This window comes from Arthrobacter sp. B0316-1-20, assembly GCF_059091865.1.
Genome location: NZ_JBNHHC010000037.1, coordinates 1 through 46,324, shown reverse-complemented (window position 1 = coordinate 46,324; position 46,324 = coordinate 1). Strand labels below are relative to the sequence as shown.

General features: G+C 62.3%; 40 protein-coding genes and 2 pseudogenes. 20 read left to right on the top strand and 22 right to left on the bottom strand.

The features are described from left to right. Positions 1-343: pseudogene (manB, locus tag AC5RW2_RS33310) on the bottom strand (phosphomannomutase/phosphoglucomutase); the annotation flags it as partial. Positions 344-440: 97 nt separating this feature from the next. On the opposite strand from manB, the gene AC5RW2_RS33305 reads away from it, so the two are divergent. The 8 genes from AC5RW2_RS33305 (at position 441) to AC5RW2_RS33270 (ending at position 9,052) form a co-directional block, all read left to right on the top strand. Further along, the gene (locus tag AC5RW2_RS33305) at positions 441-1,715 is read left to right on the top strand and encodes a glycosyltransferase family 4 protein (RefSeq protein ID WP_494074976.1); all 1,275 of its coding nucleotides are present in this window, start codon (positions 441-443) and stop codon (positions 1,713-1,715) included. An 11-nt stretch (positions 1,716-1,726) separates the two neighbouring features. Then, positions 1,727-3,217, top strand: coding sequence for a lipopolysaccharide biosynthesis protein (locus AC5RW2_RS33300; RefSeq protein ID WP_493963452.1), 1,491 nt, complete (start codon positions 1,727-1,729; stop codon positions 3,215-3,217). Between the two features lie 28 nt (positions 3,218-3,245). Then, positions 3,246-4,301, top strand: coding sequence for a polysaccharide pyruvyl transferase family protein (locus AC5RW2_RS33295; protein WP_493963453.1), 1,056 nt, complete (start codon positions 3,246-3,248; stop codon positions 4,299-4,301). A 37-nt stretch (positions 4,302-4,338) separates the two neighbouring features. After that, on the top strand, positions 4,339-5,199 hold the full coding sequence (locus tag AC5RW2_RS33290) for a glycosyltransferase (RefSeq protein WP_493963503.1): 861 nt from the start codon (positions 4,339-4,341) through the stop codon (positions 5,197-5,199). After that, entirely contained in the window at positions 5,200-6,054 is an 855-nt protein-coding gene (locus AC5RW2_RS33285; protein WP_494074975.1) for a glycosyltransferase family 2 protein, read from the top strand. Between the two features lie 174 nt (positions 6,055-6,228). Next, positions 6,229-7,389 (top strand): hypothetical protein, encoded by a 1,161-nt coding sequence (locus AC5RW2_RS33280; protein WP_493963455.1) that lies wholly within the window; start codon positions 6,229-6,231, stop codon positions 7,387-7,389. Between the two features lie 183 nt (positions 7,390-7,572). Continuing rightward, positions 7,573-8,676 carry a glycosyltransferase gene (locus tag AC5RW2_RS33275; protein WP_493963456.1) on the top strand — a complete coding sequence of 368 codons (1,104 nt, stop codon included), beginning with the start codon at positions 7,573-7,575 and terminating at the stop codon, positions 8,674-8,676. Positions 8,677-8,779: 103 nt separating this feature from the next. Further along, entirely contained in the window at positions 8,780-9,052 is a 273-nt protein-coding gene (locus tag AC5RW2_RS33270; protein WP_493963504.1) for a Mu transposase domain-containing protein, read from the top strand. 277 nt (positions 9,053-9,329) lie between these two features. Here AC5RW2_RS33270 and AC5RW2_RS33265 read toward each other — a convergent pair whose 3' ends face one another. After that, positions 9,330-11,111: an ABC transporter ATP-binding protein gene (locus AC5RW2_RS33265; RefSeq protein ID WP_493963457.1), complete on the bottom strand. Its 1,782-nt coding sequence runs from the start codon at positions 11,109-11,111 to the stop codon at positions 9,330-9,332. 117 nt (positions 11,112-11,228) lie between these two features. On the opposite strand from AC5RW2_RS33265, the gene AC5RW2_RS33260 reads away from it, so the two are divergent. Beyond that, positions 11,229-11,645: a MarR family winged helix-turn-helix transcriptional regulator gene (locus tag AC5RW2_RS33260; RefSeq protein WP_493963458.1), complete on the top strand. Its 417-nt coding sequence runs from the start codon at positions 11,229-11,231 to the stop codon at positions 11,643-11,645. 34 nt (positions 11,646-11,679) lie between these two features. Here AC5RW2_RS33260 and AC5RW2_RS33255 read toward each other — a convergent pair whose 3' ends face one another. Next, complete coding sequence (locus tag AC5RW2_RS33255) at positions 11,680-12,036, bottom strand: hypothetical protein (RefSeq protein WP_493963459.1); 357 nt, start codon at positions 12,034-12,036, stop codon at positions 11,680-11,682. A 173-nt stretch (positions 12,037-12,209) separates the two neighbouring features. Next, on the bottom strand, positions 12,210-13,100 hold the full coding sequence (locus AC5RW2_RS33250; protein ID WP_493963505.1) for a response regulator transcription factor: 891 nt from the start codon (positions 13,098-13,100) through the stop codon (positions 12,210-12,212). Positions 13,101-13,480: 380 nt separating this feature from the next. On the opposite strand from AC5RW2_RS33250, the gene AC5RW2_RS33245 reads away from it, so the two are divergent. The 6 genes from AC5RW2_RS33245 (at position 13,481) to AC5RW2_RS33220 (ending at position 17,707) form a co-directional block, all read left to right on the top strand. Next, complete coding sequence (locus AC5RW2_RS33245) at positions 13,481-14,029, top strand: alternate-type signal peptide domain-containing protein (protein WP_493963460.1); 549 nt, start codon at positions 13,481-13,483, stop codon at positions 14,027-14,029. 77 nt (positions 14,030-14,106) lie between these two features. Beyond that, positions 14,107-14,688, top strand: coding sequence for a hypothetical protein (locus tag AC5RW2_RS33240; RefSeq protein WP_493963461.1), 582 nt, complete (start codon positions 14,107-14,109; stop codon positions 14,686-14,688). 11 nt (positions 14,689-14,699) lie between these two features. Next, positions 14,700-15,401 (top strand): signal peptidase I, encoded by a 702-nt coding sequence (locus AC5RW2_RS33235; protein WP_493963462.1) that lies wholly within the window; start codon positions 14,700-14,702, stop codon positions 15,399-15,401. Positions 15,402-15,408: 7 nt separating this feature from the next. After that, positions 15,409-16,218, top strand: coding sequence for a hypothetical protein (locus AC5RW2_RS33230; RefSeq protein WP_493963463.1), 810 nt, complete (start codon positions 15,409-15,411; stop codon positions 16,216-16,218). Then, on the top strand, positions 16,215-17,192 hold the full coding sequence (locus AC5RW2_RS33225; RefSeq protein WP_493963464.1) for a hypothetical protein: 978 nt from the start codon (positions 16,215-16,217) through the stop codon (positions 17,190-17,192). Before AC5RW2_RS33230 ends, AC5RW2_RS33225 begins: the two co-directional genes overlap by 4 nt. 248 nt (positions 17,193-17,440) lie before the next feature. After that, positions 17,441-17,707: an SHOCT domain-containing protein gene (locus tag AC5RW2_RS33220; RefSeq protein ID WP_493963465.1), complete on the top strand. Its 267-nt coding sequence runs from the start codon at positions 17,441-17,443 to the stop codon at positions 17,705-17,707. On the opposite strand, the gene AC5RW2_RS33215 is transcribed toward AC5RW2_RS33220, so the two are convergent. The 3 genes from AC5RW2_RS33215 to AC5RW2_RS33205 form a co-directional block, all read right to left on the bottom strand. Next, positions 17,704-19,698, bottom strand: a complete 1,995-nt coding sequence (locus tag AC5RW2_RS33215; protein ID WP_494074974.1) for a M1 family aminopeptidase — start codon at positions 19,696-19,698, stop codon at positions 17,704-17,706. The two genes, AC5RW2_RS33220 and AC5RW2_RS33215, sit on opposite strands and share 4 nt — an antisense overlap. A gap of 224 nt (positions 19,699-19,922) precedes the next feature. After that, on the bottom strand, positions 19,923-21,236 hold the full coding sequence (locus tag AC5RW2_RS33210; RefSeq protein ID WP_493963467.1) for a UDP-glucose dehydrogenase family protein: 1,314 nt from the start codon (positions 21,234-21,236) through the stop codon (positions 19,923-19,925). Between the two features lie 42 nt (positions 21,237-21,278). Further along, positions 21,279-21,731 carry a VanZ family protein gene (locus tag AC5RW2_RS33205; RefSeq protein ID WP_493963468.1) on the bottom strand — a complete coding sequence of 151 codons (453 nt, stop codon included), beginning with the start codon at positions 21,729-21,731 and terminating at the stop codon, positions 21,279-21,281. Positions 21,732-21,963: 232 nt separating this feature from the next. Between AC5RW2_RS33205 and AC5RW2_RS33200 the strand changes: the two genes are divergently transcribed. Continuing rightward, positions 21,964-23,484: a M20/M25/M40 family metallo-hydrolase gene (locus AC5RW2_RS33200; RefSeq protein WP_493963469.1), complete on the top strand. Its 1,521-nt coding sequence runs from the start codon at positions 21,964-21,966 to the stop codon at positions 23,482-23,484. Positions 23,485-23,516: 32 nt separating this feature from the next. Here AC5RW2_RS33200 and AC5RW2_RS33195 read toward each other — a convergent pair whose 3' ends face one another. From AC5RW2_RS33195 to AC5RW2_RS33160, 8 genes are all read right to left on the bottom strand, one after another. Further along, positions 23,517-25,232 (bottom strand): sensor histidine kinase, encoded by a 1,716-nt coding sequence (locus tag AC5RW2_RS33195; RefSeq protein WP_493963470.1) that lies wholly within the window; start codon positions 25,230-25,232, stop codon positions 23,517-23,519. Between the two features lie 169 nt (positions 25,233-25,401). Continuing rightward, positions 25,402-26,751 carry a Na+/H+ antiporter NhaA gene (gene nhaA, locus AC5RW2_RS33190; RefSeq protein ID WP_493950736.1) on the bottom strand — a complete coding sequence of 450 codons (1,350 nt, stop codon included), beginning with the start codon at positions 26,749-26,751 and terminating at the stop codon, positions 25,402-25,404. Positions 26,752-27,005: 254 nt separating this feature from the next. After that, complete coding sequence (locus tag AC5RW2_RS33185) at positions 27,006-27,236, bottom strand: hypothetical protein (protein WP_493950735.1); 231 nt, start codon at positions 27,234-27,236, stop codon at positions 27,006-27,008. 32 nt (positions 27,237-27,268) lie between these two features. After that, positions 27,269-27,991 (bottom strand): deoxyribose-phosphate aldolase, encoded by a 723-nt coding sequence (gene deoC, locus AC5RW2_RS33180; RefSeq protein WP_493941216.1) that lies wholly within the window; start codon positions 27,989-27,991, stop codon positions 27,269-27,271. Between the two features lie 277 nt (positions 27,992-28,268). Continuing rightward, on the bottom strand, positions 28,269-28,937 hold the full coding sequence (locus AC5RW2_RS33175) for a class E sortase (protein WP_493963471.1): 669 nt from the start codon (positions 28,935-28,937) through the stop codon (positions 28,269-28,271). 150 nt (positions 28,938-29,087) lie between these two features. Further along, entirely contained in the window at positions 29,088-29,294 is a 207-nt protein-coding gene (locus AC5RW2_RS33170) for a hypothetical protein (RefSeq protein ID WP_493963472.1), read from the bottom strand. Positions 29,295-29,334: 40 nt separating this feature from the next. Further along, complete coding sequence (locus AC5RW2_RS33165; RefSeq protein WP_493963473.1) at positions 29,335-31,095, bottom strand: phospho-sugar mutase; 1,761 nt, start codon at positions 31,093-31,095, stop codon at positions 29,335-29,337. Positions 31,096-31,106: 11 nt separating this feature from the next. Next, a complete protein-coding gene (locus AC5RW2_RS33160; protein WP_493963474.1) occupies positions 31,107-31,907 on the bottom strand; it encodes a purine-nucleoside phosphorylase in 801 nt (266 codons plus the stop codon). A gap of 170 nt (positions 31,908-32,077) precedes the next feature. Between AC5RW2_RS33160 and AC5RW2_RS33155 the strand changes: the two genes are divergently transcribed. Both AC5RW2_RS33155 and AC5RW2_RS33150 read left to right on the top strand, forming a co-directional pair. Continuing rightward, the gene (locus AC5RW2_RS33155) at positions 32,078-33,481 is read left to right on the top strand and encodes an NAD(P)H-quinone dehydrogenase (protein WP_493963475.1); all 1,404 of its coding nucleotides are present in this window, start codon (positions 32,078-32,080) and stop codon (positions 33,479-33,481) included. Between the two features lie 121 nt (positions 33,482-33,602). Then, positions 33,603-34,556 (top strand): response regulator transcription factor, encoded by a 954-nt coding sequence (locus AC5RW2_RS33150; RefSeq protein WP_493963476.1) that lies wholly within the window; start codon positions 33,603-33,605, stop codon positions 34,554-34,556. A gap of 4 nt (positions 34,557-34,560) precedes the next feature. Here the strand turns inward: AC5RW2_RS33150 and AC5RW2_RS33145 are convergent, their stop codons facing one another. The 3 genes from AC5RW2_RS33145 to AC5RW2_RS33135 all read right to left on the bottom strand — a co-directional run bounded on the left by AC5RW2_RS33145 (position 34,561) and on the right by AC5RW2_RS33135 (position 38,230). Then, a complete protein-coding gene (locus AC5RW2_RS33145; protein ID WP_493963477.1) occupies positions 34,561-34,932 on the bottom strand; it encodes an Hpt domain-containing protein in 372 nt (123 codons plus the stop codon). Between the two features lie 469 nt (positions 34,933-35,401). Continuing rightward, complete coding sequence (locus AC5RW2_RS33140; RefSeq protein WP_493963478.1) at positions 35,402-37,894, bottom strand: Tex family protein; 2,493 nt, start codon at positions 37,892-37,894, stop codon at positions 35,402-35,404. 12 nt (positions 37,895-37,906) lie between these two features. Beyond that, positions 37,907-38,230 (bottom strand): hypothetical protein, encoded by a 324-nt coding sequence (locus AC5RW2_RS33135; RefSeq protein ID WP_493963479.1) that lies wholly within the window; start codon positions 38,228-38,230, stop codon positions 37,907-37,909. Between the two features lie 415 nt (positions 38,231-38,645). On the opposite strand from AC5RW2_RS33135, the gene AC5RW2_RS33130 reads away from it, so the two are divergent. Further along, complete coding sequence (locus AC5RW2_RS33130; protein WP_493963480.1) at positions 38,646-39,095, top strand: hypothetical protein; 450 nt, start codon at positions 38,646-38,648, stop codon at positions 39,093-39,095. A gap of 18 nt (positions 39,096-39,113) precedes the next feature. Here AC5RW2_RS33130 and AC5RW2_RS33125 read toward each other — a convergent pair whose 3' ends face one another. Further along, positions 39,114-39,980: an alpha/beta fold hydrolase gene (locus AC5RW2_RS33125; protein WP_493963481.1), complete on the bottom strand. Its 867-nt coding sequence runs from the start codon at positions 39,978-39,980 to the stop codon at positions 39,114-39,116. Between the two features lie 249 nt (positions 39,981-40,229). On the opposite strand from AC5RW2_RS33125, the gene AC5RW2_RS33120 reads away from it, so the two are divergent. Next, positions 40,230-41,633: an MFS transporter gene (locus AC5RW2_RS33120; RefSeq protein WP_493950723.1), complete on the top strand. Its 1,404-nt coding sequence runs from the start codon at positions 40,230-40,232 to the stop codon at positions 41,631-41,633. 368 nt (positions 41,634-42,001) lie between these two features. On the opposite strand, the gene AC5RW2_RS33115 is transcribed toward AC5RW2_RS33120, so the two are convergent. The 3 genes and pseudogenes from AC5RW2_RS33115 to AC5RW2_RS33105 form a co-directional block, all read right to left on the bottom strand. Beyond that, the gene (locus tag AC5RW2_RS33115; protein WP_493941228.1) at positions 42,002-42,271 is read right to left on the bottom strand and encodes a GlsB/YeaQ/YmgE family stress response membrane protein; all 270 of its coding nucleotides are present in this window, start codon (positions 42,269-42,271) and stop codon (positions 42,002-42,004) included. A gap of 177 nt (positions 42,272-42,448) precedes the next feature. After that, positions 42,449-44,227: an acetyl/propionyl/methylcrotonyl-CoA carboxylase subunit alpha gene (locus AC5RW2_RS33110; RefSeq protein WP_493963482.1), complete on the bottom strand. Its 1,779-nt coding sequence runs from the start codon at positions 44,225-44,227 to the stop codon at positions 42,449-42,451. Between the two features lie 191 nt (positions 44,228-44,418). Further along, positions 44,419-46,324, bottom strand: a pseudogene (locus AC5RW2_RS33105) (hypothetical protein); the annotation flags it as partial.

Sequence of the window (46,324 nt, the reverse complement as noted above, 5' to 3'; positions counted from 1 at the left end):
TGTCGGAGGAAACCGGCACGGCGCCGGGCTTGGCCATCTTCATGCCGTTGTACTGGGCGGGGTTGTGGCTGGCGGTGAACACCACCCCGGCTGCGTCGAGGGAGCCGCAGGCATAGTAGAGCTCGTCGGTGGAGATCAACCCCAGCATCAGGATGTTGGCACCCCTGCCGGCTGCGCCGTGCGCGAAAGCGGCTGCGAACTCCGGGGAGGACGGGCGCATGTCCCCGCCCACCAGCACCGTCTGGCCGGCCAGGGACAGCACGTCCACGAAGGCGGCACCAGTCGCCTCCACGGTTGCGGCGGTTATGGTCTCGCCCACGATCCCACGGACGTCGTAGGCCATAAATGAATTGTGCAAGATTTCAGCACGTTCAAGAATCGTCACAGCTCCAGCATATAGGGCAAGACCATATCTCCTGACTGCAGGTTTTGCAGTCAGGATGACAACGATCACCTTGAGCAATCGTGCGCGGCCTTCATTGCCACTAGGCACGGATAGGCATGAGCCTGAGGTAACATCTAGTTCGAGGATCTGCAGAAAGAAATGGGGCAGACCAGCTAAGAGTACAGTTCATCTGCGCCGTAGCATGACTAGTTGGACCCTCGATTTTGTCTCGCGCAACCAGACTTATAGAAGACGGATTAGGGTGACTGGCACAAGGGTATTGATCAACGGGGCATTCTTGGGCCAGGCAGTGACAGGTCAGCAACGCTACGCGACTGAAGTCATGCGTCAGCTCTTAGCGGATCGGACGCTCGCCGTGCGGATCGCACGCCCCAAAGGATGGTGGGCCAAATCCCCTCTCCGAGTTTGGATCTGGGCGCAGTTCCTCGAGGCGTATAGGCGAAGGGGAGAGTATCTGCTAACTCTGACGAGCAGGGGGCCCCTGTTTGCACGAAAGCAGATCATTACTGTCCATGACTTATTCGTCTTGAATCATCCCGAATGGTATAGCAAAAAGTATGCCTTCACGCATGGGCTTGTTCTTCGATGCCAGTTACGTAGCGCAGAGGCGATTGTTGTCGTAAGTGAACCAGTCCGCCGACAGGTCTGCCGCATTATACGATTCAAAAAACCAGTGATTGTTGCTCCCAATGCTCCCGCGGACGCGTTCGTCGAGAATAGGAGCGCGAGCGAGTTACAGACAACGCTCACGAAGTTCGGCTTGGAAGATCAGCGATATATTCTCTCTGTCGCGACTTTGGATCCTAGAAAGAACCTTCAGCGTCTCATTCAAGTTCACCGGCGTCTCCCGCAAGATCTCAAAAAAAGATTTCCATTGGTACTGGTGGGCGGAGAAAACAAGAGCTTCAAAGCGCTAGATCTTCATACGCATTCTGAATGCATGCGACTAGGATATGTAGCGGATAATGAATTGGCAGATCTATATAGTGGCGCCAAAGCGGTTGCATTTCCATCATTGGATGAGGGGTTTGGGCTGCCAGCTGTTGAGGCTTTGGCTCGCGGAGCTACCCTCGTCACGTCGGGAGTTGAGGTGCAGCGGTGGGTCTGTGGACCACACGCAATTTATGTCGATCCCAGAGACGAGGTGTCAATGGAGCGTGGACTACTAGAGTCTATAATGCGTGTATCTCCAACCCCTCAAACACGCTCGTTGCGGCAGAAATATGTCAATGAACGCTATCGATGGACAAAAACTAAAGATGATTTGCTGAACGAACTATCTAGAGTGATCGCGGAATCTAGACGATAGTATAGTGTGAAATGGTATCTCTTCTGCAAAAAGACGCCTCAACAACTCAGTGGCTTACCGACGACTCTCTGGGCCGAAAATCGGCTAGGAGTAGCATTGTTTTAGCGGGCGGTTCCTGGCTCAAATTTGTCGTCCAGTTTACCTCCACCATTTTCCTCGCTAGGATACTTGGGCCGGAGGAGTACGGCGCAGCGGCAATTATTCTTGCCGTTGGGGCAGCATCGACCCTATTGCGGGAGTCGGGTCTATTCACGTTGGCATCCCAACGCTACCGCTTAGATGCTCGATTGGCTTCTTCATTACACTACATTAGTAGCAGTTGTGGTTTGATCGTCTCTGTATTCATGGTAATGCTCGGCCCAAGTCTGTCCATGCTACTTGAAGATACCAGGTATACCGCATATGCATTCTGGTTGGCTCCAACATTCTTGTTAGCAGGGGTAGCCGCCATCCCAACAGGGGTCTTAGCGCGCAACTTATGTACGTCACGACTCGCCATAGTCGATATAGTCGCATCGGTTGTTAGTGTGGCGATTGCGCTATTACTTGCTGCTCGAGGGCATGGAGCGACGTCCATGGTCGTTCAGGCGTCTAGCATGGCTCTTATCCAGACAGTTCTAGTACTCGCCCTGTGCCCATGGGTGCCATCAAAAAATACGTCATGGCGGAGAATTAGAGTTGCAGTACGATCCGCTCTTAGTCTCACCGGTGTTCAGCTACTTAACTACGCGACTGCTAATTCGGATAAGCTTATTGTGGGTAGGTTCGTTGACGCAAGGGCTGTTGGTATTTATAGCCAGGCCACCCAACTTTTAACGATGCCGCTTTTCCTCGTTGGGGGCCCTTTGCAGCGAGTCTTTGTTCCTACGCTTAGCAGGCTTAAAAACGATCCGGAGCGGTTTAGGAAGTATACGCGGACCATTCTCACCGTCATGACCGCGACGCTCTGGCCGTTCTTTGCGATGATGGCAGTGTTCGCCTTAGATTTCGTTCTAGTCATCTTTGGGCCGGATTGGGCATCTTCAGCTAGCATCTTTTCGATCTTGGTAATTTCCGGCTTTGCTCAGAGTGTGGGTTTCGTTACAACCTGGTTGTTCGTCGCGACTGGTCAGTTCCGACGGCAAATGTGGTGGACAGTGATCAATCGCTTGGTTGTTTTGGCGGGTTTCGTGATAGGTGTACAGGGGGGGGTGACGGGAATGGCCTGGACCTACTCGGTATTGCTACTGATATTTACGGTGCCAGGCTTTGCCGTCCTCAGGCGGAGGGCGCGCTTGAGATACTCAGATTTCGTCCTGCCTCTGCTCTGGCCGGCAGTGCTGACATCAGTCGGGTTCACAGTTGCCATAGCCGTGGAAGCATACCTGCCAGCCAACGGTAACCTTACCGCCCTGCTTCTGAACATATCACTTGTTGTCATGACGCTGATTCTCACGGTATCTGTGATCCGGCCGCTCCGAAAGCAGATGATAGAAGTTTTGAGTTTATTGAGTAAAAGATAAATTCTTCGTTTTAAAGGAACTGTTTAGAATGCGTAGAGAAATCATTTATATGGGATGGTTGGGTCAAAAGAATTTTGGGGATGACCTATTGTACGAGACGTGGCAGCTTGCCCTCGAGAACGAACTGCACTTTGTATCTCCCCTAAGGGCAAGGGACTATGTGAAAAAAGGCGCGTCATTTCTTAGGGACCGGTCTAAACTGGTGGGTGCTGAAAAACTCATCCTCCTAGGCGGAGGGACAGCCTTAGGCTTCGAGACATGGGCCAAACACGTCTCTACTGCCAACCGTATGTTCAATACATCTGCCACCGTTGTGGCCGGCGCAGGTGCAGCAGCTCGAGACGATGGATTTGCTGTGGGCCTACAGAGTGTTGATTGGGCGCTTTGGCGGAAAATCAGTAACCTCGCTCTGTTGGGAGTACGTGGCCCTATCACACGGGACGAATGTGCCGATGGCATGGGACGCCCCCCCCGTGTGGTGGGTGATCCTGCCCTCATGTATCCCACGGTTGCTGGGTTGGAGCAAGAAAAAACACGAACAGAGCTTGGTATCTGTGTCGGCTCACATACTTCTACTAGGTATGATTTAGGGGCATTGTCCATCGCGGTCAAAGAGGCCTCTTCAGCCCTAGGATTGACACCCGTAATCTTTCAGCTTTCAGACGCTGACGCAGCAGTTGCAACACGTATGCAAGCGCTTACGGGTGCGGAATGCGTTACTAAGTACGCCGGGGATGTTAAAGCACTGATGTCACAAATTGCCTCTTGTCGCGTTTTTGTCTCAGAGCGACTGCATGGTGCAGTTGCCGCAACATCACTTGGCGTCCCGACAGTGATGCTGTCCTATGGCTCCAAATGCGACGACTTCTGGGCGAGCATCACTGGAAAGGTTCCTGGGATAGGTATGCACAGTAGTCACATGGCCATCTCCAAAGAAATTCGAATGATGGCCTCCGAGGGACTAGGAGCGGGGGCCAGCACTCGCCGCGATGCTTTGGTTCAAGATCTCCTTGAAGTGGCCTCGATTATAAAGCGTTGGCGAAAGGGTCTGCTTTCAACAACGGACCTGGTAAAAGGTTTCTAGGCCGGCGACAATTTGCGAAGAGGATTAGTGAGTGACTATGGGTAGTGGATCTATATCGGTTGTTATCCCGTTCGGCACGGGCTTAGGCCTTCTCAATCGTCAGCTTCGCCGACTCGAATGTCAAGCCGGCAACATAGAATTTCAGACTGTTATTTCGTGCAACGCATTCCTTCTTGACCCTTCTGAACTGGAGTTGGGGCCTAAGCTCGCTGGAAATGTCCGGATTGTAGATTCTACAGCGATTACTGGTCCCAGCTACGCCAGGAACATAGGTTGGGAATCTGCTGATGGCGAATACGTGCTCTTTTGCGATGCCGACGATGAAGTAGATAGTGAATGGGTCCTGAACATGGTGCAGTCCTTGGCGACCAATGACTTGTCAGGAGGACGGTTGCGGTATGACCACATTAATCCCCGACATCTATGGTCGTGGCATAAGCAACTTCAAGGCAATCCTTCGCGAAAGTTCAGTCATTTCCCCTTTGTTCCGAGTTGTAACATGGGCGTTCGTAGGCGCGTTTTGCAGCACTTGGGCGGATTCAACGTGGACTTAGCGCATGGTGAAGACATCGATTTTTGTTGGCGCGCGCAATATTGCGGTTATCACCTCGGATTCAGTGATAGTGCTATTGTGGACTACCGCCTGAGGGGGGGGAAACGCTCGCTCTGGAAGCAGTACTTCAGTTACGGTTTGAGCGATGCCGAGTTACTTGGAATTCATAAGGAGTTCGGCGCGCGGCGAAAACTGTCGGATACGGTTACCGATTTGATTGCTGTGCTATATGCTGTGGGGTGCGCCCCCTTCGGGCGGTCCTTCCGCTTGAAGGCTACCGCTAGAATAGCAAACCTAGCTGGCCGCGTTCTTGGCAGTTCCAACCACAGGATCTGGGCTGTATAGATGGCGCTCAGTGGGAAGATGACCGCTTGTTTTGTCGTTTCAACAATCGGAAGAGTCTCCGACTTGGAGCGCCTTCTCGACTCTTTGGTGAGCCAAACTGAGACCAACTTCTACGTCGGTGTGTGTGATCAGAGTAACGGGGATGAAGTTGCGCAGGTTATAGACGCATATCGAAAAAAACTTAGAATCTTTCGAACCACCTCGGAGAAGGGACTCTCCGCCGGGAGAAATAGCGTCATTGCAAGTGCTCCATCAGTTTGTACGCATTTCCTGTTTCCAAACGACACAACATATTATGCTTCAGATTTTGCCGATTGTTTAGTAACGAAGCACTCCAGCGCTGACATCGTGGCCATGTCCTACATTGATGAAGAGGGCCCACGTTACAGGTTCTCTTCTGGGGCCTATCCGATATCACGCACGAATGTGTGGAGAATCATCGAAGCCGGCATGGTGGTGGCCGCAGCCGTCTTGCGAGAGGTAGGTTGCTTCGACTCGTCCCTGGGCAGTGGAAGTACCTCGCCTTGGCAGTCCGGTGAAGGAACAGATCTTCTGCTGCGTGCCGCGCAGAGGGATATTGTCGTTCACTGGGACAGCGATTTAAAGGTGTACGGTGTTTCACAGCAGCATGGGCTTTCGAAGGCTCAGCGACGAACGAAGCTACGGGCTTATGGGCGGGGATATGGTTTCATCCACCGGAAGTGGAAATACCCAGTCCTCCGGCGACTGCTGATATGCGTTGGTCCCTTCGTTAGTGCCGCTCGGCGCGGTAGCCTCCCGGACTTCGTAGACGGAATACACTCGTCAGTGGGGCGCTTTGAAGGAGCTCTTGGCCGACGAGCATCTGGGTCGTGAGCTTTAACCTGTTGGCGATCCAACCACAAAAACGAAAAATTGTTTCCTATCGGATGAGGCGGGTACGTGCTAGGGCTAAGACGCGGGTACAGTACAATCCTAGCATTTGCGTTTGCTTGGTTTCTTAGCTCTTCCACTCTCTTAACCGTACTTGTCCTCTGGTATGTAATATTGGTGGGCCAGCTCCTACTCACCAAGTCGACTCGGTACGGTTCGCTTATCTTTCTCTCGCTGACCTTATATGCCACGACTGCTTGGCTTGCACTAAAGTACGGCCGTGAATCATACCCTCCCTGGCCCTCGGTTGAGCTGGTCGAGAACACTACGGTTTTGGATCTGCGGTGTGTTATTCTCGCCTACGCCTTTACAGAGTTGTTCTTCGGCATGGAAAGGCTCACGGCATGCATCAAATCAGCAACGGCCCGATACCAGCAACTCATCAGAACCCACGGCTCTCGTAGTCTCGATACAATTTTAGCCGTCTTTATTCTCATAATCGGATTGCATGATTTTGCGCGCATTCTCCTAGTTGGGTTTGGCAATGTAATCGCATCAGAGCGGCGCACCTATGCTGGTGAGCTACTTATGGCAGGAAATCACAATGTCCAAGTTCTCGCAGTCGCTGTGACCATTTGGTTGTGCTGTCGGATTGCGCTCGTTAAGGCTCGCTTATTGCCCGTGTTCTCTCTGCTTGCACTGTGGCTTCCATTTTTTCTGGTCGGCAGCAGGAAAGAAGCTATTACCACAGGAGCTATAATCCTGATCTTATTGGGTCAGAGATTTGCGAAATCCACTCTATTCATCGTCGCACTGGGAGGTATAGCTCTGTTTCTACTCCCTGCACTCGGTACTGGCAACATCTACTCGTCACTTCACGAGTTCATCCTGCCCCAGTATATGCACTTCTCAATCTCTATGGGGCTTGTTCCGGAAGATCTCGGCGGCACCTTCATTCAGCGTTCTCAATTTCTTCTCCCTGCCTTCCTGCGATTCACTCCACTAAAGGATCTCGGAAGCGAGTTTTATGATCTTCATCTTGCCGGAGTCGGCGTTGGGGCAAGCCCTTTCGCTGAGGCCGCGCTTATCAATTTGTTAGGGAGTACGGAGGTTGGGTTCGTGGTAGTTTTCCTAACAATCGTAATCTGCATGATTCTCACATCGCGAACCATGCCAGGATTCACCTGTGTTGTATTTGGTCTGATTCTCGTTTACGGACGTAGTGATTTCTGGACATTTATGTTCTTTGCTGTCTATGTGACGCTCATCCTTTGGGGTGTGCGAAAACTGGGTGCGCTTGTCAAAGGATCGCCCTATGCTGCCAAGGGCGTAGCCTGACATGACATTTAGGATGCAAAGCAGCTCCGATATCCTACAGGGCTAATTTCGATGCACTGCGTCTCAGCGAAGGGGAGTGGACAGACGAATGCAGACAATACGAGTAACCAAAGCTATGAACAATTTTGCGCGAGCAGAAATCTGAGTGTTAATCGAAGTGAGGGAACGTTGGCTGGTTTAATAGTGCATGAGTGGATTGAAGAATTTGGGGGAGCGGAACGTGTTGTCGATGCGATGGTAGACACGTATCCCGACGCGGATATCTCATGTCTGTGGAGCGATCACAAAAACCGTTATCCAGGAACTGAAGTTTATGAATCATGGCTAGCACGGGCGCCAATGCGCGGAAAAAAGGCGCTGTCCCTGCCTTTGATGTCCTTGACATGGCGTAAACAAAGGCTTGCTACTTATGATTGGTCACTAGTGAGCAGTCATTTGTTTGCTCACCATGTCGCGAAGAACCGTGCCCTGTCCGAGATTCCGGTATACGTATATGTGCATACTCCCGCTCGCTACATCTGGGAGCCCGGTTTGGATCCTCGGGGTAAAAACCTCGCTGCCCGCGGGCTAGCGCCCCTTTTCCGCCGTCTTGACAAGAACATGTCAAAATCAGGGGCTACTTATGCTGCAAATAGCACTTTCGTCCAAGATAGAATTCGTAGAGCCTGGGATCGAGATTCCGTTGTTATATACCCGCCGGTATCGGTTCGCAAGCTTCAACAACATGACCAATGGAGGGAGCATTTGTCTGAAGGGGACGCACTCCTACTCGCACAGACGCCAGATGAGTTCATCCTTGGTGCGTCGCGTTTCGTGAGCTATAAGAATCTCTCGCGGGTTATTGAAGTCGGAGAGGCTTGTGATCTTCCTGTGGTGCTGGCCGGTTCTGGCCCTGCGCTAGGTCACCTTCAAGAGCAAGCGAGGAACGCCCGGATTCCCGTTAAATTCATCCTTGCACCGTCCGATAAGCTGCTCTATGCGCTGTACCAGAAGGCGATGGTGTATGTCTTTCCCCCCGTTGAAGATTTCGGAATAATGCCTGTAGAGGCCATAGCGCTTGGCACGCCCGTATTAGTAAATCCAATAGGCGGTGCCTCTGAAAGTGTTGGGTTGCTACAAGGTGGCGCTGTCCTTCCTGATGGTAATCCTAGAGATACGGAGGACATCGTCAGAAGCGTGTTGTCGCTAGACATGGCAAACGCAAAAGCACGAGCGATGTTGCTCTCTGAGGAGGCCTTCACATCGAACCTACGTCGATGGATGAACGAGACAACCGGGGCCCCATAGCCTACAGTCGAACGGTCCGGAGTACCGGCGCCCGCCCGGTTGACCTGCTACCCGCGTTCCGCGCCGCGATGATGGCGCTGCCGCCGGTGCCGCCAACGACTGGATTCAGTTCGCGGGTCGGGCTGCCCAGGACTACTACGTGCGCGTCGCCTCCAAAGACTATTCCGAAAGCCCGCAGGCCATCGGACCCTTCGTCGAGGTCAGCGTGGATCTGGAAACCGTGCGGATCACTTTCGAGGGCAGAGACGCAGGCTCCATCTGCGGTCCTGGGACGGCGGCCAAGCGGCAAAGAAACTGCGGCCCGCGTTCCAAAACTCTCCCACCATGCCGGGGTCGGAAGCGTCCGGCATCCTGTTCGCGACCTGGTCGACTATGACCGGGCCTTCGGCGTAGCCTTCGAGCATGGGCCAGTCCTCTCACGACCGGCGCTCGGGAGACCGCAGGAGACATAGAATACTGCGCGCGGGCGATGAACGCACCGCAGATCAGGGAATCCGCGGCCCGGCTGGTTGAACAGGCCCGCGACGCCGGCTGGATCCAAGGGGAATACCTTGGCGCGGTCCTCTCCAGGGGAGTCGCAGCCAGGGAAGCCTCCGGAGCCGAGACCCGGGCCCGGGCTCCCGCCTTCCCTGCCCCGTCGCTGCGTACCCATGTCAGGCCGTCAGCGCCGCGTACCGCCCATCGCCGTCGAGCAGCGCCTCATGAGTGCCGCGCTCCACGATGCGCCCGGCCTCGAGGACGGCGATTTGGTCCGCATTGCGGACCGTGGAGAGCCGGTGCGCGATGGTGATGGTGGTACGGCCTGCGGCCAGCCGGTCGAAGGCCTGCTGCACGGCGTGTTCGGTCTGCGTGTCCAAGGCGCTGGTGGCCTCGTCCAGCACCAGCACCGGCGGATTGCGCAGCAGGGTCCGTGCGATGGCGATCCGCTGCTTTTCACCCCCGGAGAACCGGTGGCCGCGCGAGCCCACCAGTGTGTTGTAGCCCTCCGGCAGCGCCACGATGTGCTCATGGATCTGCGCGTCCCGTGCTGCCTGCTCGATCTCGGCGTCAGTGGCATCCGGTTTGGCATACCGGAGGTTTTCCCGCACGGTGGTGTGCAGCAGGTAGGTGTCTTGGCTGACCACGCCCACGGTCTTGGCCAGGTCCGCCAGCGACATGGAGCGGATGTCCACGCCGTCGATGGTGATCCGCCCGGCCGTGGGGTCGTTAAGCCGTGCCACCAGCGATGCCAGCGTGCTCTTGCCGGACCCTGTGGGACCCACCAGGGCCAGCGTCGAGCCTGCCGGGACGGTGAGGTCGACGCCGTCGACCGCCGGAACCGTGCTGTCCGGATAGCGGAAACTGACGGACTCGAAGCGGACGTGCCCGGCCACTGTAGACAAGGTAAGGTCAGCCGGCACGGCCGGTTCTGAAATTTCCACGGGCAGATCCAGATACTCGAAGATCCGGGCAAACAGGGCCAGCGAACTGGTTACGGTGATGGTCACGTTCAACAGCCCAAGCAAGGGGCGGAAGAGTCCGCCCTGCAGGGCTGTGAAGGCCACCACGGTACCGATGCTGATGTTTCCTGCCGTCCCCGGGAGGCCGGCGGCCAGGTAAATAACGGCCGGAACCGCAGCGAAGATGATGCTCATAGTGGCCATCCGCCATCGCCCGGCGAGTTCGGAGCGGAGCTCCAGATCGGTGAGGCGCAGCGACGATGACGAAAACCTTGCGGCCAGATCTGGGCCGGTGCCCAAGGTTTTGCTCAGCTGGACGCCGCTGACCGAGAGAGACTCTTCGATGGTGACATTCATGTCCGCCAGTTCACGCTGCCGCCGGGCGGTAATCTCCCGGCGGAGCTTGGCGACCTTGCGGGTCATCAGCACGGCCGGCGGCATCACCAGCAGCGAGATCAGCGAGAGCTGCCAGGACAGCGCCACCATGGCTACCGCGGTGGCTGCAACGGTCGTGAGATTCGTGGCAATTCCTGTGGCCGTGGAGGTGACCACGGACTGCATGCCGCCGATGTCGTTAGTGATGCGGGACTGGATTTCGCCGCTGCGAGTCCGGGTAAAGAAACCGACCGACTGGCGCTGCAGGTGGGTGAAGACGTCGGTGCGCAGGTGGTGCATGACCTGCTGGCCAACCTTGGTGGCGATCCAGGTCTGCAGGACGCCGAACATTGCGGTGACGGCGGCAACAACCAACATGCCCGCAGTCAGCCAAGCGAGGAGGCCGAACCGGCCGTCAGGCAAGGCAACATCGATCACCGCGCGCAACAGGAAGGGGGATGCCATAGATACCGCAGAGGAAGCGACGATGATCGCGGTGACAAGGGCCAGCTGCTTCCGGTAAGGGAGGAAGAGGGCCCCGATCCGCTTTAGCGATACATGTTTGGCTTGTTCTTTTTCTGCAGCCGTCGGTTCCCTGGCGGGTCCGCGGCCGGGGCTCATTCCGAGTGTTTCCGTCGGAACCACCTCGTTTCGTGATGGTGGCGGTCGAAGCGCCGCCGCTTTGGTGAGGTTACCTCACTATGAGGTTGTAACCGAAGTAATTGATAGCCTATTCCCGTGGCTGATGACAATCTACTGGACGCCTTTTGGACAGTCTCGCGGCAACTTCGAAAAGCGACCCGTCAGGGACTGGATCCGCTGGGGGTAACGCCGTCGCAGTCACGTGCCTTGCACATGCTGCGCCATCATGGAGCGCTGCGTCTGGGGGAGTTGTCGGACCGGTTGCGGATTGCACCGCGGTCAACCACCGACGTGGTCGACGGCTTGGAGGAGCGCGGCTGGTGCGTGCGCGAGCCTGATCCGGCCGACCGCCGGGCCAGCGTGGTCGTTCTGACCGAAGCCGGACGCGAGATCAGCCGCGTCATCCGTCAGGTACAGGTGGAGCAGGCAGAAAAATACTTCGCCGCTTTGAGCGAGGCCGAGCGCTCCGAACTGTTCGCGATCCTGGAGCGGCTTACGGCCCGCGAAGGGTAGGTGCGCCGCCAGGGCGCATCCTGCTCCTGATGAGTTAGCGTGTCAGCGCGAAAAAGACTGCAACCGCCACAGCAGCGAGTGCGACGACGATGCCCGCCACCCATGGCGCCTTGCGGGTTTTGCGACGCCGGGCAGAACGCGGTGCAGCCTTGGGAGCCACAGGTTGCTCCACCCGCACGTACTTGGTGGCGCCGTTCGTTTGGCCTTCGGCCTGCGCCACTACTTGGATGCGGCCGGTGCGTAATTCCCGCCGGGGCGGAAAGGGGTCGCCGGACGGCTTGGCCACCAGTGGGACCACCGGAATCATGCCCGTCGGCGGGGCAGGATCGGCTGCACCCGTGCGGACATCGCGGCGGCTCGGCAGTTGGGTGTCATCGGCAAGGGGGATCATTATCTCGACTTTCAGCCGCCGATCCGGAACGGGAGGGCACGCGTGCGGCAATGACATCATAAGCATTCCCGCGGCACTGAGGCGGTAGGGGGAGGAGCCGTGTCGTGCACAACTGGTAAGTGCGTCGTGAGGCACCTGCTTCAGCATCTACGAATTGAGGTCGGACCGGCTCTCTACAGCGAGTTGGCCGGAGCCATCCGGTAGCCGAAGCCGCGAACGGTCTCCAGCCACTTCGGGGAGCGAGGTTCGTCGCCGAGCTTGCGGCGCAGATTTGCCATATGCACCTCGATGGCGCGTTCGTCGGCCGCAGAGATGAACGAGCCGGTGTCATAGTCCTCATAGCGCAGCCGCCGCACGAGATCCTGCTTGCTGCGCACATTGCGCCCGCTCTCCATGAGGGCGTACAGCAAGTCGAATTCCATCCGGGTCAGTTGCTTGGGGGCGCCGTCCGCCGTCACCGTTCTGCTGGGGTAATCCAGGCACAGTCCGTTGTGGACATAGGTGGCCGCTGCCTCCCTCAACTCCTCGTTTGCCTGAGGGGAGGGCACCTCGTTGCTGCCGGCCTGGCCTGAAACCGACGGAGGGGAGGCCTGGTTGGGAAGGACAGTGAAGTCTTCCGACGCTGCTGTTGACCTCTGAGAGGTGCGTTCCGCCGCTGCAGACTTGGGGCCGCCGTCGTGAATCGATTCACTTGTGCGGGAGCGACGGAGCATTGCCGCCACCCGGGCACGTAGTTCAAAGGTACGGAACGGCTTGATGATGTAGTCGTCGGCGCCGGACTTGAAGCCCAGCACGGCATCAATCTCCTCGGCCCGTGCTGTCAGCATGAGAATGTAGGCGTCGCTGAAGAGCCGGATTTGGCGTGCGGTTTCGAATCCATCGATGTCCGGAAGGCCAACGTCCAGGGTGACGATTGAGGGGCGGTACTTCTTGACAGCGGCGACGCCGGCTACACCGTTCTCAGCTGTATGGACCACAAAGCCGGACTGTGCCATGACGCTTCTGATGAGTTCACAAATGTCCGGGTCATCTTCAATGACTACCGCTACCCGCGACGGATCCACTAGCGCCTCACATTTCTGCCGGCCGCTCCAACGAGCGGTCAGTTCCGAAACCCAAATTATAGTGCGCATGCTTAAGATTTGGCAGAACCGAAGCTTGCGTTGGGGTGGAGGAGTCGCAGGAAGTAGGCCGGTGCAGGACATCCCCTACATTTCCGGGGCCACCCGGCGTGCAGCGGGGACGTCGCCGACGGCGGCCGCTGATCCTTTGCCGCCCGATCTTTGGCATGCCTTGAGGTTTGGGCCAGACGCAGTGCTTTCATGCGTCCGAACTTTTCGGGAACGTTTGGCAAATAAAACCGTTCATCTTTGGGTGGGTTGGCGAGATTGGGGTCATCGGCGCGAACGAGGCGCCGAGCAAGCCACAAAACAAGGGGTCAAAGATGAACAAGATGGTCAAGGGAACTCTGGCAATCGGTGTCGGCGCTGCGCTGCTACTTGGCGGTGGCGGAACGTTGGCCGTCTGGAATGAGCAGGTGAATGCCGGCATGGGCACGGTGGCCGCCGGCAACCTGGACCTGAAGACCGGTACCGGGGTCTGGACCAGCAACCTTGCTAGCGGAACCATCGCGGACATCAGCAAACATAGGATTGTTCCCGGCGAGACCCTGACCTACACCCAGTACATGGACGTCTTCCTCGAAGGCACCAACATGGCCGCCACGCTCACGGTGGTGGATACGGACAAGGCCACCGGAACGTTCCTGGACAAGAACATCACTGTCTCCAAGGTGAAGCTGCAAAAGGGCGAGGCCGACCTGCCCGGAATTCTGACCGGTTCGATGGGCGACATCAAAGCCACCGTTACCTTTGAGTTCAAAGCCGATACCAAGGGCCGTGAGAGCACCAACAAGACCTACAACTTCAGCAAGGTAGCATTCAAGCTGGATCAGTTGACCCAGGACCAAGTCAAGGCTGCGGCGGGCAACTGACAGTTGTTTGATTTTTCAAGACCAGTGGTGCGCGGCTGACCCTGACGCGCACCACTGTAGGTAGGCGGAGGCCGACGATGCGGAACCGGCAGTCTCTCAAAGCCGCTGCTTTGCTGGCTGCTGCCGTGGTGCTGGGGATGTTGACGGTGCAAGGCTCGTACGCCTTGTGGAACGCAACCTCGCCGCTCGATGCCGGCACCATCCAGGCCGCGGCCTTCAAGGTCAGCCTCGGCTCAGGCGACGATAGCGTGGACATGACGATGGAAGACGGCACGCCGGCAACCTTGGCGCTGGAAACGGCGCCGGCCGGGAAGCTCCTGCCGGGCGGCGCGGTCCGGGCCGGAGTCAAGCTGACCAACCTGACCGATGCCGGCGGGGAGTTCACCATCAGGGCCAAAATTACATCGTCGCCCACCGTCGCCACCGCCAACCTCGCGGAGTACCTGCACATTGTGGCAACGGCAGCGGGGAGCCTTGAGGAGTGCGAGAATCCGGCCCTCTTCACTGCAGCCGCAACAGGCGCATTGCCTTCAGTTGATCTGGCCAAGGGTGAATCGGGCGTCCTCTGCCTCCAGGCAACCCTCTCCCAGCAGACGCCTCCGTCTTTGCAAGACATTTCGACGACTATTTCTATTCCGCTCGCCGCCGAGCAGATCTGAGAGGAATGTTCGTGAACGTTGTGCGCCTCGCCGGCCGGGGGATCGCCTACCTGGCTTTTCTGGCGGTGACGCTGGCGGCCCTGGTCCTGGTGGTCGTGCCCCTCGTCACCGGGTCGCAGACGTACACCGTACTGACCAGTTCGATGGCACCGAAATACGCGCCGGGCACCTTCCTGGTGGTCAAACCGACGCCTTTCGAAGAGCTGCGCACCGGAGACATCATCACTTACCAAGTCGAGTCCAACAGTCCGGTGGTGATCACACACCGGATCACGTCGGTCATTGCCTCGCAGCAGGGGGAGCGGCTGCTGGTGACCCAGGGGGACAACAACAGCGTGGCAGACGAGCTCCCCGTGCGGGAACTGCAGGTTCGCGGGAAGCTTTTCTACGCTGTCCCAGGGGTTGGCTTCCTGGCTAGTGCACTGGGACAGGGGGACCGCGGCCTGGTCCTCAAACTCGCGGCCATCGCGCTGATCGGATACGGCGCTGTCTCCCTCATCAAGGGCGGGCGCCAGCGGAAGACGAAGAAAGAAGCTGCGGAGCTTCAGGCAGCGGACCGCGCGTCCTTTGCCGACGACGGAGAAACGCCTTCGAATGTTCCGGAACCAAGGCCGGCCAAGGACTTCCCGGCCGAAGACCCAGCCGCAGGGACACGCATGGAGCCAGCCGAGTTTCCGACCCGGCGGTCGTTGCGGCAGCGGTCGACGTCGTGATCCGGCCATGACGAGTCATCATGAACAGTTGTCATGGGCGATGATCAGCCGTGCAGCAGCCGTGTTGGCGTTGCTGCTCGTTATGTGGGTGCCGGCTGAGCCAGCTCAGGCGGCCGACGACCGATTGCAGTTGAGCTTGGACGGGCACCACTATGCGGCCGAGCTGCCAAAGCAATTGTTTAGCCGGGCGGCCGGCTCGTTGGTTCCCGGCGGATCCGTCGCGAGCCAGGTGTGGGTCCGTAACAACAGCAGCGACCCGGCTGCGCTTTCGGTCGCCGGAGTGGTGGGTGACGCCGACGTGGAAATTTCCGGGAACCTTGTGCTGAGCGTTGCGGAATCCGGCGGTGCCAGCGAAACCGTGCCGTTGACCGGTCCCTGGTCCTGTTCGGCTCTGGCACAAACCTGGACGTTGGCCCCGGGGGAGGCACTACCTCTGAATCTCAAGCTGCATCTGGCCCCCGGCGCGGAAAACGAGACCAGGCGTCAGCGTGCCGACGTGGATGTCGCGTTCGTGCTGCAGGCTGCAGCCGGGGGAGTCGCCGTCGCCGGCGCTTGCCCCCAAGACAGCGAGGGCGGCGTCCCTACGGGTCCGGACAACCCGTCCGCTGACGATGAGGCTTTGGAACCGGTTTTCCTGCCGGACGGGCCAGCAGCGGGTGGCTTGGCGGAGCAGGAGACCACCGAGGTTGTACCGGCGCAGGCAGGCTGGATTGAGGGCAACGTCTTCGCGGACAACCGAACCTGGCTGGCCGTTCCCCTGTCGGTTCTTGGCATGTTCTTCTTGACCCTGACAAAACGACGAAAGAAAAACCCGTGACGAACGACGTGGAGGGGACAGCGACGACGGCGCGGCCAGGACCGTGGAGGCGGGCCCGGTCCCTGCCGGGTTTCACGGGGGCAGCCATAGCGTTCTTCCTGGTCGTGTTGATGGGAGTAGGCACGCCTGTGGCTGTCGCCAAATGGCGCCAGACGGCGACAGCAACCATGAGCGTCTCGGTCGGCGCGCCGGCGGCCCCGCCCTCCGGCTCCGCCGATGCACGCCTTATCGCCGGTGCCCAGCTGAAGACGCGCCCGGACGGACCGACCAAGGACTCAGCCCAGTGCAAGGTGGCCAATTCAACCGCCCAACTGGAGAACCTGGACAGGCTGGACGTCAGCTTTACGTGGAGGCGCGCCCAAAACGTCACGCATTACGTGGTGACACTGTCCTCCGGCGATCCGCGGTACGCCCAGGCGGCCGAGGTGAAGGGTGAACAAGTCACCTTCACCATGCCCCGGACTCCTTCGGACCGCTTGGGAAATCCGCTCAAGGGCGCCGGCGCCAACGCCCCCTTTTACGCGACGTACAGCCTGAGGGTTCAGCCGATGAACGGTGCCACCGCCGGCGATGCCATCTACCTGGTATACAAATACGAGCACTATTCGGTGGACAACTGCTTCCGCGACGCGAAGGCATACCCGCCGTTGGGGCTGTTGACAACGGTCAATTACACCGTGAGCACACCGATCAACGACAAGAAGCACGTGGCCTTCAACTGGAAGGCGTCGTCCGGCGCAACGTCCTACGAAGTGTCTTTGGCGAGTGCTGCCGGTTGGGGCGCCGAAGCCACGGTCAAGAAGCCTTCGGCCGTGTTCGAATTGCCGTTCCCCACTTCAGACGGCGGGTTCTTTACGAACTATCGCCTGCGGATCCAGCCGATGAACGGAACCATCGCCGGGGACCCCATTTACAAGACCTTCCAGTATGGCCGCTGGAACACCGACCTGTACTACGCGGCTCCGCCGCTGTAGCCATCCCGCCATCTTGTGTCTGCCGGCGGAAGGGTCCCCCGGAACTAGTCGCTCGGTCCCCCTCCTCGGTGCGTAGGCACGAATGCGCGGCGAGACCGAAATATCTTCGTCCACGGGGAACAGCCAGGGACGAAGGAATCCTATTGTGATGGTTTTGCCCTGTTTGTTCCCGGGGCCGACGCGTATCCTGACGCTATGGGAACGGATTTAAAGCCATCGTTCCGTCGTGATCGAAGGAGTGCTTCATCATGGTAGATATGGGCTTGGCGTGGCTGTTCGGCATTCTGCTGTTGGCCATCGTGGGCATGTTGGCCATCTTGGTGGTCCGGGCTTTCATGGGCTTGCGCCCGGGCAGTGTTGAAGATGCGGTTGCGGTGGCCGCGGCCGCCGGGAAGATGGAAAAACCGCACGGACGCAGCACGGCTAGACAGATTCTGGACCAGCGCTTTGCCCGCGGCGAGCTAACCGCGGACGCCTACCGTGAAGGACTCCGGGTGCTGGGCGAGGACCGCTAAAGTACTCCTGGTTTCCCCGGAGTAGCGACGAACTGTTGGAACAGCCGGCCAAGGTCCTTGCCGGAAACATCCTCGGCGAGCTTGCGGAAATCCTTGGGGGAGCCTGATCCGTCCTTGACCCACCGCTTGACGATTTTGCGGAAGTCCTTGTCGCCCACTTCGCTCCGCACCGCATGCAGCGCCATGGCCGAGCGGGTTTGCAGGCTGCTGGCGAACAGGTTTTCCGCGCCCGGGTTGGACAACCTGAACTTCCAGAACGGGTCGGCAGCGTCGATGCCTGCGTAGAAGTCGAAAGTGTCTTGGGCGCTGCCGGGGTCATGTTTTTCGACCCAGAGCCATTGCGCATAGGTTGCCAAACCCTGGTTGAGCCAGCTGTCCCGCCACCGATTGACGGGCACCTGGCTGCCGAGCCATTGGAGAGCGAGCTGCCGGACAATAAATGAGTCGCCGCTATTCTCGCTGTAGAAGTAATCCATTGGGTAGACCGGCCGGCCCTGCGTTTCCAAGGCGAAACCTAGGTCCTCCACGTTGTCCACGATGCCGCCGGCACTGCTCAGCGGATATTTGCCGAACTCTGAGGAGAGGAACTTGATGATCTTCGGCTGTTTGTCCAGCGACTGCTGGATCTTGTAGCCCTGGGACGGTGGCGTGGTGCTGCCGGCCGTCCACGCATTGTCGTTCTTGCGGCTGCCCTTGGGCTCTCCTTTGGCAGCCCAGCCGTCCCAGCGGTCGCCGTCGCTGTCGAAGGACGTGGAGCCGTCGGCTCCGGACACGTTGATGTCCTCGACGAAGACGCCGTCGTTCTGTCCTGTGATGTCGCTGGCATAGGTGATGGAGAGCTCCACGTCCTCGCCGGCATAGTCCGCCAGATCGAACTCCCAATGCTCCCAGCCGTCGCTCGTCCCGGTGGCAGCCCACCATTGCCCGGTGGACCCCTTCGCCGAACAGGAGCCACCGCCGTCGTCCTTCTGGTAATGATTCAGGAAGGGATGCACCTGGTGCCAGGCCGGGCAGGAATGCCCGGTGCCGTCCTCCGCGAGTCCGGTGGTGTCCTTCAACGTGGTCCAGTTGTCCTCGCCGGGCGTGCGCGCCTCGACGAATGCGTAGTCCCAGCCGGGCTCGGTGTCGCGCAGCATCCAAAAGGAGAAGTCCGCGCCGGCATCGGGCACGCTGACCGTCCGGGTGAGGCGCTTGTAGCTGGCGTCGTCGGTTTGCGACCAGGCCAGACCGTCCCCATTGCGCGGAATGACCGTCTTCCTCAACGCCGGGTCCATGGCGTCCACGTACCTGATACCGTCCTTGGTGTACTTCGCCAGATCAAAATGCCCGACGGCGATGGTCGCCAGATGGGGCGAGAGCGGCTCAGGTGCCCGCCAGGCATAGATGGTGCGACCTGACTTTTGTTTCGTTCCGCCCGGCAAGCCGTTGGCCACAGCCTGCCAGCCGTCCGGCACCGAGATGTTGAAGGTGTAGCTGGCGGGATCGCTGGGGTGGTTGTTCACCGGAAACCAGGTGGGGGCGCTGCTCGGATGACCGGTGACCAATGCGCCGTCGTCGGTATGAATGAAGCCGGCGGGACCGGGGAGCGCAAGGGTGCGCGGAACGCCGGAATACTCCACCATCACGGTGAAGCGGTGGCCTTTGGGCACGCCGCGGGCAGGAGTGATGGTGAGCTTGGCGCCAGTGCGGTCAAAGCGGGCACCCAGTCCGTCGACACTAACGGACTGGACGGCCAGCCCATCCAGATCCAGGCTAAACGACAAAAGGTCCTGCTTGGCCTGCGCGGTGATGGTGGCCTTGCCGTTCAACTGATCGGTGGGCGGGTTGTACTCAAGGTCCAGGTGGTAGTGGGTGGCCTGGTAGCCGCCGTTACCGGCGCCGGGAAAGTAGGCGTCGTGCAGGGTGGTGGCGCCGGTTTCATAGAAGTGCCGGCCCGGATCCGGGGCTGCGACGGCGGGTTCTGCGGTCAGTGACAGGCCTGATAGCCCCACGGCTGCAGCCGCGGCTAGGGCCAAGCCCCTCCGAATCACCATTCGATGTCCCCCCATCGACCAGCGCAGTTCGTCCGGACCCGCGATTAGCTAAGGTCGGCGGCGTTGGCGCTGGCCATCCACCTAACATGCTCCTGTTTGCGGCCACTGTCAACGGGTGTGGCAATGGGCCCGCACAGCTCTGGCTGTACGGGCCCATTGTGGGACGGAAGGCTTGGGGAAAGCTAGGGGCGGCCAATGCCCTTGTAGGTCCAACCGGCCTGACGCCAAACATCCGGGTCCAACACGTTGCGTCCATCCAGGATGTTTTTCTCGTCAACCTGGTTTCCGACGGCCACGGGATCCAGTTCGCGGTATTCCTGCCACTCGGTCAGCAGGACCAGCGCGTGGGCGCGGGCTATTGCCGTCTTGGTATCCGGCTCGTAGCTGAGCTCCGGGAAACGGTGCACGGCGTTGGCCAAGGCTTCCGGATCGGTGACCGTGACGGTAGCGCCCTGCAGCTGCAGCTGTGCGGCAACGGACAAGGCAGGGGAGTCCCGCACGTCGTCGGACTCCGGCTTGAACGCGGCTCCCAGCACGGTGATGCGTTTGCCGATCAGCGACCCGCCGCACAGCTCCCGGGTCAGTTCCACCACCCGGGTGCGACGGCGCATGTTAATCGCGTCCACCTCGCGCAGGAAAGTCAACGCCTGATCCGCACCGAGTTCGCCGGCCCGGGCCATAAAGGCGCGGATGTCCTTGGGCAGGCAGCCGCCGCCAAACCCGACGCCCGCGTTGAGGAACTTGCGGCCGATCCGCTCGTCCATGCCAATGGCGTCGGCGAGGGCGGTGACGTCCGCTCCGGTGGCTTCGCAGACTTCGGCCATGGCATTGATGAAGGAGATCTTGGTGGCCAGGAAGGAGTTGGCGGCCGTCTTGACCAGCTCGGCGGTGGCATAGTCCATCACCAGCCGCGGCGTCCCGGCGGCCAGCGCGGCGGCATAGACCTCGTCCATCGCTGCCGTCGCGGCTTCACCCTTGGCGCCGGAAGGGACACCGTAGACGAAACGGTCCGGGGTCAGGGTATCCTTCACCGCATGGCCCTCGCGCAGGAACTCCGGGTTCCACGCGAGAACCGCTTCCGGAGCAATCGCCTGGACTTCATCGGCCAACCGCGCAGCCGTGCCCACCGGCACGGTGGATTTGCCGACGACCACGTCACCGGGCTGCAGGTGCTCAGCCAGCGAAGTGAAGGCGGCGTCGACAAAGCGCAGGTCCGCGGCGTTCTCGCCCTTGCGCTGCGGCGTGCCCACACAGACGAAGTGCACGACGGCGCCGGCGGCGTCGGCCATCTCGGTGCTGAAGGTCAACCGTCCGGTCTTCTGGACCTCGGTCAGCAGTTCCGGCAGCCCCGGCTCGAAGAACGGGGCACGGCCGGCCTGAAGCTCGGCGATCTTGCGCTCGTCCACATCGATGCCGACAACGTCGTGGCCAAGCTTGGCCATGGCAGCAGCGTGAACGGCCCCCAGATAGCCACAGCCGATGACGGAAATACGCATGCTGGTCCTTTTGTCTGTGCGGTGAGAAAGACTAGTTCGACTTTATCGTGTTACGGGGCGCCGGTTGCGCCGCCGCTCCAGCCATGCGTAGGCCAGCACCGTGCCTAGCGCGGCACCCAGGGTGTTCACCCAGACGTCCTGCAAGGAAGCGTAGCGGCCGGGCAGGAACGTCTCCTGGCACCACTCGATGGCGGCAGAGAACACCAGCGCTCCCGCAGGCGTGAGCCAGCGCAGTGCGGAAGGCAGCAACAAGGCGGTGAGTAGACCGAGCGGGATGAACATCAAGACGTTCGCCCCGGACTCGATCAGGTTGTAGTCAAACCAGTCCGGGATGCCTGCTTGGTGCAGGGCCGCCAGGACCCGTTGGATCAAGCTGTTCGCTGCGGCATCCACCGGCGTGGGCCAAAGGACAACAAGGGCGACCACCACAACGTAGGCGGCGAGCACCGTGGCAGTGAGGACGCGGCCCCGCATCAAAGATGTGCCTAGCCGCATGGGGCTCCTTTCGGGCAGGTTGACCGTGCTGAATTTGCCATCCTGAAACGGACAGGTAGCCCCCACCATGTTATCCGTGAGGGGCATCGGTACCTGGCTCTTGCTTGTTTTGTTCGTTTCAACACCGAAACAGTTGCCATCTCTTTTGCAAATGCTTCAGATCGGATAGCTTCCGGGCAGGATCCTGCTACGGGGATAGCGGGATCCATCATCGCACCTATGGAGGAACAGCATGAAAAACCACCGTTTCAGGCGCGGAGCGGCCATCACCGCCGCTACCGCTTTGGCCTTCGGTGTCGGGCTGCCAGCCCAGGCCGACAACGGGACGAATACCAGTGCGCTGCGGGAGGCTGTCACCGCAGAGAACATCTTCAGCCACCTGCAGGCCTTGCAGGACGTGGCCGATGCCAATGGCGGCAATCGCGCCGCGGGTACCCCGGGGTACGAGGCCTCGGCGCAGTACATCGAATCGCAGCTGAGGGCCGCCGGATACACGCCGGTGCGCCAGACGTTCTCCTACGAACGCTTTGTGCTCAACAGCGCGGACTTCGAGCAAGTGGCCCCGACGCCCACCGTCTACACGGCGGAGCAGGATTTCCTGGGCATGGACTACTCGGGATCCGGCGACGTCACCGCACCGGTGACAGCGGTGGATATCAATCTGGCGGGGGACAGGGCGTCCACCAGCGGTTGTGAAATGGCCGACTTTGCCGGCTTCCCGGCCGGAAACATCGCGTTGATCCAGCGCGGCACCTGCGACTTCGCCCTGAAGGTGTCGAATGCCGCGGCATCAGGTGCCGGGGGCGTGGTTCTGTTCAACCAGGGTAACGGCGGCACAGCGGACCGGCTCGATCTGTTCGCCGGCACATTGGGCACGCCCCAAACCATTCCGGCGGTGACCACCAGCTTCGATCTGGGCGCCGAGCTGGCGGGCACGGAAGGTCTGGAACTGCGGATCGCGGTGGACGCCGAAATCGTCCAAACGGAGACGTTCAACATTCTGGCCGACACTGCAGGACGCGCGGACCGCACCGTTGTGGTCGGCGCCCACATGGATTCGGTCTCCGAAGGCCCAGGCATCAACGACAACGGCTCCGGCAGCGCGGCGATCTTGGAAACTGCGCTGCAGATCGCAGCCAGCGGCGACGAGCCGCGAAACCGGGTGCGGTTCGCCTTCTGGGGCGCTGAAGAAGACGGTTTGCTCGGTTCCGAGTACTACGTCTCCCAGCTGTCGAAGAAGGAGATCAAGAATCACGCGCTGAACCTGAACTTCGACATGGTCGGTTCACCCAATGCAGTCCGCTTCGTCTACGACGGCGACGGCAGTGCTTACGGGCAGACCGGGCCGAACGGGTCCGCCAACGTCGAGCACATCTTCGAGGACTACTTCGCCTCGCAGGGACTAGCCACGGAGCCGACCGCCTTCGACGGCCGCTCGGACTACTTCGCGTTCATCAACAACGGCATCCCGGCCGGAGGGTTGTTCACCGGTGCCGAGGACATCAAGACTCCAGAACAAGCAGCCATCTTCGGAGGCACGGCAGGGGTGGCTCTTGATCCCTGCTATCACGATCCTTGCGACACGGTGGACAACGTTGACCCCGTCGTGCTCGAACAGATGGCCGATGCGATTGCGCACGCCACGCTGACCTTCGCGGAGACGACCTCAGCGGTGAACGGCACGGCCAAGGGTAATGGCAAGGGAACCGGCAACGGCAAGATGGAGTTCAAGGGCCACCAGGCCATTCGTTAGGCATCGTCCGGCCAGCTGCCGGCACCCACGGTTTACGCCGGCGCCTGGCTCAGGGAGGCCGCCTCCGGGCGGCCTCCCTTTTCGCCCTGCTGCGGGAGTGAAACCCGGAACGTCGTGCCGGCTCCGAGCACGCTGCTAAAGGTCAGCGTGCCTCCGTGCGCCTCGGCAATCGACTTGCTGATCGCCAACCCCAACCCCAGCCCCGGGATGGCAGCTTGCCGGACAGAACTGGTACGGAAGAACTTGGTGAAGACTTCTGCCTGGTCGGCCTCGGACATGCCCATCCCGGTGTCGCTGACCTCCAGCACGGCTGCGCCGTCGTCTTCAAATGTACGGACGGTGACACGGCCGCCGTCGGGCGAATACTTGATGGCATTGGAGAGCAGGTTGTCCAGCACCTGCCCCATTCGGGTGGGATCGATCTCGGCGACCAGCCCCTCGGCGGCGTCGATCACCAATTCCACGCCCGCGTGTTCCGCCCTCGGCAGGGCCGAAGCGACGCTGCCGGACACGACGTCTGCCAAGGCCGTGCTGCGCGGTTCGATGCTCAGCGTCCCCGCCGCAGTGAAGAGCAGGTCTTCCACCAGTTGGAGCAGACGCTCGGAATTGCGCATGGCAATGGTGAGCGAATGACTGACCTGTGGCGGCAGTTGGTCGGCGTCCTCGAGCGCGAGATCCAAATAGCCCATGATGGAGGTCAACGGCGTGCGAAGCTCATGCGTGACGCTGGAGACGAACTCTTCCTTGGCGGTCAGTGCGTTGACTAGGTCGGTGACGTCACTGAAGGCCATGACGGTTCCGTCGAACCGCCCGGCATCGTCTTGCATGGGCCGCGCCGTGCACAACATGGCCCGCTGGCTCTCACCGGCACCGATCCACACCAAGACGTCCGAGAAGGTCTCACCGCGAACGGCACGGCGGATGGGCCGGTCGTCCAGGGCGAAGGGCGTGGTCCGGTCGGCTTCGAAGACCAGCAGGTCGGCCTCATCCGGATTATCGATCCCCTGAGGCATGGCCACCGAGCGGTCCCGCTGCTGTTGTACGTTGCTCAAGATGTCTTGGCCGTCGGCATCGGTGACGAGGACGCCCACGGCGACGGCGTTCAAGACGGTATCCAGCCGGCGCACGTGAACTTTGCTGTCTTCCAGTAAGGCCCGCAGTTCGCGGTCTTTGTGAGCCAGCTTTTGCTGTTGCGCCGTCGAGCTCAAAGCGAAAACGGACGCTGTGATGGACACCGTCAAGGTCACGATCGGGACCAGGATCGGACCGACCAGAGCTTCAGCCGTCATCGGTTCCGGTCCGGCGAACACCGGGATCCAGATGATCAGCAGCGGGGCAACGAAACTGATCAAACGTGCGGCGGCGGGAGCGATCTCCGACCACGCCATCCAGAAAACCGGGAAGACGGCCAGCAGGCTGATCCCGGAAAGCTCCGTCCCGCTGCCCTGGCGGAGGAACCCGATGGCGACGAAATCCAGCAACGGAATAATCCAGTAGGAAGGATAGGGCAGCCGGTCCCACGGGACGACGGCACTCAGCACCCACAAGAGACCGATGCCGACGAGTCCAACGATGAAGTGCGTGTTGGACAGCAGGTCCGGGAAGAACACCGCAGCCAGGACAGCGGTCAGCGCCACAGTCAGGCAAAGCGGCAGATGGCTCAGCACCACGCGGGCGCGCAGGGATAGCTCGTGGAATTGCTGGCGGCCGATCAGCAATGACAACAGCGGGCTTGGTGCGGCAGACATGCTCGAAGATCCCCCTACTCCGGGCAGCCCATCTGCCGGCTGCTGTGCGGGCGCGGGCTGGCCATAACTGGTTCAGTATGGCATGTGCCTCCCTGCGGGTAGCGGAACCGTTCGGTGTGTGACGCGGCTCGCAAAGGCGGCGCCGAAACTAGCCGGCACCAACCCCGGATCAGCTGGTCGCGCGCGGGTCCTGCTGATACACATCCGGCACGCCGTCGTGGTCGGTATCTGCGGTTTCCAACTCCTCGACCTGGCGGTAGTGCCGGTTGCGGGCGCGCAGAAGCACGGCAGCCAGCAGGGCGGAGACCAGGGAACCGGCCAAAACGGCCACCTTCGCGTGGTCGTGGTGCGCGGAGCCGAGCGTGAAGCTCAGGTCGTTGACCAGCAAGGAAACGGTGAAGCCCACGCCGGCCAGCACCGCAACACCAAGCACGTCGATCCACTTCAGCGACGGATCCAGGCTGGCCTTGGTGGACTTTGTCAGCACCCAGGTGGTGAGCATGATGCCCAGCGGCTTGCCGATCACCAGTGCTGCGGCAATGCCGATGGCCACCGAGTCGGTGAAGGTGCGGCTGATGCCTTCCCAGCCGCCGAGGGCCACACCGGCAGCGAAGAAGGCGAAGACCGGCACCGCGAACCCGGTGGAGAGGGGCCGGAAGCGGTGTTCAAGTTGCTCGGCCAGCCCCGGGCCGGCGTCCGGGCCGCCGTGCTTCTTGCTGCGCAGCACCGGGACCATGAAGCCGAGCAGCACGCCCGCGACTGTCGCGTGTACCCCGGAGGAATGCATGAGGGCCCAGGTGACGATGCCGAGCGGAAGCAGGATGACCCAGGCGGCCAGATGGTGTTGGGCGAAGAACTTAGGGAACCTATGGGTCAGGAACGCGAAGGCGCCCAGCGGGAGCAGCATCCACAACAGGTAGGGCAGCTGCACATCGGACGAGTAGAAGAACGCGATGATGGCGATGGCAATCAGATCGTCCATCACGGCCAGGGTCAGGATGAAGATCCGCAGCGCGCTGGGCAGGTGCGAGCTGATCACGGCCAGGACAGCGACGGCGAAGGCGATGTCTGTGGCCGTCGGGATGGCCCAGCCGCGCAGGGCCTCAGGCCCGGCGCTCAGGTTCACGATGACGAAGACCAGGGCGGGCACCGCGACGCCGCCGAAGGCCGCGGCGATGGGGACTATGGCGCGGGCGGGGGAACGGAGGTCGCCCGCCACGAACTCGCGCTTGAGTTCCAGGCCGGTCAGGAAGAAGAAGATCGCCAGCAGACCGTCCGAAGCCCAGTGGCCGAGGCTCAGGTTCAGGTGCAGGGACTCGATGCCGATCTGGAAATCACGGATCGCGAAATAGCTGTCGGCTGCGGGGGAGTTGGCCCAGACGAGTGCCGCGACGGTTGCGACCAGCAGCAGGATCCCGCCGACCGTTTCCTTGCGCAACAGTTCACTGATCCGGAGGAACTCGGGATAGCTGCCGCGGCCGAGGATGGTCTTCTGGGCGGGAGGCGGAGGAGTGGCCATGCATGGCTCCTGACGGTTGGTCGCCCTTGAGGGCTCGTTCAATTACCCGACGACCAGACTTCCCGTCACACCGTAGGTCAGTTTACACGCCGGTGAACCGGTCAGCAGTGCGCACCGGCTTGGCCGCGGACCGCGAGGAGGCACGCTGCCGTCGAGATTCACGCCGTCGCGATTTAAATGCGCCGGGCGCGCAGCCAAGGGGGCAGATCCTGCCGTGCCCTTGGCTGCGCGCCCGGGAAAGCCTCAGTGTCTTCTTAGGCCTTGTGGTAGGTGTCGGCCCGCCCGATGATTTGCTTGGGAATGAAGAAGGCCAGCGTGAACAGGCCCAGGCCGATGGCGAATGCCGGAATGGCCCCGATAACCGGTTCCAAACTGAAGGCATACAGGGAACCGAAGAAGATCAGCATCATGATCACGAAGGTGATGAGATTGCTGACCAAATGTCCCTCGCCCGAATGGGTGCGCTGCTTGGGATGGGCTGCCATGGGGTGTTTCTCCTCAGTAGTGCGATGCGGCGTCAGTAGCCGCCGGCGGCTTGCTCACCCTTAACAATAGCCACTGATGAGCTGGCGCCAATTCGTGTTGCGCCGGCACGGAGCATGGCGCGCGCGTCGTCGATGGAGCGCACGCCGCCGGAAGCCTTGACGCCGAGGTGCGGCCCGACAGCATCCCGCATCAGCGCAATGTCCTCGGCGGTGGCCCCGCCGCCGCTGAAGCCGGTGGAGGTTTTGACGAAGTCGGCGCCGGCCTCGGCTGCGGCTTCGCATACCATCCGCTTTTGCTCGTCGGAGAGCAGATGGGTTTCCAGAATGACCTTGAGGATGGCGCCGCCGGCATGGACGGCTTCGGCCACCGCTGCTATGTCAGCCAGCACCGTGTCGCGGTCGTTCGCGCGGGCGGCGGCGATGTTGATCACCATGTCGATCTCGTCGGCGCCGTCCAGGTTGGCACCGCGGGCCTCGTAAACTTTCACATCGGTTGGCGTGGCACCGAACGGGAAGCCGATGACGGAACAGGTCTTGACGCCGGAACCCTTGAGTGTGCTGTGCACCAGGGCGGTCCACAGGGGGTTCACGCAGACTGCGGCGAAGCGGTATTGCATCGCCTCCTCGCAGACGGTGAGGATGTCCTCGCGGGAAGCTTCGGGCTTCAGCAGGGTATGGTCGATGACCGAAGCGATCGACGTCGGGTCGTGATAGGTCTCGCTCGGCGCGGATCCGGGTGTGCTGTCTTCAGACATGGCCATCCCTTTCGTCTGCTGGGTCCAGGAACATCCATCCTTGCATATTGTCTTCGGGGACGGCGGGGCGGACGGGTCCGGTTCTTGCGGGGCTCACTGAGGCGGAGCCGTGCCACCGATTGTTGAGTCCTCGTTCAGCGGAGCAAGCGCACTGACCCACGGGAAGGCCACCTCCATCAGAAAGAGGACTGCTGCGGCAATCAGCAGAACCGCAAGCAGGGTCCGCACCCACAGGGGGCCGGGCAGGCTGCGGAAAATCCATGCATACATTGGTCAGTTATCCCTTCGAGCTCTGTTTGACCACGGCCGCAATCTCGTCCGGTGGGCCGGCGCTGCCCGGCTGCCAGGATTCCAGCACCGAGTAAGCAATAAACCGTTGCTGGTCGCCGTACCGCGGGTGGCAAGTTGTCATGGTCAGGAGGCGCTCGGTGGGCTTTGCCTCAGGTTCTTTGGGCACAGGCAACAGTACGTCGCTGCGGTCTGGGGTCACTATCTCGAAATCACGGAAAGCGTAGGTGTAGTACCCGTCGGTGGTTCGTACATATATCTTGTCTCCCCGTTCCAGTGTGTGGACCAGGTCCAGTACCTTGCCATGCGTCTGCCGGTGCCCGGCCACCGAAAAGTTCCCGGTGTCCCCGGGCATGGCGCTGTCCGGGTACATGCCCAGGCCCAGCGAGTCCAGCACCAAGTCGCTGACGCCCGCGGACAACGGCACGGAGTAGTCCTCACCGAAGCGTGGGATGTAGACGATGCCAAAGGATTCACCGTCAGCAGGCCGCTTGCCGACTACAGGTTCGGTGTCCGTGTGCGCTTCCTGCGTCTCGGCCGGCTTGGCGAACTCCTGGGAGAGGCTCTCGACGACGGCGGTCTGGGCTCCTCGGGCCTCGAGGTTGGTCCACCACAGCTGCCACACCACGAACAGCAACAGGATTGCCGCGGCAGTCATCAGGAGTTCGCCAACGACATGGAGGGCTGTCCGGAGAGGAGACTGGCGGCGCCGTCGGTACCGTTTGCCGACCGGAGCGCTCTCCTCCGCCGTGGTGGTTAGATCATGGGCCATATTGATAGACAGTATCAGCGCCGGAGGCCCTCTTAGTCAGTGCGTCCCGCCCGTCGGATGGCCGTGTTGTTCGGCCTCGCGTCGGTGTTCCTCGAGTTTGTCCTCGGCGTCCTTCCGCCGGCGGGCGATGGCGCGCTCGTCGTCCGCCGGGAGGTGTTCCTCCGAGGCCCGATGTTCCGGCTTGTCGTCGGGGCTGGGGTGCCTGTCCCGCGAAGCTGGGGAATAGTCCTCTTCGATGACCATGGCAGCATGGTCCCACAGTCGTGCGGGGCGCAAAAGGGTGCTATTCCACCAGTCCGAGGGCGCCACGGATGTCCGCCTTGATGCCTTCCAGCAGTTGGGTGGCCTCGGCGCGCACCGTCGGCAACTGCTCGGCGGATTCGACCGGCCGGACCACTTCCAGATAGCACTTGAGCTTGGGCTCGGTACCGCTGGGCCGGATGATCACACGGGTGCCGTCCTCGGTAAGGAACAGCATCCCGTCGGTGGGCGGCAGGGCTTCGCTGCCCAGGGACAAGTCCGTGTGGGCCGCCACCGGTGACCCGGCGAATGACGACGGCGGCTGCTCACGGAGCCGGTCCATCATGGTCGGAATCAGGACCAGATTGTCCACCCGGACGCTGAGCTGGTCGGTGGCGTGCAGACCATACCGCAAGGCCAACTCGTCGAGGGCATCGAAGAGGGTGCGGCCAGACGCCTGCAGGTCGGCGGCGAGCTCCGCAAGCAGCAGGGCAGCGGACATGCCGTCCTTGTCGCGGACCAGATGCGGTGCCACACAGTAGCCCAGGGCTTCCTCGTAGCCATAGACCAATCCAGGGACGCGGGAAATCCACTTGAAGCCGGTGAGGGTCTCCATGTGGTCCATGCCCGCACCAGCCGCGATCTTGCCCAGCAACCGGGACGAGACGATGGAATTGGCGAAGACCGGGCTGCGGCCGGCTGTGTCGTTTTCCGGCGCCAACTGGTTCTGGCCGGCGATGCGTGCGGCCATGTGCGCGCCGAGCAGGGCGCCGACCTCGTCGCCCCGAAGCATCCGCCAAGCGCCGGTCGACGGATCTTTGGCTGCCAGGGCGGCGCGGTCGGCGTCGGGGTCATTGGCAATGACCAGATCGGCACCGACTTCCGCCGCGGTCTCCAAGGCCAGATCGATGGCTCCGGCTTCCTCCGGATTGGGGAAGGCCACGGTCGGGAAATCCGGATCCGGATCCGCCTGCGCCGCCACCATCGTGACGTCTGTGAATCCAGCCTGCTCAAGGACGGCCCGCATGGTGGCCCCGCCCACCCCGTGCATGGGGGTGAGCACGATCTTCAGTTCCCGCTCGGGGAACAGCCGAGGGTTGGCCAGGGCGGTCACGGCCGCGGTGTAGTCGCCGGCGATCGCGTCGGGCAGGACCGTCCAGCCGTCCTCGGCCAGACGGATTGATTCCAGCTCCGGGGTGTAGTCGATCCGGGCGGCAATCTCGGCGTCGTAGGGTGCCACAATCTGGGCGCCGCGTCCGCCTTCGTCCACTGCACGTCCGCCCAAGTAGACCTTGTAGCCGTTGTCGTTGGCGGGGTTGTGGCTGGCGGTGACCATCACGCCCGCTTCGCAGCCCAGTGCCCGGACCGCGTACGCCAGCACCGGCGTGGGCAGGGCCGACGGCATGAGGAAGGTTTCGATGCCTGCGGCAGTGAAGACGGCAGCGGATTCGGCGGCAAAGACATCAGAATTCCGGCGTGCGTCGAAGCCGACCACGGCGCGCGGGGTGTACGCGCCGTCGGCGGTGTCCAGCAGGAACCGGGCCAGGCCGGCCGCGGTCCGGCGCACCACCACCCGGTTCATCCGGAACGGACCTGCACCCAGGGCGGCCCGCAGTCCCGCCGTACCGAAGGCGAGGGTGCCGGAGAAGCGGTCAGCGAGTTCGGTCCGGGCCGCTGCCGCCTCCGGGCCACCGCCGTCCGCAGCTGTTACCAGGTCCTGCAATTCCTGCCGGGTCTGCGGGTCGGGGTCGGTCCCCAGCCAGGCTGCGGCAGCGGCCATGAGCTCGTCGGTTGTCGCGGTCATCTCGCCCCCGTTCACAGCTTGGCGACAATGCCGGCCAGCAACCGGGAGATCCGCGGCCCGGCGGCCTGTCCCGCCTCGATGACCTCGGCGTGGCTGAGCGGTGTGGCGCTGATGCCGGCTGCCAGGTTGGTCACCAGCGAAATGCCGAATACTTCCATGCCTGCGTGGCGGGCGGCGATGGACTCCAGCGCCGTGGACATGCCGACCAGATCGGCACCGATCCGCTTGGCGTACTGCACTTCCGCCGGCGTCTCGTAGTGGGGGCCGGTGAACTGTGCGTACACACCTTCGTCCAGGCTGGGGTCGACCTCCCGGGCTAAAGCACGGAGCCGCGCCGAATAAAGATCCGTCAGGTCAACGAAGGTAGCCCCTTCCAGTGGTGACGCGGCGGTGAGGTTGATGTGGTCGCTGATCAGCACCGGCGTACCCGGTGCCCAAGCAGGGTTGAGACCGCCGCAACCGTTGGTCACGACCAGGGTTTTGCAGCCGGCCGCCGCGGCGGTGCGGACACCGTGGACAACGGCCCGCACACCCTTGCCCTCGTAGTAGTGGGTGCGGGCTCCGAGCACTAGAACACGTTTGCCGTCCGGGGTGAGGACGGACCGGATGGTGCCCACATGGCCCTCGACGGCGGGGGCGGAGAACCCTGGGATGTCTGCGGCCGGAATCGTATGCGTGGTGGCGCCGATGAGGTCGGCGGCTTCGCCCCAGCCGGAGCCGAGCACCAGCGCCACATCATGGCTGTCAACACCGGTCTGCTGCGCGAGGAAAGCGGCCGCCTCGGCTGCCAGTTCAAAGGGATCTGTAGTCACAGCACTTAACCTACCCGGTGCCCAACGGCTGCTGAAAGCAGAAGGCACGGCACCGCCGTCGTCGGCGTAAGCATTCCTGAAGCCCACGGCCGGCCGCAAAGCAGCGGCCGCGCCGCCGCCGGCCGCCGTGCAGGTTGAGGCCGTGGGGGGCATGCGACACAATGAAGGGCGTGACTAGCCAAATAGATTTCAGTGCCCCGCGTCTAGCGATCCTGGGCGGGGGCCCCGGCGGGTATGAGGCGGCCATGGTGGCCAATTCGCTCGGCGCCAAGGTGACGATCATCGAGCGGCAAGGGCTCGGCGGCTCGGCCGTGTTGACCGACGTGGTCCCGTCCAAGACCCTGATCGCCACCGCGGATGCGATGCGGCGGGTGGCCAGTGCCCATGACCTGGGCGTTCGCTTTGATGAGCACTCGAAGGCTGCCTACGCCGATCTGCGTACCGTGAACGACCGGCTGCTCAAGCTGGCCGAAAGCCAGTCGGCGGACATCCATCACGGTCTGGAACGTGCCGGCGTGCGGGTCATTCTGGGCGAGGGCAAGCTCTCCGGGCCGAACACGATCGTTGTCACCACCGAATCCGGGACCGAGACGGTGGAAGCCGATGCCATCCTGCTGGCCACCGGAGCCACGCCGCGGGAACTGCCCACCGCCAAGCCCGACGGCGAACGGATCTTCAACTGGGCCCAGGTCTACAACCTGACCGAGATTCCCGAACACCTGATCGTCGTCGGATCGGGCGTGACCGGAGCGGAGTTCGCCTCCGCCTACCGGATGCTGGGCACCAGGGTCACCCTGGTCTCCTCGCGTGACCGGGTGCTGCCGGGCGAGGATGCGGACGCCGCCGCCGTGCTTGAGGACGTCTTCGCCCGCAGCGGGATGACGGTGCTTTCCAAGTCGCGCGCCGCGGGTGTGGAACGGACGGACGACGGCGTGCTGGTCACCCTGGCCGACGGGCGCGTGGTCGAGGGCTCGCATTGCCTGCTGGCCGTCGGCGGTGTGCCGAACACCGCCGGGATCGGGCTGGAAGATGCCGGCGTCGCTCTGACCGAGAGCGGCCACATCAAGGTGGACGGCGTCTCCCGCACCACGGCGTCAAACATCTACGCGGCCGGCGACTGCACCGGCGTCTTGGCCTTGGCTTCCGTGGCCGCCATGCAGGGCCGGATCGCCGTGGCGCACCTGCTGGGCGACTACGTCAAGCCGTTGAAGCTCACTCAGGTGGCGTCCAATATCTTCACCAGTCCGGAAATCGCCACGGTCGGTGTCACCGAGGAAGATGTTGCCTCCGGCCGGTACCAGGGCGACATCATCAAACTCTCGCTGAATACCAACGCGCGGGCCAAGATGATGAATGTCTCCGACGGCTTCGTCAAGATCATTGCCCGCCGCGGCTCCGGCACGGTGATCGGGGGAGTTGTGGTGGCCCCGCGGGCCTCCGAACTGATCTTCCCGATCGCGCTGGCCGTCACGCAGAAGCTGCACGTGGACGACGTCGCCAACACCTTCACGGTGTACCCGTCGCTGACCGGCTCGATTTCCGAGGCCGCACGGCGCCTGCACGTCCATCTCTAGGTAGCAGACTTCCGCCGTCATTCCGGCTTTAAGTGACCGATTTGTCTGACTATGCGACTACAATCACCAATAAGTAGTGATTGAAACGTTGAACCATAGAAGATCAGTTGGGGGACAAGGAATGAGCGAGCAGCGAACTGCCGTCATTGTGGAGGACGACCTGGACATCAGGGAGCTGATCTCCACAGTGCTCTCCAGCTCCGGATTCACGGTTCATACTGCGTCCTCCGGCATGGAAGGCGTCGCCGCGATCAAGCGCCACAACCCGGACGTCGTCACCCTTGATCTCGGACTGCCGGACATCGACGGCTTCGAAGTCGCCCGTCAGGTGCGGCGCTTCAGCGACACCTACATCATCATGCTGACGGCGCGGGCCGAAGAGCTGGACACCTTGTTGGGCTTGGAAACCGGTGCCGATGATTACCTGACCAAGCCGTTCCGCCCGAGGGAACTCCGCGCCCGGATCACCGCTATGTTGCGGCGCCCACGCGCCACCAAGGATAACGACGGCGGTGCAGCCGTGAGCGGGGCGACGCCCTCTGCTGGGGCGGGAGCACCGACCACCGCCGCCTTCCCGGAAGCCGTCCTGCAAGGTGCCGGGATGGGCGGCGGCGGGCAATCCGGCCTGCAGCTGTCGCCGTCCGACGGCGCACCGGTTCCGGCCGCTGCCGGAGGGGGTACGGCGCTTGCGGTCGCTGCCGAGGACACCGTCGAGCCACTCCTTGCCGCGGCGGTCCCGCCCGCTGACGGGGTGCTGGAGCACAACGGGATTGTGGTGGACCGCCGTTCGCGTACGGTCATCCGGTCCGGACGCGAACTGGACCTGACCCGCAGCGAATTCGACCTGCTCTACGCCTTGATGGAGAGCGGACGCGTGGTGCGGACGAAGGCTGATCTGGTTCGACGCTTGCGCAACGAGCCGTACAACACCGGCGGCTATATTTCAGACTCCGACGAGCGCACCATTGAAGTGCACATGGCCAACCTCCGCCGTAAGCTCGGCGACGACACCAAGGCCCCCCGCTGGATCAAGACCGTCCGCGGCGTGGGCTATAGCCTGGCGCCGAAGCGGTAACCATTTACGCCAGCTGGTAGCTGCGCAACTGTGCCGTCGTCGACATCCCACAGGCGCGCAACTCGTCCAGCAGCGTGGCAGCTGCATCGAACAACTGTCCGTGGACCAGCCCTTCCAGATGCTCTGCCAGCCGGCCAAGCCGCCCTGCCCCCACCATGCTGCTGGAGATCTTCAAGCTGAGAATGGCATCCATGGCGTCGTCGGCGTCGCGTGCCAGCACCGCACCAGACACCCTGCCGTAGCGGTGATCCCACAGCTCCACATAGTTGGTGATGAAGCGTCGGCGCATACTGCCGTCGTGGTCGCCAAGATCCGTCGCCAGTTTCTCCAGCACGGAGTCCAACACCAGCGGAACCTCGGCTGCAACGGCGGTCATGCCGTCTCCCCAGAGCCGGAAGCGGAGTGGCGCCCGGAATCGAGCATGGGCGGTACTCCTTCCAACTGGTTGCGGTATCGAACTACCTCTTATCGTAGGCGACGGCCGAGTCCAACCTGGGCGAGCGCGCTCAACCTTGGTAACTCTTGAGCAGCAATTGTGCGGGCCTGTGTGTTAGCGGCGGATTGATCGACACTTCAGGTGCTCACCGGACGGTTCTCGAGGTGGTCTGCTCCGCCCGGCAGCGGGGGGCTGCACCCGTCCGGACGAACCAAAACTGAGCGAATCTTTCGGATACCTCATGCCGATCTTAGGAAGCGTCGGCCATAGTTGCGTCATGGGTCACAGGCTGACAAGGCTTGGGCCTGGTCTCCGCAAGGCCACCATCCGCTGGGAACAGCTTCCCAGCACCTTGTGCATCGTCCGGAGGGAGTGCTCCGGCGGCACAAGGTGCTGGGGCTGCTGGTTTCTATTTCCTCAGCCCGGCCCGCCGCAGGGCCTCGGCCATGGCCGTGTTCACGGACGCTCCGGTACCGGTCTGACGGTCACCATTTCCGCTGGGCTTCTTGCCGTCGCGGCGACCGGGCCTGCCCCCAGCCGAGCCGGTCCGTGAGCCTTCCTTGACGCTGCGGACACTTCCGGGACGGCCCGACTGGCCAGAACCCGGCCGGCGCGGCTCCCCAGCGGGAGCTTCGTCGTCCAGCCGGAGGGTCAGCGAGATCCGCTTCCGCTCCGGGTCGGCTTCCAAGACCTTGACCTTCACCACCTGGCCGGATTTGACCACGTCGTGCGGATTCGAGACGAACTTGTCCGACATTGCGGAAATGTGGACCAACCCGTCCTGATGGACGCCTACATCCACGAAGGCGCCGAAAGCTGCGACGTTGGTCACGGTGCCTTCCAGCACCATGCCCGGTGTAAGGTCTGAAATCTTTTCCACGCCGTCGGTGAATGTCGCGGTAGTGAAATGGGGTCGTGGATCGCGTCCCGGCTTTTCCAACTCGGAGATGATGTCCACCACCGTCGGGAGGCCGAAGTTTTCGTCCACGAACTGCTGGGGATCCGGTACGGCCAGGGACTGGCCGCCTCGTGCCGCGGCCGCGGCGGTGGTGCCGGCGGCGGCAAGGATCTTGCGGGCAACGCCGTACGCTTCCGGGTGCACGCTGGAAGCGTCCAACGGCTCGGCCCCGCCGGTAATGCGCAGGAAGCCGGCGCACTGCTCGAAGGCTTTCTCACCCAGCCGCGGAACCTTTTTGAGTTCGGCGCGCTTGGCGAACGGGCCGTTGGCGTTGCGGTAGGCAACGATGTTCTCGCTCAACTGCGTGCCGAGACCGGCCACCCGGGACAGGAGCGACGGCGACGCAGTATTCAAGTCCACGCCGACTGCATTGACACAGTCTTCGACCACAGCGTTGAGGGAACGCTCCAGCTTGGTGGCGGTGACATCGTGCTGGTACTGACCGACGCCGATCGACTTGGGATCGATCTTGACCAACTCGGCCAGCGGGTCCTGCAAACGGCGGGCGATCGAGACAGCGCCGCGCAAGGAGACATCCAGTTCGGGCAGTTCCGCGGAGGCCAGTGCCGAGGCAGAATACACGGATGCGCCGGCCTCCGAGACCACAAGCTTCTGCAGCTTGCGCGTGGGACCCATCAGCTTGATCAGCTCGGTGGCCAGCTTGTCCGTCTCCCGTGAGGCGGTGCCGTTGCCAATGGCGACGAGCTCCACGGCATGCTTGCCGGCCAGCCGCGCCAGCGAGGCCAAAGACTCATCCCATTTCTTGGCAGGAGCGTGCGGGTAGATGGTGTCGGTGGCCACCACTTTGCCGGTTCCGTCGACGACGGCGACCTTCACGCCGGTGCGCAGCCCGGGATCCAGCCCCAAGGTGGCCCGGTTTCCGGCCGGTGCCGCCAGCAGCACGTCCCGGAGATTGGCGGCGAAGACCCGGACAGCCTCGTCTTCGGCTGCGGTGAACAGCCGCACGCGAAGGTCGATGGCCAGCTTCACCAGGATCCGGCGCCACCCCAGCTGCGCGGTCTGCATCAGCCAGCGGTCGGCGCGCCGACCGTGATCCGCCACGCCCATTCGCGACGCGACTGCGTTCTCAAACCGGGCGCGCGCCTGCGCGTAGTCGGCGGCATCCGCGGGGTTGCCCTCGCTGATATCCAGGTTCAGCACGCCTTCCTTCTCGCCGCGCAGCAGGGCCAGCACGCGGTGCGAGGGAAGGCCGGCGGGGTCCTGGGCGAAATCGAAGTAGTCGGCAAACTTTTGCCCGGTGTCCTCTTGGCCCTCGCGGACTTCGGCCCGGACCAGGCCCTGCTTCCACAGCCGTTCCCGCAGTTCCGACACCAGATCGGCATCCTGGCTGACCTGCTCCACCAGGATGGCGCGGGCGCCGGCCAGGGCGTCCGCCGGCTCGTTGATGGCGTGCTCGGGATTGAGGAATTGCGCCGCAGCGGCCAGGGGATCCTGCGACGGATCCGCCAGCAGGCCAACGGCCAGCGGCTCCAACCCGGCCTCGCGGGCGATCTGTGCCTTCGTCCGCCGCTTGGACTTGTAGGGCAGGTAAATGTCCTCGAGCCGGGCTTTGGTGTCCGCAGCGTTGACGGCGGCTTCCAGCTCAGCGGTCAGTTTGCCTTGGCCGGCAATGGCCTCCAGCACAGCACGACGGCGGTCTTCCAGTTCCCGTAGATAGCGCAGCCGCTCTTCGAGATCTCGCAGTTGGGCGTCGTCCAGCGTTCCGGTGGCTTCCTTGCGGTAGCGGGCGATGAACGGGACGGTGGCACCGCCGTCGAGCATTTCCACTGCTGCTTTGACCTGCCACATATTGACTCCCAGCTCCTGGGCGAGCTGGGCATAGATCCGCGCAGCAAGGGCGGCCGGATCCAGAGGAGGCAGAGTCGTAGGTTGGGCGGGCTGTGCAACTGCGGATGTTTCGGTCACCGATCCATTGTGCCGCATGGGCTGGCTGCTTCAGGTGCCGGGATAGTAGTGGGCGTAGTCGTCGTAGGGGTCGCGCCAACTGGATTCGTCCCGGTGAATGCGCCGAACCTTGCCGGCGGGAACCCACGCAGTCCGGGCAGAACCCGTTGCGTCGATCCACTTCAGCTGCACGCTGGTCCGGTCCCACGAGACTGCCTTGGCGTCAAGTAGCGTGCCATCCAGTTTCACCCGCACGTACGGCTCACGGCAGTAGGGTGCACGCACGGTCCGTGGGCGGTGTGCAAGGGCACCCAGGCCACGGCCACCCTCGGTCCTGGCGTAGCTGCTGGCGGTAACCACGTCGACTTTGTTCATGGCGGCAAGAATGTCAGCCGGGACGGACATTATGTCCGGCAGGATAGATCGTCCGTCTGCATCACGCCGGGCCGATGCTCAGTATGCTGTCTGTGTGCATGGCGCGCGGGCGCGACGGGTGGAAAAGAAGAGTCCGGCGTGGAAGCGACCATGGGGGAAGGGGCGGCTGGGCATGCTTCATGTCATCGGGGCGGCGGCAGGGCGCACTGTGGCCGCTGTCTTTCGGGTGCTCAAGAGGCTGCGGCCGGTGCGGCCCATTCATTCCATCGGACTTCAGCTTGACGGGCAGTTGGTGCGGCGGGGGTCGGACACTGCAAGCGGCATACCGTGGCTGGATGAATCAGGGACCAACGACGTTGTTGCGCGGCTGTCACGGTCGGTGGGACTGCCGCCGCGGTGTCCGGATATTATCGGCTTGGCACTGCGGGTCAACGTCGACGGTGAAAAGGCGGATATTCTGCTGGCTTCTACCGGCGCCTCGCGGATTGGCCGGTTCCTCCTCGTGCCCCGGCGAAACCTGGCGACGGGGGCAATGACAACATTGATGCCGTACCGGGGAGCACACGGCCCGGTCCAGCTAGCCGCGCGCACGCTCCGGCCTCGCGTGCTGCTTCCGGCGGATCCGGCCGGATTCCGCCGGGCGTTGGGCAGCGGGGAATGGATCCTGGGCCTGTACCACGCCCGGGCGTGGGGGCAATGGCGACAGTTCGCTACATTGACATTGCGGCCTGGGAGCAACGGACAGGATACGGCCATCCGGTTCGATCCGATCCTGCATCGGCTTCCGGATACCGATATGTATGCGTGGCTCGAGCAGATGCGTGAGCCGTCCTACGCAGTGTCCCGACGGCCGCTGCATCACTAGCCGGCCTATGTCGATTCATCAGCTCGGCGCAGCTGGCCTTGCCCTCGTGTCTGCGATCCAGCTCCTGATCAGCCGGGCGGCAGAGTCTGGGTCCTCCTCGTGCCACCAGTGGCCGCCATCCACTTCGATGACCTTCAGCACGGTCACCCACTGTTCAAGCCCATCCACTAAGCGCGGCGAAAGGAACGGATCCCGGATGGGGACTATCACCTGCACGGGCATCCGGCAGTCGACCGACGGTGCCTGCCGGCGGTGCCAGTTCGCCCGGTACAGGCTGAGGCCGCGGGCGCCGTTGTCGCCGATGCTCCGGCCGCTGAGTTGCTCGTAGCGGCGGGTCAACAGCTTTCGCCAAGCGAGTTCCGGAAGGACCGGCAGCTGGAACCCGACAACGTAGGAGCTTCGAATGGCCTGTTTGAGTGCCTGTGGCCACAGCGCGGGCCGGCGCGCTCGGTGGCGGAACCAGCGGTGAAGGTGGCCCAAATCCGGCCCCGAGATGCTCGTGAAACTCAGGATTCGGCCCTCTGCACGGGCGTCCTGGACTGCCGCCCAACCCTGGATCGACCCCCAATCGTGGCCCACCAGATGCACTGCCCCGGCGCCGGAGGCATCAATCACAGCGAAAAGGTCATCCACTAGGACGGGAAGCCGGAAGGAACTGCGGTGGTAAGAGTCGGTCCGTGAGGCGCCTGCATTTCGGGTGTCATAGGCGATGACGTGGCAATCGGCGCTTAGCTTGGCAGACACGGCAGCGAAGACGGAGTGATCATCCGGGTAGCCGTGGATAAGCAGGACGGTTGGCACCCCGGCACCCGGCGGCGGACCCGAAGTGTAGACGGACAAGGTCGCGCCCGGCCGCACTACCGTCCGGGACCGTTCTTCGGCCATGATCCCTCCCTCGGCAAGCGCGGTCCGGTTTGGCCCAGATGACGGCGTGCGCCTCCGGTCCGCGCTGTGGTCGGCACAACAGCAAACACCGTTCCACGATTCCCCGCCTACGGCCGGCGTGCACGAGCGTGGATTCTGTGACCTACGGCTCGTTATCACAGGTGTCCATATTTTGAAATGGATGTCCGAATTGCGGACTCGTTGGCATAGAATCTATCCGATATTCATCCGAGCGAAAGCCATCATTCAATGTCCACACCAGCACCAGTCACCAAGGGGGCGCCGGCTGCGCCGGTGAACTCCCGCGGCCGCGTTATCGTCGCCAGTCTCGTTGGTACCTCCATCGAGTTCTATGACTTCTATGTCTATGCCACCGCAGCCGTGCTCGTCTTCCCCGCGCTGTTCTTCCCGAATGCCAGCGGCGCCGTCGCGCTATTAAGCTCGTTTGCGGTCTTCGGCGTGGCCTTCATCGCCCGCCCGCTCGGGTCGATTGTGTTCGGACACTTCGGTGACAAGTACGGCCGCAAGGGCACCTTGGTGGCTTCCCTGCTCACCATGGGCATCGCCACCTTCCTGATCGGCTGCCTGCCCACTGCCCAGGTGGATGGCTGGTCGTTCTGGGCTCCGGCACTGCTGGTAGTGATGCGCTTCGCCCAGGGCCTGGCCCTCGGCGGCGAATGGAGCGGCGCGGCGCTGCTGGCCACCGAGAACGCGCCGGCGAATAAGCGGGCCATCTACGGCACCTTCCCGCAGTTGGGAGCGCCGATCGGCTTCATCATCGCCAACTCGCTGTTCCTGTTGTTGAGCATCAACCTGACCAATGACCAGTTCATGGCCTGGGGCTGGCGTATTCCTTTCCTGGCCAGCGCCGTGATGGTGATCATCGGCCTGTGGGTCCGGCTGAAACTGGTGGAAACTCCGGCCTTCCAGAAGGTAGTGGACAAGGGCGAAGTGACCAAGCTGCCGCTGGGCCGGGTGTTCAAGACCAGCTGGCGCCAGCTGATCCTGGGTACGTTCATCATGCTGGCCACCTACGTGCTGTTTTATCTGATGACCACCTTCACGCTCTCCTACGGCACCGCTGCGACCAACGCGGAGGACGCAGCCGCCGCGGCCAAGGCCGCCGGAAAGCCGTTCGACCCGGACACTTTCGCCGCCGGTCTGGGCTATGCCCGCAATGACTTCCTGCTGATGCTGATCATCGGCGTCGTGTTCTTCGGAATCTTCACGCTGGTGGCTGGCCCGCTCGCCGAGAAGTACGGCCGGAGGAAGACCTTGATCTGGGTGTCCCTGGGCATTATGGCCTTCGGTTTCCTTTGGGTGCCGCTGTTCGGCGGCGGCTTTGCCGGCACCATGGCGCACCTGATCATCGGTTTCACCCTGATGGGCCTGACCTTCGGACCGATGGGGGCGATTCTGCCGGAGCTGTTCCCGACCAACGTGCGCTACACCGGCTCCGCCGTGGCCTATAACTTCTCGTCGATCCTCGGCGCTTCCGTGGCGCCGTTCATCGCTGTGGCGCTGTGGCAGGCCGCGGACGGGAGCACCTTCCTGGTTGGCCTGTACCTCAGTGCAGCTGCAGTGCTGACCCTGATCGCACTGCTGCTGAGCAAGGAAACCAAAGACATGGACTACGAGAACCAGTCGAGCTGACTGGTCCGCTGGACACACGGGAGGACTCGCGGCTGGTGCCGCGGGTCCTCCCGTGTTTTGTAAATAAGTGTCCTCCTCTGAGCCGTCGTCTCCGGGATCCGGCGCTTGGGGTGCCGGACCAGCAAAGCTATGGCCGTTGCTGCCGGCATCGTGCCTGGCCGGCATGGCCACTGGTCTGGAGATTGTCATGCCACCCTTGGGAAAACCTGCGGGAAACGCCGGCAGCGGGAGGGGCGGACGCGTTTGAGGCACAGCGGACGCGTTTGAGGCACAGACGAGAGGCGCAGGCAGGCACACAGCAAAGGCCCGCCGCCCCGTGGGGGACGGCGGGCCAGATGCCGCTGAAGGAGCAGTTCAAGCGGCCACAGTTAGACCGTGCTGCTCCTCCTGTTCGTGATGAAGCCCCAGATCACCAGCACGATCAGGGCTCCGATGATGGCCCAGATCCACGACGCGAGGCTGAAGAAATCGTTCATGTCGACACTCGCCACCATGCCGCCGATCCAGCCGCCCAAGAGGGCGCCGATGACGCCCAAGATCAGAGTGGCGATCCAGCCGCCGCCCTGCCGCCCGGGGAGGATCAGCTTAGCGATGGCTCCGGCGATCAGTCCAAGCAAGAGGAATGCTAGAAAACCCATGACGTGCATCTCCTTTACGTAGGTGATACTTCATTTCTCCCGGACAAGCCGGGCCCTGCTCCTTGTAAGCATCACGCTACAGCATAGACAGCCTGCTTATAAGTTCCCTTGCCCAGTTGGTACCTAAAACGTGACAGAACTACAACGGTTGATACAGTCCGCCCCGGAAAAACGCCTCTAGTCGGCGATGGTGGCCAGCACCGCACCGGCTGAAACCGTGTCCCCGGGCTTGGCGGAAAGCCCCGAAATCGTCCCGGCCTTGTGTGCCGTCAGCGGCTGTTCCATCTTCATCGCTTCGAGTACGACGACGAGGTCACCTTCTGCGACCGTGTCGCCTTCGCTGACGGCAACTTTGACAATGGTGCCCTGCATGGGCGAGGCCAGGCCGTCACCGCTCGCCGCCGCTCCCGCGGCCGCGCCGGAGCGCCCGCGGGTGCGCTTGGGCTTGCCGTTGGTCTTGGCGGCGGAGCCCGTGCCCGAGCCGAGGCCCGCAGGCAGCACGACTTCCAGCCGCTTGCCCCCGACCTCGACGGTTACGCGCTGGCGCTCACCGTCCTCGTCGGCTGAGGCGGCCGGAGTGGTCTGGAAGGCAGGAATGTCGTTGTGGAACTCGGTTTCGATCCAGCGGGTGTGGATGCTGAACGACCCGTCTTCCGGGGCGAACGCCGGGTCAGCCACGACGGCGCGGTGGAACGGCAGCACGGTAGGCATGCCGCCGATGTCCATCTCGTCCAGTGCCCGGCGTGCCCGCTCCAGGGCCTGGGTGCGGGTGCTGCCGGTGACGATGAGCTTGGCCAGCATGGAGTCAAAGTTTCCGCCGACAACTTCGCCTGCTTCGATGCCTGAATCAACCCGGACTCCGGGGCCGGTGGGAAGGCGCAGCGTCTCGACCACGCCAGGGGCCGGCATGAAATTGCGGCCGGCGTCTTCGCCGTTGATGCGGAATTCGAACGAGTGGCCACGCACTTCCGGATCCTCGTAGCCGAGCTCTTCGCCGCGGGCCAGGCGGAACTGTTCGCGGACCAGATCAATCCCGGTGACTTCTTCCGAGACCGGGTGCTCAACCTGCAATCGGGTGTTGACCTCCAGGAAAGAAATGGTGCCGTCCTGGCCGACCAAAAATTCGCACGTGCCGGCGCCCTGGTACTTGGCTTCGCGCAGGATGGCCTTGGAGGCTGCGTAGAGGCGTTGGTTTTGCTCGGCGGACAGGAAGGGCGCCGGAGCTTCCTCCACCAGTTTCTGGTTGCGCCGTTGCAGCGAGCAGTCGCGGGTGGACACCACCACCACGTTGCCGTGCGCATCGGCCAGGCACTGCGTTTCCACGTGGCGCGGAGCGTCCAGAAAGCGCTCCACGAAGCATTCGCCGCGGCCGAACGCCGCTGTGGCTTCGCGTACCGCTGATTCGTACGACTCGGCGATCGCTTGGCGGTCACGGACCACCTTGATGCCGCGGCCGCCGCCGCCGTACGCGGCCTTGATGGCCAGCGGCAGGCCATAGGTATCGGCGAAATCGAGCACTTCCTGCACGCTCGCCACCGGATCAGGCGTGCCGGGCACCAGGGGAGCGCCGACCCGTTCGGCGATGTGCCGTGCTTGGACCTTATCGCCCAGCTGGGAGATTGCGTCGGGGGAGGGGCCAATCCAAGTCAGGCCGGCGTCGATGACCCGCTGGGCGAACTCCGCGTTTTCGGACAGGAAGCCGTAGCCGGGGTGGACCGCGTCGGCGCCCGCGGCCTGGGCAACCTGCAGGAGCTTGTCCATCACCAGATAGGATTCGGCGGCAGTGTTCCCGCCGAGTGCGAAGGCTTCGTCTGCCAGCCGGACATGCAGGGCATCCCGGTCCGGATCGGCGTAGACAGCGACCGAGGCAATGCCTTCGTCGCGTGCCGCGCGAACTATGCGGACGGCAATTTCACCACGGTTGGCGATCAGTACCTTGGTGATGCGCTGGGTCATTCAAAGCTCCTTCTATCCTTGAGGAGCCTAGCCTGCTTTTGCGGGAATCGCTCATGAATAATGCCGTTTGTGCGTGTGTAAGGGGTGTTCTTTGTAGGAGTCCTACAAGAAAGGGCAGCGGGTGTTCCTCTCTTCCACCCGGCTGGTGGAGATCGGAACGCCCGCTGCCTTTGAGAACGTAAGCCCGCGGCCTACTTCACGGTGACCGTCTTAGTTGTGGTCTTGCCCGCAACCTGGGACGTACCGCCGTAGGTGACGGTGTACTTGTGCTTGCCCTTCTTCTGGTTCTTCAGCGTTACCTTGACCTGGCCGTTCTTGACCTTGGCATTCTTGGCGACGGTCTTGCTGCCGTCCTTGATGGTGACGGTGCCGGTCAGGTTCTTGAAGCCGGTGGCCGAGGCCTTGACAGTCAGGACCGCCGTCTTCGACTTCGTTGACGACGCCGAGACGCTCACCTTGGATGCCACCTTGGCCACTGATGCGGTAGAAGAGGTAGACGCATGGTTCACGTAACCTGTTGCGGACCGAGTGACCTTGACGCTGACCTTCTTGCCTGCATCAGCTGCGGTCAGCTTGTACTTCGATGCCGTTGCCTTGCTGATGGCCTTGCCGTCGCGGAGCCACTGGTAAGCCACCTTGGCCTTCACCGGCTTGCTGGCCGAGACCTTTGCCGTCAGCGTCGAGCCCACCTTCTTGGTTCCCGAAACGCTGGGCTTCGGGGCCGAGGTGAAGGCATAAGCCGTGGTTACGGACGCCGAGGTCTTGGCCGTTTCTGCATAACCGCTGGCCGTCCTCGTGACCCTGACACTGATCTTCTTGCCAGCGTCGGACTCGGTTAGCTTGTACGTCGACGACGTCGCCATGCTGATGGGCTCACCGTCGCGCAGCCACTGGTAGGTCGTCTTGGACGCAGCCGACTGGCTGGCCGAGGCCGTCGCGGACAACGTGGCGCCCAGCGTCTTCGAACCGCTGATTGTCGGCGTCGGAGCGCTGGGGAATGCGAAGGCGGTAGTGACGGCGGTCGAGGTCTTCGACGTTGTGGTGTAACCGTCGGCCTGGTAGTGGGCAGTGACGGAGAATTTCTTTCCGGCATCGTCGCTGACCAGTTTGTAGGTCGCACCGGTTGCCCCGGCGATTTTCGTGCCGTCGCGCAGCCACTGCCAGGTAACGGTGGTGGCTGCCGGTGTGGTCTTGCCCGGGTGCGCGGTCAGGGTCGATCCGAGATCCTTGGCACCGGTCACCGTGGGCACTGCCGTGTCGGTGAACGGTTTGTTGATGGTCCGTTCGGCCGAGGTCTTGGCGACGTCGGTGTAACCGTTGGCCTGGTAGGTGGCGGTGACGGAGATTTCCTTTCCGGCATCGTCGCTGACCAGTTTGTAGGTCGCCTGGGTTGCCCCGGGGATGGCGTTGCCGTCGCGCAGCCACTCCCAGACCACGGTGGTGGCTTCCGGGGTGGTCGCGCCCGGGGCAGCGGTCAGGGTTGAGCCCACATCGTTGGCACCGGTGACCGTCGGTGCTGCCGCGTCGGTGAACGGTTTGTTGATGGTCCGTTCGGCCGAGGCCTTGATGACGTCGGTGTAACCGTTGGCCTGGTAGGTGGCGGTGACGGAGATTTCCTTTCCGGCATCGTCGCTGACCAGTTTGTAGGTCGCCTGGGTTGCCCCGGGGATGGCCTTGCCCTCGCGCAGCCACTCCCAGACCACGGTGGTGGCTTCCGGGGTGGTCGCGCCCGGGACGGCGGTCAGGGTCGAGCCGACATCGTTGGAACCGGTCACCGTCGGTACTGCCGTGTCGGCAAAAGGTTTGTTGATGGTCCGTTCGGCCGAGGCCTTGATGACGTCGGTGTGGCCGGCGGCCTGGTAGGTGGCGGTGACGGAGATTGTCTTTCCGGCATCGTCGCTGACCAGTTTGTAGGTCGCCTGGGTTGCCCCGGGGATGGCCTTGCCCTCGCGCAGCCACTCCCAGACCACGGTGGTTGCTGCCGGTGTGGTCGCGCCCGCGACGGCGGTCAGGGTCGAGCCGACATCGTTGGAACCGGTCACCGTCGGTACTGCCGTGTCGGCAAAAGGTTTGTTGATGGTCCGTTCGGCCGAGGCC

Excerpts from the sequence above, each read along its gene's own strand:
- AC5RW2_RS33245 (WP_493963460.1), top strand. The coding sequence starts at position 13,481 with ATGAACAAGATGGTCAAGGGAACTCTGGCAATCGGTGTCGGCGCTGCG.
- AC5RW2_RS33295 (WP_493963453.1), top strand. The coding sequence starts at position 3,246 with ATGCGTAGAGAAATCATTTATATGGGATGGTTGGGTCAAAAGAATTTT.
- nhaA (WP_493950736.1), bottom strand. The coding sequence starts at position 26,751 with ATGGCCACTCCTCCGCCTCCCGCCCAGAAGACCATCCTCGGCCGCGGC.
- AC5RW2_RS33110 (WP_493963482.1), bottom strand. The coding sequence starts at position 44,227 with ATGACCCAGCGCATCACCAAGGTACTGATCGCCAACCGTGGTGAAATT.
- AC5RW2_RS33150 (WP_493963476.1), top strand. The coding sequence starts at position 33,603 with ATGAGCGAGCAGCGAACTGCCGTCATTGTGGAGGACGACCTGGACATC.
- AC5RW2_RS33165 (WP_493963473.1), bottom strand. The coding sequence starts at position 31,095 with ATGACCGCGACAACCGACGAGCTCATGGCCGCTGCCGCAGCCTGGCTG.
- AC5RW2_RS33290 (WP_493963503.1), top strand. The coding sequence starts at position 4,339 with ATGGGTAGTGGATCTATATCGGTTGTTATCCCGTTCGGCACGGGCTTA.
- AC5RW2_RS33230 (WP_493963463.1), top strand. The coding sequence starts at position 15,409 with ATGACGAGTCATCATGAACAGTTGTCATGGGCGATGATCAGCCGTGCA.
- AC5RW2_RS33135 (WP_493963479.1), bottom strand. The coding sequence starts at position 38,230 with ATGAACAAAGTCGACGTGGTTACCGCCAGCAGCTACGCCAGGACCGAG.
- AC5RW2_RS33200 (WP_493963469.1), top strand. The coding sequence starts at position 21,964 with ATGAAAAACCACCGTTTCAGGCGCGGAGCGGCCATCACCGCCGCTACC.
- AC5RW2_RS33285 (WP_494074975.1), top strand. The coding sequence starts at position 5,200 with ATGGCGCTCAGTGGGAAGATGACCGCTTGTTTTGTCGTTTCAACAATC.
- AC5RW2_RS33175 (WP_493963471.1), bottom strand. The coding sequence starts at position 28,937 with ATGACTGCCGCGGCAATCCTGTTGCTGTTCGTGGTGTGGCAGCTGTGG.
- AC5RW2_RS33265 (WP_493963457.1), bottom strand. The coding sequence starts at position 11,111 with ATGAGCCCCGGCCGCGGACCCGCCAGGGAACCGACGGCTGCAGAAAAA.
- AC5RW2_RS33305 (WP_494074976.1), top strand. The coding sequence starts at position 441 with ATGACAACGATCACCTTGAGCAATCGTGCGCGGCCTTCATTGCCACTA.
- AC5RW2_RS33210 (WP_493963467.1), bottom strand. The coding sequence starts at position 21,236 with ATGCGTATTTCCGTCATCGGCTGTGGCTATCTGGGGGCCGTTCACGCT.
- deoC (WP_493941216.1), bottom strand. The coding sequence starts at position 27,991 with ATGTCTGAAGACAGCACACCCGGATCCGCGCCGAGCGAGACCTATCAC.
- AC5RW2_RS33220 (WP_493963465.1), top strand. The coding sequence starts at position 17,441 with ATGGTAGATATGGGCTTGGCGTGGCTGTTCGGCATTCTGCTGTTGGCC.
- AC5RW2_RS33195 (WP_493963470.1), bottom strand. The coding sequence starts at position 25,232 with ATGTCTGCCGCACCAAGCCCGCTGTTGTCATTGCTGATCGGCCGCCAG.
- AC5RW2_RS33120 (WP_493950723.1), top strand. The coding sequence starts at position 40,230 with ATGTCCACACCAGCACCAGTCACCAAGGGGGCGCCGGCTGCGCCGGTG.
- AC5RW2_RS33255 (WP_493963459.1), bottom strand. The coding sequence starts at position 12,036 with ATGATCCCCCTTGCCGATGACACCCAACTGCCGAGCCGCCGCGATGTC.
- AC5RW2_RS33115 (WP_493941228.1), bottom strand. The coding sequence starts at position 42,271 with ATGGGTTTTCTAGCATTCCTCTTGCTTGGACTGATCGCCGGAGCCATC.
- AC5RW2_RS33125 (WP_493963481.1), bottom strand. The coding sequence starts at position 39,980 with ATGGCCGAAGAACGGTCCCGGACGGTAGTGCGGCCGGGCGCGACCTTG.
- AC5RW2_RS33145 (WP_493963477.1), bottom strand. The coding sequence starts at position 34,932 with ATGACCGCCGTTGCAGCCGAGGTTCCGCTGGTGTTGGACTCCGTGCTG.
- AC5RW2_RS33205 (WP_493963468.1), bottom strand. The coding sequence starts at position 21,731 with ATGCGGCTAGGCACATCTTTGATGCGGGGCCGCGTCCTCACTGCCACG.
- AC5RW2_RS33240 (WP_493963461.1), top strand. The coding sequence starts at position 14,107 with ATGCGGAACCGGCAGTCTCTCAAAGCCGCTGCTTTGCTGGCTGCTGCC.
- AC5RW2_RS33140 (WP_493963478.1), bottom strand. The coding sequence starts at position 37,894 with ATGCGGCACAATGGATCGGTGACCGAAACATCCGCAGTTGCACAGCCC.
- AC5RW2_RS33170 (WP_493963472.1), bottom strand. The coding sequence starts at position 29,294 with ATGGTCATCGAAGAGGACTATTCCCCAGCTTCGCGGGACAGGCACCCC.
- AC5RW2_RS33185 (WP_493950735.1), bottom strand. The coding sequence starts at position 27,236 with ATGGCAGCCCATCCCAAGCAGCGCACCCATTCGGGCGAGGGACATTTG.
- AC5RW2_RS33300 (WP_493963452.1), top strand. The coding sequence starts at position 1,727 with ATGGTATCTCTTCTGCAAAAAGACGCCTCAACAACTCAGTGGCTTACC.